The 57671-nt window shown below is 57.4% G+C and carries 46 protein-coding genes, 1 tRNA gene and 4 pseudogenes (1 of these 51 running past the window's edge); 26 read left to right on the top strand and 25 right to left on the bottom strand.

The features are described 5' to 3' along the window. Together rpoZ and gmk are read right to left on the bottom strand one after the other, a co-directional pair. Window positions 1–35, bottom strand: partial view of a DNA-directed RNA polymerase subunit omega gene (rpoZ, locus tag BF12_RS0114130; protein WP_024952834.1) — the 5' portion only. Its footprint begins 217 nt before the window's first position; 35 of the gene's 252 nt are visible here — the first part of the coding sequence; its start codon is at window positions 33–35; the stop codon falls past the left edge of the window. 310 nt (window positions 36–345) lie between these two features. Then, window positions 346–1001, bottom strand: a pseudogene (gene gmk / locus BF12_RS20315) (guanylate kinase). A gap of 381 nt (window positions 1002–1382) precedes the next feature. Here gmk and BF12_RS0114120 point away from each other — a divergent pair. Then, window positions 1383–2570, top strand: coding sequence for an MFS transporter (locus BF12_RS0114120; RefSeq protein ID WP_024952833.1), 1188 nt, complete (start codon window positions 1383–1385; stop codon window positions 2568–2570). A 101-nt stretch (window positions 2571–2671) separates the two neighbouring features. Here the strand turns inward: BF12_RS0114120 and BF12_RS0114115 are convergent, their stop codons facing one another. After that, window positions 2672–3709, bottom strand: a complete 1038-nt coding sequence (locus tag BF12_RS0114115; protein WP_024952832.1) for a GlxA family transcriptional regulator — start codon at window positions 3707–3709, stop codon at window positions 2672–2674. A gap of 274 nt (window positions 3710–3983) precedes the next feature. On the opposite strand from BF12_RS0114115, the gene BF12_RS0114110 reads away from it, so the two are divergent. Both BF12_RS0114110 and BF12_RS0114105 read left to right on the top strand, forming a co-directional pair. Continuing rightward, entirely contained in the window at window positions 3984–5561 is a 1578-nt protein-coding gene (locus BF12_RS0114110) for a BCCT family transporter (protein ID WP_024952831.1), read from the top strand. 285 nt (window positions 5562–5846) lie between these two features. Beyond that, the gene (locus tag BF12_RS0114105; protein WP_024952830.1) at window positions 5847–7427 is read left to right on the top strand and encodes a BCCT family transporter; all 1581 of its coding nucleotides are present in this window, start codon (window positions 5847–5849) and stop codon (window positions 7425–7427) included. Window positions 7428–7526: 99 nt separating this feature from the next. Here BF12_RS0114105 and BF12_RS0114100 read toward each other — a convergent pair whose 3' ends face one another. From BF12_RS0114100 to BF12_RS0114070, 8 genes are all read right to left on the bottom strand, one after another. Continuing rightward, the gene (locus BF12_RS0114100) at window positions 7527–7955 is read right to left on the bottom strand and encodes an organic hydroperoxide resistance protein (protein WP_024952829.1); all 429 of its coding nucleotides are present in this window, start codon (window positions 7953–7955) and stop codon (window positions 7527–7529) included. 158 nt (window positions 7956–8113) lie between these two features. Then, a complete protein-coding gene (locus BF12_RS20310) occupies window positions 8114–8956 on the bottom strand; it encodes a DUF6339 family protein (RefSeq protein WP_144726813.1) in 843 nt (280 codons plus the stop codon). Further along, window positions 8953–9843, bottom strand: a complete 891-nt coding sequence (locus BF12_RS0114090; protein WP_156941184.1) for a hypothetical protein — start codon at window positions 9841–9843, stop codon at window positions 8953–8955. The genes BF12_RS20310 and BF12_RS0114090 overlap by 4 nt, the downstream gene beginning before the upstream one ends. A 23-nt stretch (window positions 9844–9866) precedes the next feature. Next, window positions 9867–10100, bottom strand: a complete 234-nt coding sequence (locus BF12_RS20305; RefSeq protein WP_156941183.1) for a hypothetical protein — start codon at window positions 10098–10100, stop codon at window positions 9867–9869. A 10-nt stretch (window positions 10101–10110) separates the two neighbouring features. Continuing rightward, window positions 10111–11529: a hypothetical protein gene (locus BF12_RS21270; RefSeq protein ID WP_169734538.1), complete on the bottom strand. Its 1419-nt coding sequence runs from the start codon at window positions 11527–11529 to the stop codon at window positions 10111–10113. Window positions 11530–11711: 182 nt separating this feature from the next. After that, window positions 11712–12716, bottom strand: a complete 1005-nt coding sequence (locus BF12_RS21265) for a PD-(D/E)XK motif protein (RefSeq protein ID WP_024952826.1) — start codon at window positions 12714–12716, stop codon at window positions 11712–11714. Continuing rightward, window positions 12709–15330, bottom strand: coding sequence for a Z1 domain-containing protein (locus BF12_RS0114075; protein ID WP_024952825.1), 2622 nt, complete (start codon window positions 15328–15330; stop codon window positions 12709–12711). The genes BF12_RS21265 and BF12_RS0114075 overlap by 8 nt, the downstream gene beginning before the upstream one ends. Window positions 15331–15762: 432 nt before the next feature. Then, on the bottom strand, window positions 15763–17448 hold the full coding sequence (locus BF12_RS0114070; protein ID WP_024952824.1) for a DNA cytosine methyltransferase: 1686 nt from the start codon (window positions 17446–17448) through the stop codon (window positions 15763–15765). A 44-nt stretch (window positions 17449–17492) separates the two neighbouring features. On the opposite strand from BF12_RS0114070, the gene BF12_RS0114065 reads away from it, so the two are divergent. Continuing rightward, complete coding sequence (locus tag BF12_RS0114065; RefSeq protein WP_024952823.1) at window positions 17493–17948, top strand: very short patch repair endonuclease; 456 nt, start codon at window positions 17493–17495, stop codon at window positions 17946–17948. Between the two features lie 71 nt (window positions 17949–18019). Here the strand turns inward: BF12_RS0114065 and BF12_RS0114060 are convergent, their stop codons facing one another. Next, window positions 18020–18883 carry a YicC/YloC family endoribonuclease gene (locus BF12_RS0114060; protein ID WP_024952822.1) on the bottom strand — a complete coding sequence of 288 codons (864 nt, stop codon included), beginning with the start codon at window positions 18881–18883 and terminating at the stop codon, window positions 18020–18022. A gap of 212 nt (window positions 18884–19095) precedes the next feature. Here BF12_RS0114060 and rph point away from each other — a divergent pair, with 212 nt between their 5' ends. Next, a complete protein-coding gene (rph, locus tag BF12_RS0114055; RefSeq protein ID WP_024952821.1) occupies window positions 19096–19842 on the top strand; it encodes a ribonuclease PH in 747 nt (248 codons plus the stop codon). Window positions 19843–19982: 140 nt separating this feature from the next. On the opposite strand, the gene BF12_RS0114050 is transcribed toward rph, so the two are convergent. After that, window positions 19983–20750, bottom strand: coding sequence for an exodeoxyribonuclease III (locus BF12_RS0114050; protein WP_024952820.1), 768 nt, complete (start codon window positions 20748–20750; stop codon window positions 19983–19985). A gap of 86 nt (window positions 20751–20836) precedes the next feature. Here BF12_RS0114050 and pyrE point away from each other — a divergent pair, with 86 nt between their 5' ends. The 4 genes and pseudogenes from pyrE to rep all read left to right on the top strand — a co-directional run bounded on the left by pyrE (window position 20837) and on the right by rep (window position 24918). Further along, window positions 20837–21511, top strand: a complete 675-nt coding sequence (gene pyrE, locus BF12_RS0114045) for an orotate phosphoribosyltransferase (RefSeq protein WP_024952819.1) — start codon at window positions 20837–20839, stop codon at window positions 21509–21511. Between the two features lie 215 nt (window positions 21512–21726). After that, window positions 21727–22125 carry a YfaZ family outer membrane protein gene (locus BF12_RS22970; RefSeq protein WP_345917421.1) on the top strand — a complete coding sequence of 133 codons (399 nt, stop codon included), beginning with the start codon at window positions 21727–21729 and terminating at the stop codon, window positions 22123–22125. A gap of 145 nt (window positions 22126–22270) precedes the next feature. After that, window positions 22271–22744 (top strand): tRNA (uridine(34)/cytosine(34)/5-carboxymethylaminomethyluridine(34)-2'-O)-methyltransferase TrmL, encoded by a 474-nt coding sequence (trmL, locus tag BF12_RS0114035; protein ID WP_024952818.1) that lies wholly within the window; start codon window positions 22271–22273, stop codon window positions 22742–22744. A gap of 96 nt (window positions 22745–22840) precedes the next feature. Next, a pseudogene (rep, locus tag BF12_RS20285) lies at window positions 22841–24918 on the top strand (DNA helicase Rep). Between the two features lie 13 nt (window positions 24919–24931). Here the strand turns inward: rep and BF12_RS0114025 are convergent. Beyond that, window positions 24932–25474 (bottom strand): c-type cytochrome, encoded by a 543-nt coding sequence (locus tag BF12_RS0114025; protein ID WP_051511018.1) that lies wholly within the window; start codon window positions 25472–25474, stop codon window positions 24932–24934. A gap of 142 nt (window positions 25475–25616) precedes the next feature. Here BF12_RS0114025 and BF12_RS0114020 point away from each other — a divergent pair. The 3 genes from BF12_RS0114020 to BF12_RS23225 all read left to right on the top strand — a co-directional run bounded on the left by BF12_RS0114020 (window position 25617) and on the right by BF12_RS23225 (window position 27570). Further along, window positions 25617–25693, top strand: a tRNA-Arg gene (locus BF12_RS0114020). A 267-nt stretch (window positions 25694–25960) separates the two neighbouring features. Next, a complete protein-coding gene (locus BF12_RS20280) occupies window positions 25961–26800 on the top strand; it encodes an aldehyde dehydrogenase family protein (RefSeq protein WP_282705512.1) in 840 nt (279 codons plus the stop codon). Next, window positions 26797–27570, top strand: a complete 774-nt coding sequence (locus tag BF12_RS23225) for an aldehyde dehydrogenase family protein (protein ID WP_282705511.1) — start codon at window positions 26797–26799, stop codon at window positions 27568–27570. The genes BF12_RS20280 and BF12_RS23225 overlap by 4 nt, the downstream gene beginning before the upstream one ends. 46 nt (window positions 27571–27616) lie before the next feature. Here the strand turns inward: BF12_RS23225 and rnk are convergent, their stop codons facing one another. From rnk to typA, 3 genes are all read right to left on the bottom strand, one after another. Continuing rightward, a complete protein-coding gene (rnk, locus tag BF12_RS0114010) occupies window positions 27617–28030 on the bottom strand; it encodes a nucleoside diphosphate kinase regulator (RefSeq protein WP_024952816.1) in 414 nt (137 codons plus the stop codon). A gap of 155 nt (window positions 28031–28185) precedes the next feature. Continuing rightward, the gene (locus BF12_RS0114005) at window positions 28186–29076 is read right to left on the bottom strand and encodes a WYL domain-containing protein (protein ID WP_024952815.1); all 891 of its coding nucleotides are present in this window, start codon (window positions 29074–29076) and stop codon (window positions 28186–28188) included. A gap of 622 nt (window positions 29077–29698) precedes the next feature. Continuing rightward, window positions 29699–31507, bottom strand: coding sequence for a translational GTPase TypA (gene typA / locus BF12_RS0114000; RefSeq protein WP_024952814.1), 1809 nt, complete (start codon window positions 31505–31507; stop codon window positions 29699–29701). Between the two features lie 628 nt (window positions 31508–32135). Between typA and glnA the strand changes: the two genes are divergently transcribed. The 6 genes and pseudogenes from glnA to BF12_RS0113970 all read left to right on the top strand — a co-directional run bounded on the left by glnA (window position 32136) and on the right by BF12_RS0113970 (window position 39473). After that, entirely contained in the window at window positions 32136–33542 is a 1407-nt protein-coding gene (glnA, locus tag BF12_RS0113995; RefSeq protein WP_024952813.1) for a glutamate--ammonia ligase, read from the top strand. 351 nt (window positions 33543–33893) lie between these two features. Further along, a complete protein-coding gene (locus BF12_RS0113990) occupies window positions 33894–34595 on the top strand; it encodes a DUF4124 domain-containing protein (RefSeq protein ID WP_024952812.1) in 702 nt (233 codons plus the stop codon). A 277-nt stretch (window positions 34596–34872) separates the two neighbouring features. Next, complete coding sequence (glnL, locus tag BF12_RS0113985) at window positions 34873–35955, top strand: nitrogen regulation protein NR(II) (RefSeq protein WP_024952811.1); 1083 nt, start codon at window positions 34873–34875, stop codon at window positions 35953–35955. Further along, window positions 35952–37361, top strand: a complete 1410-nt coding sequence (gene glnG, locus BF12_RS0113980; protein WP_024952810.1) for a nitrogen regulation protein NR(I) — start codon at window positions 35952–35954, stop codon at window positions 37359–37361. Before glnL ends, glnG begins: the two co-directional genes overlap by 4 nt. A gap of 192 nt (window positions 37362–37553) precedes the next feature. Then, a pseudogene (locus BF12_RS20275) lies at window positions 37554–38890 on the top strand (deoxyguanosinetriphosphate triphosphohydrolase). Between the two features lie 172 nt (window positions 38891–39062). Further along, window positions 39063–39473, top strand: a complete 411-nt coding sequence (locus BF12_RS0113970; protein ID WP_248623725.1) for a BCCT family transporter — start codon at window positions 39063–39065, stop codon at window positions 39471–39473. Window positions 39474–39615: 142 nt separating this feature from the next. Here BF12_RS0113970 and BF12_RS0113965 read toward each other — a convergent pair whose 3' ends face one another. The 7 genes from BF12_RS0113965 to tkt all read right to left on the bottom strand — a co-directional run bounded on the left by BF12_RS0113965 (window position 39616) and on the right by tkt (window position 47684). Beyond that, window positions 39616–40536: a nuclease-related domain-containing protein gene (locus tag BF12_RS0113965; protein ID WP_024952808.1), complete on the bottom strand. Its 921-nt coding sequence runs from the start codon at window positions 40534–40536 to the stop codon at window positions 39616–39618. A 53-nt stretch (window positions 40537–40589) separates the two neighbouring features. Further along, window positions 40590–41087 carry a YbaY family lipoprotein gene (locus BF12_RS0113960; RefSeq protein ID WP_024952807.1) on the bottom strand — a complete coding sequence of 166 codons (498 nt, stop codon included), beginning with the start codon at window positions 41085–41087 and terminating at the stop codon, window positions 40590–40592. A gap of 43 nt (window positions 41088–41130) precedes the next feature. Next, window positions 41131–41505, bottom strand: coding sequence for a translation initiation factor Sui1 (locus BF12_RS0113955; protein ID WP_024952806.1), 375 nt, complete (start codon window positions 41503–41505; stop codon window positions 41131–41133). Between the two features lie 217 nt (window positions 41506–41722). Continuing rightward, window positions 41723–42787, bottom strand: coding sequence for a class II fructose-bisphosphate aldolase (gene fba / locus BF12_RS0113950; RefSeq protein ID WP_024952805.1), 1065 nt, complete (start codon window positions 42785–42787; stop codon window positions 41723–41725). Between the two features lie 118 nt (window positions 42788–42905). Next, window positions 42906–44069, bottom strand: a complete 1164-nt coding sequence (locus tag BF12_RS0113945) for a phosphoglycerate kinase (RefSeq protein WP_024952804.1) — start codon at window positions 44067–44069, stop codon at window positions 42906–42908. Beyond that, the gene (locus BF12_RS20270) at window positions 44066–45196 is read right to left on the bottom strand and encodes a type I glyceraldehyde-3-phosphate dehydrogenase (RefSeq protein ID WP_084488129.1); all 1131 of its coding nucleotides are present in this window, start codon (window positions 45194–45196) and stop codon (window positions 44066–44068) included. The genes BF12_RS0113945 and BF12_RS20270 overlap by 4 nt, the downstream gene beginning before the upstream one ends. 493 nt (window positions 45197–45689) lie before the next feature. After that, complete coding sequence (gene tkt / locus BF12_RS0113935) at window positions 45690–47684, bottom strand: transketolase (RefSeq protein ID WP_024952802.1); 1995 nt, start codon at window positions 47682–47684, stop codon at window positions 45690–45692. Between the two features lie 564 nt (window positions 47685–48248). On the opposite strand from tkt, the pseudogene metK reads away from it, so the two are divergent. From metK to BF12_RS20255, 6 genes and pseudogenes are all read left to right on the top strand, one after another. Then, window positions 48249–49468: pseudogene (metK, locus tag BF12_RS20265) on the top strand (methionine adenosyltransferase). Window positions 49469–49629: 161 nt separating this feature from the next. Beyond that, a complete protein-coding gene (locus tag BF12_RS0113925; RefSeq protein ID WP_024952801.1) occupies window positions 49630–50133 on the top strand; it encodes a YgjP-like metallopeptidase domain-containing protein in 504 nt (167 codons plus the stop codon). Between the two features lie 139 nt (window positions 50134–50272). Then, window positions 50273–50398: a hypothetical protein gene (locus BF12_RS23220; RefSeq protein WP_282705510.1), complete on the top strand. Its 126-nt coding sequence runs from the start codon at window positions 50273–50275 to the stop codon at window positions 50396–50398. A 20-nt stretch (window positions 50399–50418) separates the two neighbouring features. After that, window positions 50419–51543: a cation:proton antiporter gene (locus tag BF12_RS20260; RefSeq protein ID WP_211242468.1), complete on the top strand. Its 1125-nt coding sequence runs from the start codon at window positions 50419–50421 to the stop codon at window positions 51541–51543. Between the two features lie 1036 nt (window positions 51544–52579). After that, a complete protein-coding gene (locus BF12_RS0113910) occupies window positions 52580–53659 on the top strand; it encodes a GGDEF domain-containing protein (RefSeq protein WP_169734537.1) in 1080 nt (359 codons plus the stop codon). Window positions 53660–53796: 137 nt separating this feature from the next. Then, window positions 53797–54690, top strand: a complete 894-nt coding sequence (locus BF12_RS20255; RefSeq protein WP_084488128.1) for a UDP-2,3-diacylglucosamine diphosphatase — start codon at window positions 53797–53799, stop codon at window positions 54688–54690. Between the two features lie 20 nt (window positions 54691–54710). On the opposite strand, the gene BF12_RS0113900 is transcribed toward BF12_RS20255, so the two are convergent. Beyond that, window positions 54711–55640 (bottom strand): AEC family transporter, encoded by a 930-nt coding sequence (locus BF12_RS0113900; RefSeq protein WP_024952798.1) that lies wholly within the window; start codon window positions 55638–55640, stop codon window positions 54711–54713. Window positions 55641–55956: 316 nt separating this feature from the next. Between BF12_RS0113900 and metF the strand changes: the two genes are divergently transcribed. Together metF and sodC are read left to right on the top strand one after the other, a co-directional pair. Continuing rightward, on the top strand, window positions 55957–56808 hold the full coding sequence (metF, locus tag BF12_RS0113895) for a methylenetetrahydrofolate reductase [NAD(P)H] (protein ID WP_024952797.1): 852 nt from the start codon (window positions 55957–55959) through the stop codon (window positions 56806–56808). A gap of 252 nt (window positions 56809–57060) precedes the next feature. After that, window positions 57061–57603, top strand: coding sequence for a superoxide dismutase [Cu-Zn] SodC (gene sodC, locus BF12_RS0113890; protein ID WP_339378987.1), 543 nt, complete (start codon window positions 57061–57063; stop codon window positions 57601–57603). The last annotated feature ends 68 nt before the right edge of the window (window positions 57604–57671 follow it).

The following is a 57671-nucleotide window of genomic DNA, read 5'->3' as shown; positions in this document are numbered from 1 at the left end:
TGTTCGAGGCAATCTTCAACAGTAACGCGAGCCATGGCGGAGTACCTGTAAATAGCGGGAGAATTCGAAAGATGCAGGCGTCGTGCGCAGCTGGATGCCAGCCAATCAGGGAGAGCGCGTAAGCGACGACTCACCCATGTACCTGACAGTATCTTGCACACGACGCAATCACAATGCCGCTGCGCCAGCCCGCCAGGGGCGAGACAGCGCAGCGGCCAGTTGTTCTGAAAGGGAATCGAGTCTACTCGACGGCCTTGTGGCGTGACAAGTACGGCGCTTTATGCGGCGCCACCGCTCACGTTGCGTGCACAATGCGCCTACAGCGATAGTCCATGCACGGGGCTTTCATTCCGCCAGTAGCGACGCGAGCAGTGCTGTCTGCTCGCGTTGAACGCGCGTGAGGCGGGCACGCTCAGCAGTAACCAACCCGCAGAGTTCATCGAGAGCTACGTCGAAGTCGTCGTTGATGATGATCAGACCGTACTCATCATAATGTGACATCTCACTGACAGCATCGCGCATACGGCGATCAATGATGTCGGCGCCATCAGTGCCACGACCGGATAGACGTTCAAGCAGCGCTTCACGTGACGGCGGGAGGATGAAGATGGAAACCGCTTCCGGCACTTGGTTGCGTACCTGCTGAGCACCTTGCCAATCGATTTCCAGAATCACGTCTTCGCCTGCGGATAGACGTGCCTCCACGGCGGAGCGAGAGGTGCCATAGAAGTTGTCGAAGACTGGGCGTGCTCGAAGAAGTCGCCTTGTTCGATCATGGTCTTGAAGTGATCGACGTCTACGAAGTGGTAGTTGACGGTGTTCTGCTCACCCGGACGCTGAGCGCGAGTAGTGTGCGAGACGGATACGCCGATGCCGTCCATGCGCTCCAGCAATGCCTTGACCAGCGTGGTCTTGCCGGCACCGGAGGGCGCGGAAATGATGTAGAGCGTGCCACGCGCGGTGCTGGCCACAGAGGAGAGTGCTGATGATGTCGAAGACATGGAAGAGATCCGCTTGCTGTCGCTGAATCGGCGCATTATCGCATAATCTGTACCGCTTCTGCTGCACACGACAGCGGTGTGAGTCCGTGGTAGAACCCGCGGCAAGAGAGGGTGTTGCACCGTGGGCACCAGAGTTGTCGTTGCATGGTGGCTGTGTCGATGCCACGTTATCTGCAACAATGGTCGTATACTTTAGTGAATACGCAGCGACCCGAGAGCAGGAATCCCAAGAGATTTCACTCCCGAGCATGCCATCGGTTATCCGTGACGCGCGCCATCCTCCTTAGCCATTCGGCTCTGGACGGGTGCGCGCGGCCTTTTGGCTTGTTGTTGGCGAACGTCGCCTCGCTTCCCTACCCTCGGTTTTCAGGAGACCCCGACATGCCTGCTTCTCACGTTGCGCGACACCCGCGCATGGCCGAATTGGCGCTGGCGCTTGGCGCCTTTGCCATCGGGACCACGGAATTCGTGATCATGGGCCTGATGCCCAATATCGCGGATGCCTTCAGTGTCAGCTCGCAGCAGGTGGGCTACGCCATCAGCGCCTATGCGATGGGTGTAGTAGTCGGTGCTCCGCTGATTTCGGCGCTGGGAGCTCGCCTGCCGCGCCGCGGCCTGTTGATTGGCCTGATGCTGCTATTTGCCATCAGTAATGTGGCGAGTCTGTTGGCACCTTCGCTTGCGAGCTTTGCGGCGCTACGCTTCATTGCAGGGTTGCCGCATGGGGTTTATCTCGGTGTGGCAGCATTGGTCGCAGCAGATGCTGCCCCTGTCGGTGAGCGAGGGCGAGCCGTTGGCCGCGTGATGATGGGCCTGACGGTGGCTATTCTGGCTGGGGCACCGGTCGCGACCTGGATCGGCAGTCTGTTTGGCTGGCACGCCGCCTTCATTGTGGTGGGCATATTGGCGCTGATCACGGCTGCGCTGGTACGTAGCTTCGTGCCGTATCAGCCGGGCAATCGGCATGCCACACCGTTGACCGAGCTGGCCGCGCTGATCAAGCCGCGTGTGCTCTATACCCTCGGGATTGCCTGCATCGGTTTTGGTGGCATGTTCAGTGTCTACAGCTATGCCGTGCCGACGCTCAATGCGCAGGCAGACTTAGCTCCCACACTGGTGCCGATGGTATTGGCAGTGTTTGGTGTGGGTACCATCCTGGGCAATCTGGTCGGTAGCCGCGCGGCGGATATCGATCTGATGCGCACCATTCCAGCACTGTTGATCTGGAGTGCATTGGTTCAAGGGGGCTTCTACTTCGCCGCCGATGGTGTCTGGAGTGGTCTGCTGTTTGTTGGGCTGGTCGGCACGGGTGTTGGCCTTGCGCCAGCACTACAGATGCGATTGATGGATGTCGCAGAAGACGCTCAGACGATGGCCGCGACGCTCAATCATGCCGCCTTCAACATCGCCAACGCACTGGGTGCCTGGTGTGGTGGTCTGGCCTTCGCTTATGGGCCGAGTCATTCCACCATCGGTCTGGTCGGTGTCGTGATGGCCTTGGCGGGTCTGGGAGTCTTCCTGATGGGCCAGCGCCATGAGCGCCGTCAGCTGATGACTGCCTCAGCCTGAGAGTTGCCTGCACGGATTGAATGCCGAGCAATAAGGATGCTGGGCAAGAAGAAAGAACGCCGCCCCTTGGGGCGGCGTTTTGCGTTGGGCGCGTGTGGTCGTCAGCTGCGCTGGCGCGCCCGTGACGGTGACATGCCGAAGTAATCGCGGAAGCAATGACTGAAGTGTGTCGTGCTGACAAAGCCACACGCGAGCGTCACCTCGGTAATGCTGGCATTGCCTTGTGTCAGTAGCTGGCGGGCCCGTGTCAGGCGCAGCTCGAGATAATGACGCGAGGGTGTGGTGTCGAGATGCCGGGTGAAGAGGCGCTCGATCTGACGGCGTGACAGTGTCACATAGCGTGACATCTCACTCATGCTCAACGGCTCTTCGAGATTGCTGCTCATCAGCGTGAGAATGGTACGTAGCGCTTCTGGCAAATGGCTGTCAGGGACTGGCAACTGCTGCTCGACGTGCCAGGCACAGGGCTGAGCGGGCCGATCGCAGGCCAGAATCTCCTCGACACTGCGTGCCAGATCATCTCCCAGCCGCTGGCGCATGGCTTCCAGCATCATGTCCAGCGCACTGCCTGCACTGGCGCTGGTGAAGCGTGCGCCTTCAACGACCAATGGCGCGCAGGACAGCTCCAGTTGCGGAAATGTCTCGCTGAATAACGCCACATTCTCCGGATGAATGGTGCAGGTGTGGCCTTCCATCACACCGGCCTCGGCGAGGAAATAGCTACCGTTCCATAGACTGCCTAAGCGACAGTCGTGTTGAGCCGCTCGACGCAGTGCCTCATTGAGAGTGGGCAGCGTTTCCAGCCGTACGCGATAGCCGCCGCAGACCACGACCAGATCAACCTGCGCATGAAGCAGTTCGGCCAGCTCGCCTCCCACCATGATGTCGATACCCAGGTCGCTACGTACGCTGCCGCCCGTCACTCCATATGTCTGCATACGATAGAAGGGCATCTCACGCAGCAGATTCGCCGTGACCAGAGCATCCAGTGCCGTGGTGAAGGCTGGCATCGAGAAATGCTCCAGCAGGATAAAAGCCACATTCAAGGGGCCTGCTCGCGGGCAGTCCACATCCTGCAGCAGACGCTGATTACGGAGTTTCATTGAAGGAGTGAAGTCGCGGCGGCGTGAGTCGGTCATGGTGGGTGGCTAACGTGAGCAGTGGCAAGAAGTGGTGAGCAACACGGCTTCACCGTAGCACCTTGTGGATGGCAAGAGGCGAATGTTTGCATTGATTCGTTGGCCGCGCCATTTGCCACTCAAGTGTTACGTCGTGAGGCTGAATGTAAAACGTACGTGGACTTGCTGAAACATCCGGTTATCTAGGCGTAAAAACATAAGCTTACGTTGAAGTCATGACTGTCATGGCTGGTAGACTGCGCGGCCTTTTGTACGATGGCCGAGGCTGAACATGATGGATACCTCCCGGACTTCTCCGTCCGGAACCGTGACACAAGCAGTACCGGATGCGAGTGCCACTCCTCAGCACGGCGGGCTTGATTGGCCTGTTTTCATCATCAGTGGTGGCGCCATGGCAGTGTTCGTCATTGCCGCACTGATCAATCTCGAGGGTGTTTCGGCACTGATCGAGCACGCATTTGATTTCTCGACGACTTACTTCGGTGCTTATTGGCAGGCGCTGATGATCGTGACCTTCCTCGTCGCCGTCGGCATGACGTTTGGCCGGACGGGTCGGGTGGTGCTGGGAGGGCTGGACAAGCCGGACATTTCCACGCCGCGTTGGATGGCCACTATTCTGTGCACCCTGCTGGCCGGCGGTGGTGTGTTCTGGGCGGCCGCTGAGCCCATTGCCCACTTTACGTCGCCGCCGCCCGTGTTCGGGCCTGATGCCCCAGTCGGCAATATCGATGCCGCCTACAATGCACTGGCGCAGAGCTTCATGCATTGGGGCTTTCTTGGCTGGGCTGTGCTTGGCAGTTTGACCGGTGTGGTCTTCATGCATCTGCATTACGAGAAAGGTTTGCCGCTCAAGCCTCGTACGCTGCTCTATCCGCTGTTCGGTGAACGCGTCATGCATGGCCCCATCGGCACGCTGGTTGATGTCTGCTGCGTACTGGCGGTTATCGCGGGTACCGTGGGACCGGTCGGTTTTCTCGGCATCCAGCTCAGTTACGGGCTCAATGCGTTGTTTGGCATTCCGGATACCTACGCGACCCAGCTGGTGTTGTTGGCCATCCTGACCGTCGTCTATACCTTGTCAGCAGTGAGTGGCGTGACGCGCGGCATTCAATTCCTGAGTAGCGCCAACGTGTTGATCGGTGGCGCGATGCTGCTGTTCATCGTGATCATGGGCCCGACGGAATTCCTGCTCAAAGCCTTCCCGCTGGGCATGGTGGATTACCTGAAGCACATCGTGCCGATGGCCGTCTTTCGTGCTGACAGTGGCTGGTTGGATAGCTGGACACTGTTCTTCTGGGGCTGGTTCATCGGCTTCGGGCCGCTGATGGCGATGCTGGTGGCGCGTATCTCGCGTGGCCGCACGCTGCGTCAGATGGTATTGCTGATCACCATTCTGTCGCCGCTCGCGACCTGTGTGTGGTTCACCATTCTCGGCGGCAGCGGATTGGCCTTCGAGCTGGAGACACCTGGCAGTGTCTCTGGCCCGTTTACTGGCTTCAATCTGTCGGCAGCATTGATCGCCATCACTCAGCAGCTACCGTTCGGCTTCATCATGTCGGTACTGTTCCTGATTCTGTCGGCGCTGTTCGTCGCCACGACAGGTGACTCGATGACCTATGCCATCTCGATGGTGATGAGCGGTCACGACAACCCGCCGCGCGGCGTACGCGTATTCTGGAGCTTGATCATGGGTATCGTGGCCGCACTACTGATTTCGATGGGGAATGGCGGCATCAATGCACTGCAATCCTTCATCGTCGTCACTGCCGTACCAGTATCATTGGTGCTGCTGCCAAGCTTGTGGAATGCACCGCGCATTGCGCGCCAGATGGCACGTGAGCAGGGGCTCTAGAGGCGGATGTGACGCTAGACGTTAGCTTCTGTGAGAGTAACGCCGCCCTTGATGGGCGGCGTTTTCGTTGTGGGGCATACATTCTCATGAGCAAGTCGACATCACGTCATGGATAGCGCGGTAAGCGCTATCAAAGTGTTACGTCACGAGGGTGAATGTAAAACACGCGTGGGATTGCTGATACGCCGCGTTACACGCGTGTAAAAACAATCGGCTGTATCATATTCCATGACTTCAAGGCTGATAGACTGCGCCGTCACTCAGATCATGCCTAGAGGCTGACTAATGACGGATACCTCCCGGACAGCATCGTCCGGTCCTGCAACACCCGAAGAATCTGATGCCGATTCTGGCCCCCTGCGTGGCGGGCTCGACTGGCCAGTCTTCATCATCAGTGGCGGTGTATTGGCATTGTTTGCCATCGCTGCACTCGTTGATCTCAAGGGTGTCTCCGCGCTTATTCAGAGCGCTTTCTCCTTCTCAACTCACTACTTCGGTGCCTACTGGCAAGCGCTGATGCTGGCGACGTTCGTCATCGCCATCGCGCTGACCTTTGGCCGTACTGGCCGTGTGCGTTTGGGGGGATTGGCAGCCCCCGACATTTCCACCCTGCGCTGGATGGCCATCATTCTGTGCACGCTGCTGGCCGGTGGTGGTGTGTTCTGGGCAGCTGCTGAGCCGATAGCTCACTTCACTTCGCCGCCGCCTGTGTTCGGTGCTGATGCACCGACGGGCAATGTAGATGCCGCGTACAACGCACTCGCACAGAGCTTCATGCACTGGGGCTTTCTGGCTTGGGCAATGCTCGGCAGCCTGACCGGCATCATTTTCATGTATCTGCACTACGAAAAGGGTCTGCCGCTCAAGCCGCGCACGCTGCTCTATCCGCTATTCGGTGACCGTGTCATGCGGGGCCCCATCGGCTCACTGGTCGATGCCTGCTGTGTACTGGCAGTCGTCGCCGGTACCGTAGGGCCGATCGGCTTCCTCGGCTTGCAGGTCAGCTATGGTCTCAATGCGCTGTTTGGCATCCCTGATACCTACGCGACCCAGCTGGCGCTGCTGGCAGTGCTGACCGTCATCTACACTCTATCCGCCGTGAGCGGTGTGACGCGCGGTATTCAGCTGTTGAGCAGCGCCAATGTCCTGCTCGGTGGTGCGTTGTTGCTGTTCATCCTCGTCATGGGGCCGACAGGCTTTCTGCTCGACGCCTTCCCGCAGGGTCTGACGCGCTATGTCGGTAACTTCGTCTCGATGGCGGCCTTCCGTGAAGACGGCGGCTGGCTGAATAGCTGGACGTTGTTCTTCTGGGGCTGGTTCATCGGCTATGGCCCGCTGATGGCGATGTTCGTGGCGCGTATCTCGCGTGGCCGTACTCTGCGTCAGATGGTGCTGTTGATCGCGGTCGTTTCACCGCTGATCACCTGCCTGTGGTTCACCATCATCGGCGGCAGCGGGTTGGCGTTTGAATTGAGCAACCCGGGCAGCGTCTCCGGCCCGTTCACCGGCTTCAACCTGCCGGCAGCGCTGATCGCCATCACCCAGCAACTGCCGTTCGGCTTCACCATCTCGGTGCTGTTCCTGGTGCTGACCACGCTGTTCGTCGCCACCACCGGTGACTCGATGACCTACGCGGTCTCGATGGTGATGAGCGGCCACGACAATCCGCCGCGCGGCGTGCGCGTGTTCTGGAGCCTGATGATGGGCGTGGTCGCGGCGCTGCTGATCTCGATGGGCGATGGCGGCATCAATGCGCTGCAATCCTTCATCGTCGTCACCGCCGTGCCGGTGTCACTGATTCTGCTGCCCAGCCTGTGGAACGCTCCGCTGATTGCCCGCCGCATGGCGCGCGAGCAGGGCGTCTGATCGGCTCACACGCTCGCAAGCAATAATGCGCGTCTCGCACCATCAAAAACGCCGCCCCGAGGGGCGGCGTTTTTGTGTCTGGCGATCAGTCGTCAGTCATCAGACGCTGACGTTCAGCGTCACATCGATGTTGCCACGCGTCGCGTTGGAGTAAGGGCACACCTGGTGCGCCTTCTCGACCAGCGCATCCGCCTCGGCCTTGTCCATGCCCGGCAGGCTGATGTCTAGCTCGACTTCGATACCGAAACCAGCCGGAATCTGGCCAATACCCACCTTGCCCGTCACTTCCAGACCTTCCGGCAGCGTCACATCATCGGTGCTGGCAACGTGCTTCATGGCACCGATGAAGCAGGCAGAGTAACCCGCCGCAAACAGCTGCTCCGGATTGGTGCCTTCACCGCCACCGCCGCCCAGTTCTTTCGGGGTGCTCAGCGTAATGTCGAGCGCGCCGTCAGAAGAACGGGACTTACCTTCACGACCACCTGTCGTAGTGGCTTCTGCACGATACAGCACTTGTTCGATGGACATGCCTGACTCCTTGAGCATAAGGCCCTCAGCTGAGGGGTGAAAACAAGATGGTGCCTGTTGGGCAGAGTTTCAATTGCCGTTTAGGGGGGGAGGCTCCGTGCCGCTTGTATCGCCTTGGCGCATGCATGAAATGCCAGTTCTTCATTGAGACTGAATTACTAGGACGATGTCTGACTTGGACTATCAGCGGTCAAGACCTGTTCCTCTCCCACCCTCGTTACATCCGCGTCAGAAGCAATTTCCGTTGTGACTTGAGTGAATGCGGCGTTGATCTCCGCTGTCAGTGCTTCTTCCGGAAGGTAGGCAAGATCAATGACTTGATTGCGTAGCCTGATCAACTTGGTGGCTTGCCGCATGACTTTCTCCATCTTGCCACGACCGATCCGATCAGCCGTTGTCTCCCAAGCCATCGCAATGGCGCGAGACAAACGAGCATCACTGGCAATGGATGCGCGCTCGAAGATTTGTACCATGGCGTCTTCGCTGAGGATGCCCGTCAGGTGCCAGCGTTTGTCGTATTCTGGCCCTAGGTCGAGTGTACGCCCGCGGACCCACAGCCGCTGGAATGTATTACGGATACCACCGGCGAAACGCGCCTTCTGTTCGACTGAATAGCGCCAGATGGTGAACTCCTGCAATAGCACACAGGCCATGAATGCCCATACATCGTCGCGTAGCAATTCTCCACCCTCGAGATCTGGGTGTTGGCCGAAATATGCCGCTAATCGCTTGTCAAAAGAAGATCTCTTGCGGTCAGTTGCTGGAGCGGGGTAGCCACAATGATGTGCGATATCACTGACCTTGCCCATGATCTCTTCCACCAAGGTACGGTCGACCGAGCCGCCGCTGGCCGCATACCAGACGTGTGCCTCATAGGTCTTGAGGCGAAGATCAAGACTGGCTCCCGGTTGAAAGTATCCATCGGTCTGGTCTCTCAGGCTGGAAAGGCACTTGTCCACACCTATCGGAGAAAGCCGAGGTAGCAGTTTCGTTCCAGTCATTCGGTATCTCCCATGTCGGCTGTCGAGAGGAGAGAGGCATGGAAGGCACTCGGTGTCGCGGTCATCAAGCCATGAATGTCTTCGATGGACATGTTCGGGAAGGCAAGCTCCAGCCAACCCGTGATCTGACTCCCTACGGAGCCTTCCTCGCAGTCGTTCAAAGTATCCCGTGCTTCTTCATCCTCGAGTGCTGACCGACACATCTGGATCATCACGTCGCCAAGCATGGTCTGCAATGTTACGGGGTCACCTTTCGAGACACGTTCCGCGAAAATTTCGTGATCGGCATTCACGTAAAGGCGAACACTACCTGTGAAATCGGCTTCGGGTGATCCGGGCCGCATATGCAAGTACCAGGGCGAATCTACCTGCCTCTGACCTTGGAAAGCCTGCTTAAAGGAAAGTACTTCCATGGGGAAGCGGGCGTCACCACCATCCTCCAGATGTACGTTGGAAGTATCAGACCAAAGCCGTGAGCCAGCGATCCGAGGGGTCAATGGGTTGTCAGTCGCAATATCCTCGGCAAGCAAGATCTCTAGGCGGACCAGAAGTCTGCCGCTCAGATTGCAGCTGTCTACAGGCAGACTGATGATCAAAGGCTCTTCTATCGGGGCTTCTATCACTTTCTTGAAGGCAGACTGCATTCGTCGAGCAAAACGACCGCTACCGGTGCCGATATTGACCACGATTGCCAGCTTCAGGTTTTCTCCATCAGGCATACCAAGGGCTTTTACCGCTGCTTCGAAATCTAGGTCGAGCCTGGCATCCAACTGCAGATCTCTTGCATAATCCCAAGCCTCCAGTTGCATCGATATCGGGAAGAGAGGATCTCCCGGATCCCCTATCAACCATTGGTCGAAGCCCACGACATCGTCGGACAGCGTCAAGAAGGGTAGAGCGTAGCTCCTGCTCATGCCTCACCTCCTCTTGCGAAGGTGAACTTGACGCTGACCGCAACGTCTTCTGGCATGGTTACGCGACAGGTTACATTGCCACCCTGACTGCCGATCCTGATGCCACTGGAATGCGCGTCCCCTTCTTCAAGTCTCATATCGAGTAGTGAAATCTCGTAGCCCATCGGGAGATCAGTGGCATCCTCAAGAGAGCCGTCAATGACGAGTTGAGGAGTTGCATGGAGGTGCATTTCCGGGTCGCTACCATCGTTGTTCAGATCCGCTTCGAACACTGCAACAAGCTGGCTCTCGACTTGGTCGAGCTTCACGAAACGTGGTGGTGATATGGAGATCTTCTTGCGTTTTCCGCCCCCCCCCTCCGCTCGCGCGACGACCCGGCCCCTTGCTTGATGTTTGGCCGAGAAGCTTGCCAAGCTTCGTTGCCGTGCCAGCAACCGATGGCCCCTTCTGTTCTGTTCTGACAGCCAGCGACTTTGGCTGAGCATATGTCTGCGCTTCCAATCTGATTTCCCTCAGTGCGACATTGACCAAGGTCTTTTCCCGGCCTTTCGGGAGCATGTCCGGGATCCAGTCGTCGTGCGCTGGCGGCTCTGCATCGGCAAAGGCACATTCGATATCAGGCTCGTCCGAGCAGATGAAGACACCGGCCCACTCTAGACGGTCATCCGGAAAGGCTTCACCAGGCAGGTATCGAACGACCAGTTCAACTGGGCGCATCAAGGCGATATGTGCTGAGCGTCCCGGTAGAAGGCTGCCGTCCCTCTGCGCAATATCGGCACGTGGCGAACGTAGCCCATGGACAATGGCAAGATTTCCCAGCACTGCTTTGTAGCGTGGGCTCTGGATTTCCTTGCCCTCACATGCACGGGCCTTGGCAAGTGCTTGTGCGTAAAGGTCAAGAGGCGGGAAGGTCTCGGGAACCGGGATCGGAACATCAATCCCTTCAATCTCGAGAGTGATACTGATCTTTCGGTCCGGAGAGGTCGTCTCACACATCCTGGGCCAGAAATTCCAGAGTACGGATTCGACGAGCTCAGAGGAAAGGTCGGCATCCTCATCGATATGTGGCGCAATGATTGCGATGGTTGTCCCCATTCGTGCCTCGTCCCTCTTGGGAAAACCGAGTGCATCCGCTAGCTGAGTCGCTTCATCTCCTTCCGCCGGATCGACACCACCTTCGCCGTCCTCACGGCCCCACCAGTGCCGTCCGGTGTAGCGCTTTGGCGTACCATCGTGGTCATCCTGGAATGCATTGCCAAGATGACAGCCCATGACTCGTCGCACCGGTTGCCTGGCACAGGTTGTCTGGCTGTCCACGATGATCGTCGAGCACCCACTCAATGCATATAGGGAGGTTTTTCCGTAGCCGTAAGTGCCGCCACCAAGATTCGTGTCACGGGCCGCGCCGACATTGCGGAAGAAGTTCACAAAGTCGAGGTCTTCGACTTCAGATATCTCATCTGCTCGCGTCGGGCCGGCCAGACCGCTTGTATTGAAGTCGGCAATTTCGAAAATGCCGAGGTGGCTACCCAGAAGACCTCTATGGAGACCCTGTGCTTCATCCTCTTCAGTTACCGAGGCTTGCGGCTCGGACAGGCTTGGCGGGATTTCCGAGAATGCCAGTGCTCTGAATTGCTCCAGTTCACTTCCAGATAGCACTCGATATCGAAGCTTTACCTCAACTGAATTTCCAGCGGGCGCTGCATCGACGGAGTTCTGCAGAGCCTCACGAATGACGGTCTGCAGAAGACCCAGAGCTGGGCGACCGAGTAGGCGCCGAAAGCCTTCACCCGCAATATTGCCGGTCCTTGCAAAGGGCTCACTGAATAGTGTCAACGGCGTCATAGCGCAAATCTCCGGATAATGTCTCGGCTGGCTGTATCATTCAACCGGTACTCGCTGGCATGAGAAAGGTCGATCCCGTATTCCAGACTGACGATTCCGCTCGGAAAAGCAGCACCAGGGAAAGACGAGGATACGATACGGGGAAAGCCTTCCCTGACCGTATAAATGTCCATGCCTTCTAACGAGAAGGCCGTGCCGTTCCAGTCTTCGTCCTGCGGTTCACGACAACCCATGGCAGAAAGACGAATGTCCAAGGTGGTCTCATTGACGCCAAGCTCGATGATACGTTGCCTCAAGCCGGCAACGGTCAGGTCGCCGCGGCCTGTCTGCTCGATTCGCACGTGAGCCAGAAACAGTTCTGCACCTGTTGGCGGAAGAAGCTGATCGGATCCATGTATCTGCACTCGTGATGCGTCGGCTCTTGTAGATGTCTTGACCTCCAAAGCGAAATCGCCGCGGCGGAAGTCGTGCCTTTGGCTCAGTGGGCCCGTCCATGAGGACACCGCGTTTGGATTTTCGGCACTCAACCTTTCGAGGATCATCAGTTCACCGATCAGTCCTGCCAATTCGCTGAGAGGTATTTCAGTGCGAGGTGTGATTGCGAGAAGCTTCCGAAAATCCTCGATTGTACCCTGAACAGCAGTCTCAGGAGCTTCTCCAGCCTCGATGCGCTTCAGGATCTCTTCTGCCAGATCCGCGAATACATTGGCGAGACGCGACTCTTTCAAGATCAGGTCGAGAAAGTGCAGCCCCTGTCCGCCGCTGCGATAAAAAGCGTGGCCTACCGTGAGATTGCAGTTACCTGCCGATATATTCCCTTTCCCCGGGCGCCCTATTGGAATGAGAAGGCGGGGCTCGCCTGCAGGCCCGGTCGCGGCGCGGACCATGCCGAAACCCGTCGAGACCTCCGTTGGTCGGCTGGGAACCTCGAGTATGCCGTCACCTTTGCCACTCTTGCGGATCAAGTCCCATTCACGCGCAAGTTCAAGAGACTCAGGCATTTGCGTCTTCCGGTTCTATCTCTTCCAGCTCGTCGCTACCTTCCTCGGTTTCTTCCACGGATTGGCCATCAATATCCACCGAGAAATAATTGCCGGAACGATCCTTCTGTCCGGGAAAGACCATGCCGAAGCCAACTAGATCAGATACTGCATCCAAGGCCGTTCTGTTTGTCTTTTTCTCATCAGCATTCGGATTTTTACTAGATGCCGGTGACGATAGTGCATCGATGAGATAGATAAGTAGCAAGGGTTTCTCGGGCCGGGAGGCTTTGTAGGTGGCCCAATCATGCTGATCGCCAGTTGGCTTTTTGGCGTCAATCAGAATGTCAGCCTTTGACATCAATGCCTTGATATCTGCGTAGTGCGATGAGGATCCTTTCAGCTTGGAGCGGCGAATGGTCGGTACCTTGCCCATATTGCCCAGCGCGCGACGTGATTCAGTCGGAGAGTTGGTACTGATGATCCCGACGTTCCATCTCTGCAAGTCAGACTTGGCCTCGTCAAGGTATCTGAGGAGGTGGGGCCTCTTCAGGTCCATGTGTTCTTCGGAGATATCGGTTTCACGGATGAAGTTGCGAATGGCTGACAGCGGTACATCTTCGAAAAGAGTGCCACGTGGCTTCTCGCTACCTGGGCCGTGCTTGAATGCATCATTCACCAGCCTGGATGCTGCATCCCAGTTATTGCCGACAATGTCGTTGTCACGGTGATTGAAGCGGATGGTCTGCACATGCTTGCCCGAAAAGCTCATGCTCGTCGCGAAGGCATGCTTCATCTTGGTGGCCGAGGTGATTGCCATTCCCGGGATGGAGCGCACCTTTACCGCGAGTTCTCGAGGCGTCAGGTCATTTTCCCGGTAGAGCGCGATATCTTCGCGAATCTCTTCCTCTATGACGGCAAGAGATCTGAACTTGGAGGCCAAATCATCGGTTGTCCATAGTCGGGGGAGATCGTCGTAACCGTGGCGGTAACCGAACCACCGGCCCATCTGAAGCAGGGTGTCATATTGTTTGGTAGTTCTCAGAAAGAACGAGACACTCAGCCCTTCGATCGTCAGTCCACGCGCTAGGACCGTCCCTCCCACAACGATGCAGGTTACCGGCCCTTTGGTGTAATCAAGGCGCAGGCCGTCTTCCGTTTCGCCGTTCTCTACCGGATATGTCAGTTGATCGAGTACTGCCGGGAGGTGCTCTCGTACTTCCTCAAAGCTCTCGGTGGTAACTTTTCCTGTGCCGATAGCAGAACTCATCTTCTCGTTTTCAAATACTTCGCGAAGCTGATCGAAGACAGCACCGACTCCACTCAGAAAATCGCCTCGATGTGCCTCAACCCATGTTCTGATGAGCTCTGACATGTATTCATGTTGAGCCACGAACTGGGATGAGTGGACGAGCATGGACATGTGCTTGTCATGCTGGCCACGTGCTCTGCGAATCGCACAACTCGCCAAGAACCAGAGAATCGCTCTCTCCAGCGATGGAGTCATCGATGGGCGGAAAGCGCCCTTGTTCTTTGGCGATGTCGGACGAAGCAGCTCAGGTTCATCGTCAGCGAGGATGCGGATCATGTCGCGTTCCTGTGAATCCTCGTCGTCGCTGTCACCGCCGAATACCTCGCGTGCACCGAAATATCCACTCGGGCGTTTCAGAGCTGTGATGAAATCACGGGGATACAGGTCATCGAGATCCTCACCATTGCCATAGGGGTAAGGGTTGATGAAGACATTGGCGAATGGCGTAGCGGTGTAACCGACGTAGCTCACGGCTGGCAGAGTCTGGAGGGCACGGCGGATATGCTCATTGATCGTTGAGATATCAAACTCGCCACGTGCTGAATTGACGGATGCCTGGTCACACTCGTCATCGATTATCAGTACCTTGAGCTTCTTCATGATGGCTGCTGGCGTTCGATCGATCGTGCGTCTCAGCTGCATCAGACGACTGCCTTCCTTCTTCATGACGATCAGTTGCGCATGCCCTGCGGCAGGCATGGTGAAACCACCATTCGCGGGCTGTACAAAGTCCATGTCGCTGGTCGTATAGAGTTGCCAGAGGTTCCGATGACGCAGCACGTCCTGCTCAAAACGATCCTGTGTCTGTTTACGAAGCTTGTTGGTAACGCCACCCAGTACGATGATCAGGTTGTATCCAGCGTCCACGGCCTTTGCCATCACGGCTGTCATGTTTGCGGTCTTGCCCGACTGAACGTAGCCGACCACGAGCCCTCGGCAGGCGAACTTCGTCTCATGCGGGTTACCAAGGAGAGAGACGACTTCTGAAGAAGCATCACTCAGGGAAGCGATCGTATCTTCCCCCCATCCCTTGGTCTTCAGGAACTCATGCAGAGCAGGCCAGTGGCGGTCATCTTTTGATGGGCCTTTGTACCACTCTGGCCGTTTGTCGATGATCGAGAAGGGGCGGAGAATTTCCACGTCCTGCAATTCGCCACGTACAAGCTCCACCGCAGCAGCGAGATCTGTCTTCATCGCATCACTGAAAGGTATCATCAATGACAGCTCTGCCTGGATGGCGTCTGCGGTGGTCTCCAGGGTGGCGTAATTCACGTGTCTTTGTCGCACTTGTGTGGCGAAATTCTGTATCTGCGGGGTAGTCATCTCAAAATTCCATTTAGTATCGTTATTTTTAGGATAGCCTTATATAAAGAGTGATATCAAACGAAAATCCAATGAATTCACCCATTGGGTATAATGGTTTCGTATCTTCAATCAGTAATGTTTTAGCACTATCCAATGAATATGCTTGTTTATGGAGCGTATCTTTTTCCAGATGACCATCAGTTGGAATTGTTAATATTTTCCTTTCTTGAAAGGAATGAATCAATTTTATGTAAGATTGTGATTTAAGATGTTTAATAATATCTGCGACAGTACGACACTATGGATATTAAGATTCTTTTTCATGAGGTAGTTTGATGAAGTCTTGATCAGGTCAAATTCTGAGAGGCCTGCAGTCTCAGGTCGAAAGAATGAAGAATATCGGAGGCTACTGAGGAAATAGGCCCCCGATATTGCATGACTGACTCGATCTCAAGAAGTGGAGGATAACTTCAAGACATCAAGCACTCTTTCGGCAATCTGTTTTGCCAGCAATGGCGGTACGGCATTGCCTACCTGAACATATTGCTGTGTTCGATTTCCTTCAAAGAGATAGTCATCCGGAAAAGTCTGGAGGCGAGCTGCCTCTCTTACCGTCAGACTGCGGCATTGGAATGGATCAGGATGTATATAGTAGTGCCCGTCCTTGGATATGTGACTGGTTATCGTCTTGGACGGTGCATTCTCCACCACTACTCGAAAGCGATCCGAGAAATTGCCAGACTTCCAGTTGGCATGGTTGGGCGCCAGGCAATCCAGATGTATCTCTTCAGAACCCTTGGGTGCTTTTCCAGTGATCTTCGCGTAAGCCGAGCAATAAAGATAACGCGCCAGGTCTTCCTTGATATGCCCGCGTGTCTCATGGTTTACCCAAATGGGCATATCTTTTCTGCTATAGGCACCTTGTAGCCATTTCTCGAGTACGCTATTTGATCCTGTCGATTTATAAGCCCCTTCTTGCAGCATCTGTTTTCTATCAAGACGCAGGCCTTTGGCTGCATGCCTGGATACCAACTTCAGCTCTTCAAGGAGTTCTTTGGCTTGCCTGGAATCAAGCTTGATGGGCGGTTTGTCCCTCAGCTCGGCAATGATTTTCTCAGCAGCCTCATGAAGCGTACTGGACCAATCATCGCGCGAGTCATCTCGACTCAAGCCGCTACGCAATACAGGCATGCCAGAGTGACAAAGTACCTCTGCTGCAGACACTGGCTCGCCTCCACTGTGGAGAGGAACCTGAAGCATGCTGGCTATCTTCTCTATGCCCATGTTTTCGACGAGATCATCCCTGACGCCAGCCAAGATGACGCGATGGCGTGCCTGGGGTATGCCGTACTGCTCAGCTTTTATCAAGAAAGAAGAAAACTCGCCTCTGGCAAGCGGCGTGGCACCGAACAGGCCACTGTTCTCCCGCGGATAGTGCACCTTGCGGTCCACCAGCGAAAAGATGGTATAGCCCTTCTTTTGCTCTTGAGCGACAGAATCGACGATGCTGGTATCGACGGCGGTATCTGGCTGATTGAGGTCCGCCAGAATCTGGTCGAAGATGTACTCTCCATTGACCTTGGATGACAGTATTCCGCGAACGTTTTCCATGATGAAGACTGCTGGCCGGTGGCGAGCGATGACGGATAGATACTCCTTGTAAAGGAAGTGTCTCTTGTCATCTTCTGCCTTGTATTCCTTGTTGCCCTTGTTTCTGGAGCGCCCGGCAAGAGAGTAGGCCTGACAAGGAGGGCCACCTATCAGCACCCAGTTTCTTGAATGGTCCAATCCCTGTTCGAGCCTCTCTTCAAGTGCATGATTGCCGGCTTCGCCCCCCAGCTCCAGAGACAATGCTTCATGCTCTGCATGTGCCCAGAGGTCACGATACTCCTCGAAACTGGAGGGGTGTGGGCCGCCCATCAGATAATCAAAATAGACGCTTCTGTCCTTTCCACTATCGAGCAGTTCCCGGAAGAAGGCACGAAGGGTCAGAGTTTTGTGAGCTGAAGCTTCCTTCTCGACCGAGACGAGTGTCTTGAAGACTCGTTTGTCGGTGTCATCCCGTAGGGAATTGAATCCTTCACCCAGGCCACCTGGGCCTGCAAAAAGGTCGACCACCTGAATTGAATGGTTCATGGTTCTAAGCCTGAATTGATGCCTGAATGAAGCAGGGGGCTGACATGACTGATGTGGTTGATCCTCAAGTGCGTTCCCGGATGATGGGGTCCATCAAGAGCAAGAATACGAAGCCTGAAATCCAGTTGCGTCAGTATCTGCACGCACAGGGGTTCCGCTATCGCCTGCACCGACGCGGTCTTCCCGGCTCTCCCGACCTGGTTCTCAAGCGTCACTCACTCGTCATCTTCGTGCATGGCTGTTTCTGGCATCGACATGAAAAGTGTTTCTACGCCGCCAGCCCGAAGACGAGGCCTGAGTTCTGGCAACAGAAGTTCGAGGCCAACATGGCCCGCGATGCCAGAGTTCAGGATGAGCTGAGACAGCTTGGTTGGAGAGTGCTTGTCGTATGGGAATGCGGTTTGAAGCACCTTGATCTTGAGGATCATCAGATTCCAGAGCTGATCCGATCATTGCGTGTTGACATGCAATGGCCAGAAATTCCGCCTCGCACGAGGTGATCGTATGCTCGCATGGCGCCCAGCGTGACCAGGAGAATACCAGGTTCGCGGGCGCCCACCAAATGCCACCTTCACTCGATATTCTGAATCTGCTCGCGCATCTGTTCGATCAGTACCTTGAGCTCCACGGCGCAGCGAGTGGTTTCGGCGACGACGGACTTGGAGGAGAGGGTGTTGGCTTCGCGGTTGAGTTCTTGCATCAGGAAGTCGAGGCGGCGGCCGATGGGTCCCTTCTGGGTGAGCTGGCGACGCACTTCGTGGGTGTGAGTGGCGAGGCGGTCGAGTTCTTCGTCGACGTCGGCCTTCTGGGCCATCAGCGTCAGTTCGGCTTCCAGACGCTGCGGGTCGAGAGTGGCACGCACTTCTTCGAGGCGGGCGAGCAGTGCTTCACGCTGGCGGGTGAGGATGTCGGGCATCAGACGACGGACTTCGGCGACGTGGATATCCACGCCATCGAGGCGCGCACTGATCAGTTCGGCGAGGCGTTCACCTTCGCGGGCACGGCCTTCGATGTGTTCATCCAATGCACGTTTGAAGAGGCTGAGGGCGTCGGCCTTGATACGTTCGTGATCGGCACCTTCACGCACCAGCACGCCGGGGTAGTCGAGCAGTGCGAGACGTGACGGTTGGGGAGCATCCGGGCAGTGCTGGCCGACTTCGGCGAGTACGCGACTGAGTTCACCCAGGCGGCTGGCATCGACGGCGAGGCTGTCGGCACCGGCTTCGGCATCAAAACGTAGTGAGAGCTCGACCTTGCCACGATTCAAACGCTTGCGCAGGCCGTCACGGAAGGCGCTTTCGAGTTCGCGCAGGCTATCTGGCAGGCGGAAGTGCGGTTCGAGGTAGCGCTGATTCACCGAGCGCAGTTCCAGTGTCAGGGTGCCGTAGTCAGCTTCGTGGGTCTGGCGGCTGAAGGCAGTCATACTGTGGACCATGACATGCTCCTTGTCGGTTGAGAGAAAGAATAGGCAAAGAGGGTGGTGCGGGCAGGCATGCCACAAGAATATGTCAGTATGCCCGCGATGATTGCCTGAATTGTACGCTCGCCATCATGCAGCGCCCAGTCTGTACAGTGCGGGAGGAGGTCGTCGCCTATGGCTGTGGCGTGTAGACTCTGGCCTCCCGAACACTGCAACAAGGAATCCCCATGAGCGAAGCCAACGTGACCCGTCCCAGTGGCCGCACCCCGGAGCAGCCGCGCGAGATCCGTCTGACCCGTGAGTTCACTCGGCACGCCGAGGGCTCGGTATTGGTGGAATTCGGGGAAACTCGTGTGCTGTGTACCGCGTCTGTCGTGCCGGGTGTGCCGCGCTGGCTGCGCGGGTCTGGCAAGGGCTGGCTGACCGCCGAGTACGGCATGTTGCCGCGTGCAACGCATACCCGGAATGATCGCGAAGCGGCGCGTGGCAAGCAGGGTGGCCGTACGGTCGAGATTCAGCGTTTGATTGGTCGTGCACTGCGTGCCGCGATCGATCTCAAGAAGCTGGGCGAGTTCACCATCACCATCGATTGCGATGTGCTGCAGGCCGATGGCGGTACCCGTACTGCAGCGATTACCGGTGGCTGCGTGGCGCTGGTGGATGCGCTGCAGGGGCTGCAACGCGATCGCAAGATCACCACTGATCCGCTGGTGAGCCTGGTCAGCGCGGTATCGGTGGGTATCTACAAGGGCGTGCCTGTCACCGATCTCGACTATCCGGAAGACAGCAAGGCCGATACCGACATGAATGTCGTGATGGCCGAGGGCAAGGGGTTGATCGAGGTGCAGGGCACCGCAGAAGGTGCCGCTTTCGATCGCGCCGAGCTCAACGCGTTGTTGGATCTCGCTGAGCGTACCGGCATTGAGCTGTTTGCTGCACAGCGTGCTGCGCTGGGTATGCCTACCAGCGCCTGATCGCTTGACGGTAGTATGCCGCAACAAGAAAACGCCCCCATCGCTTGCGCGGTGGGGGCGTTTTCGTGAGTACCTGATGGCACTCCATGCGACTGGCAGGGTGGCACAAGGCCGGTAACCTCAAGGCGTGACGGTAGTGATCACAGCTCGAGGTCGTACTCGACAATGACCGGTGCGAACTCGCTAAAGGTCGCCTCGGTGTCGATCCACGCATCCTTGATATGGCGGCGCAGATTCGGGTCGATGACCTGATAATCCAGGCGCCAGCCTTCTTGGCGGGCGCGCGGCTGGTCGCTATCCAGTGCCGGCCACCAGGAGTACTGGTGCGCCTCACGGTTGACTTCGCGGAAGGCGTCAATGAAACCGATCGGGCCGAAGACCTGATCCATCCATGCGCGCTCTTCCGGCTTGAAGCCCGGCGTCATCTGGTTGTCGGACCAGTTGGCTAGGTCGACGGTCTTGTGGGCCACATGCCAGGTGCCGCAGATCATGTAATCACGACGCTTGCGGCGTAGCTTGTTGAGATATTCCTGATACTGCTCCATGAAGGCGCCTTTGGCGACCGGATCACTACCATCAGGCATCAGGAAGGAGCAGATGCTGAAGCGGTCGTAATCGGCCTGCAGGTAGCGGCCTTCGTTGTCGCATTGCTCGAAGCCCAGACCATACATGATGGCCTTGGGAATCTTGCGACAATAGAGCCCGACACCGGAGAAACCCTCTTTCTCGGCGTCAAGGAAGTAGCCTTCATACCCTTCCGGATAGAGGACATTGTCGTCGAGCTCGAAGCTCTTGGCCTTGAGGTTCTGGATGCAGACGACGTCGGCGTCCTGACTGGCAAGCCAGTCGAGGAAGCCGCGGCTGACCGCTTCTCGAATACCATTGACGTTAACTGTAGCGATTTTCATACGTGGTCCCTAGTTCGTCGCGCCTGTATGATACCCGAGCTTTAGACGATTTGGTAAATGGCTAACGAATTCAAAGGTGATATCGGATGCAGGACTACCAGCGGGAGTTCATTGAATTTGCCATCGAGCAGGACGTGCTGCGGTTTGGCGAGTTTACGCTCAAGTCCGGGCGTGTGAGCCCTTACTTCTTCAATGCTGGCCTATTCCGCTCCGGCAAGGCGTTGGCGCGCCTCGGTCGTTTCTACGCGCGCGCCATCGTCGAATCGGATCTAGACGCCGATGTACTGTTCGGCCCGGCCTATAAGGGCATCCCATTGGGGGCCGTGACGGCCGTCGCGCTGGCCGACCATCATGATCGTGATATGCCGTTTACCTTCAATCGCAAGGAAGCCAAGACCCATGGTGAAGGTGGCTCGCTGGTCGGCGCGCCCCTCGAAGGTCGTGTGATGATCATCGATGACGTCATCACTGCCGGTACCGCGATCGGTGAAGTGATGGAGATCATCCATGCTGCCGATGCCAAGGCAGCGGGTGTCGTGATCGCTCTCGACCGTCAGGAGCGAGCTCCCGATGGTCAGGGTGGCCTGAAAGCGAACAGTGCCATCCAGGAAGTGGAGGCACGTTTCTCCATGCCCGTGGTCAGTATCGTGACGCTCGACCAGGTACTGGAGTATCTTGAGACATACGCACAGCAGGAACTGTCTGGGCACGCGGCAGCTATCCGCGACTACCGTGCGCAATATGGTCTCCAGAGCGCCTGAGAGCGCTCACGACCCGCACACATCTACATTCCAGCCCACAGTAGAGAGATACACATGACAGCTCACCGTAACATTCTCGGCCTTTCCGCAGCCATCCTTGCCGCCAGCCTGTCTGCCCCGGCTCTGGCTGGCAATGCTGATCTCAACCTCAACACTGAAGCCGTACAGGGCGAGTTGAATGGCGAGATCAGCAACGCGTCCAGCTCGGCGGCGGTATCCTGTCCAGCGACGACCACGACGATGTCACTGCTGGCCACATCCAGCTGCTGGGCACCGAGCGCACCAGCGAATACGACGTGGGCCTCGGCGCACGTTGGAGCCAGTATGACACCGACCACGGCGACGGTGGCGGTCTGGGTCTCGGCGGCTATGGCTACTACTATCTGCCGGGCGCCCCGCGCGTCTCGCTGGGTGGCTACGGCTACGTGACCCCGGATGTCGCGACCAGCAATGATCTCGAGCACAGCTACGAGTACGGCCTGCGCGCCCGTTATCAGGTCATCGACAATGTCGAAGGCTATGTCGGCTATCGCAAGGTCAAGGCTGACTTCGAGAACCGTGACGAACGCACGCTGGATTCCGGCCCGCTGGTCGGCATGCGTCTGCAGTTCTGATCCTCGTACTGCATCATCGTTCCCTGCGAGATTACGGCGCAGTGCGGTAAGATGGCGGGCCCTTCGGGGCCCGCTTTTTCGTTGTCGCGGCGCATGATTTCTGCCCGCTTACGCCCTGTCTTCGCTTTCCGCTGCGAGTCTGCTCATGCTCGATATCGTGCTCTATCAGCCCGAGATTCCGCCCAATACCGGCAATATCATCCGGCTGTGTGCCAATACCGGCTATCGCCTGCATCTGATTGAGCCGCTGGGCTTCGAGCTGGATGACAAACGTCTGCGACGTGCCGGGCTGGATTATCATGAGTGGGCACGTGTGCAGCGTCATGCCAGTCTTGATGACTTCGTCATGACGGTGAAGCCTGCGCGCATGTTTGCGCTTTCCACGCGTGGGCGCACCGCACCGCATGAAGCCAGTTTCCAGGCCGGTGATGCACTGGTGTTTGGCCCCGAGACACGTGGCCTGCCACAGGCACTGCTCGATAGCCTGCCGCGCGAGCAGGTATTGCGTCTGCCGATGCTGGCTGACAGCCGCAGCATGAATCTGTCGAATGCAGTGGCTGTCGTCGTCTACGAGAGCTGGCGTCAGCTCGACTTCGCCGGTGCCGTCCAGCTCGATTGATGGGCTGCATCATCGTGCGTTTTGCCGTATCGCTGACCGAGCAATGGTCAGTGTGATGTGTTTTCCGCTTATTCCTTCGCCCCGCAGGACACCGTGATGACCGAGATCCGTGATCGCCTCGCCAAGCTTAATCCCCGCCAGCAGGAAGCCGTGCGTGCCATTGATGGCCCCTGTCTGGTGCTGGCCGGTGCTGGGTCAGGCAAGACCAGCGTGATCACGACCAAGATCGCCTATCTGGTCCAGGAATGCGGCATGAAGGCGCGCAACATCGCCGCGGTCACCTTCACCAACAAGGCGGCGCGCGAGATGAAGGAGCGTGTCGGCAAGATGCTCAAGGGCCGTGAGGGGCATGGTCTGATCGTCTCGACCTTCCACACCCTCGGCCTGACCATCATTCGCAGTGAGCTGAAGACGCTGGGCTACAAACCGGGCTTCTCACTGTTTGATACCGATGATGCCAAGGTGTTGATCAAGGAGCTGATGCACAAGGAGGCTGACACTGACGCCGAGCAGATCAACGCGGTGCAGAGCCAGATTTCCACCTGGAAGAATGACCTGATCTTGCCCGGCGCGGCGCTGTCGTATGCCGAGGATGAAGACGCCCAGTACGCCGCCGTGATCTACGAGGCCTACAACCGTCACCTCAAGGCCTACAACGCGGTCGATTTCGATGACCTCATCCTGTTGCCGGTAGTGGTGTTCCGTGATCATCCTGAAGCCTTGGCACGCTGGCAGCGGCGCATCCACTACATGCTGGTCGATGAGTATCAGGACACCAACATCAGTCAGTATCTGCTGGTGAAGATGCTGATGCAGGACCGTCAGACCTTCACCGTCGTGGGCGACGATGATCAGTCGATCTACGCCTGGCGCGGGGCGCGACCAGAGAATCTGGTCACGCTGGGTGAGGATTTTCCGCGTTTGAATCTGATCAAGCTGGAGCAGAACTATCGCTCCACCGGCATCATCCTGCGCGCGGCCAACACCCTGATCGCCAACAATCCGCACGTCTACGAGAAGACGCTGTGGTCGCAGATGGGCGATGGTGACCCGATCCGCATCATCATGAATCGCAACGAAGAGGCGGAGGCCGAGCGCGTCGCGGGCGAGATTCTGACCCGTCGCATCAAGGAAAGCGCCGAATGGCGTGACTTCGCGGTGCTCTATCGCGGCAATTTCCAGGCGCGCCTGTTGGAACTGAAGCTGCAGCACTACCAGATTCCTTACAAGCTCTCCGGCGGCACCTCCTTCTTCGGCCGCAATGAGATCAAGGACGCGATGGCGTATCTGCGCCTGCTGATCAATCCGGCCGATGACAACGCCTTCCTGCGTATCGTCAACGTACCGCGGCGTGAGGTTGGGCCTGGCACACTTGAGAAGCTGGCCAACTACGCTACTGGGCGGGAAGTCTCGCTGTATGCGGCATGTAGCGAGATAGGCCTGCGCGAACAGCTGAGCGAGCGGGCGCTGGATCGCCTTGGCCGCTTCACCCACACGCTGGACCGCGTGCGTCGCGAGATGGACGCTGGTCAGTCGATCAGCGCCATTCGTGAGCTGTTCCGCGAGGTGGACTATGAAGCTGGCTGTATCAGAACGCGAGTGCGCCCAAGATCGCTGAGCGCCGCATGGCCAACGTGTGGATTCTGATCGATCAGCTGGAGAAGTCGATCAGCGGCAATCCACAGGAAGTGGAGGAGGTCGAAGGCGGCGAGGACATGGTCGGTGACACTGAAACCGGTGATGTGGCGGCGGCCATTTCACGGCTGGTACTGCGCGATATCCTCGAGCAACAAGCTGAGGAAGACGACTCGGACCGCGTGCAGCTGCTGACGCTGCATGCCTCCAAGGGCCTCGAGTTTCCGCATGTCTACGTGATGGGGCTGGAAGAAGACCTGCTGCCACACCGTAACTCCATCGAGATGGAGACGGTGGAGGAGGAGCGTCGCCTCGCCTACGTCGGCATCACGCGGGCACGGCGCACGCTGGTGCTGACACTGGCCCGGCAGCGCAAGACCTACGGCGAGATGATGGACTGCGTGCCGAGTCGCTTCCTGGACGAGCTGCCACCCGAGGATCTCGAGTGGGAAGGGCGTGCCGACAAGCCGCAGGATCAGGAAAAGAAGGTGGCCCGCGGACGGGATGCCATCGCGGGCCTGCGCTCCCTGCTCGGTTAGTACCGCTCGAGGGTCAGCGCACGGAGTCGAGCAGATAATCCACGGCGGCCTTCACTTCGTCATCGGACAGCGCCGGGTTGCCGCCCTTGGCCGGCATGGCATTGAAACCGTTGATGGCGTGGCCGTAGAGGGTGTCGGTGCCCTTGCTCAGACGTGCTTCCCAGTCGCTGGCCTCGCCAAGACGGGGTGCACCGGCCGCCCCGGTAGTGTGGCAGGCCATGCAGATACCACCATAGACTTTCTCACCATCGATCGTGGCGTCTGCGCTAGCGGTGCTGTCCTGATCGGAGTCGCTCGGCTCAGCTTGCTGGGCGCCCGCGGCGGACGTATCTCCCGCGCAGGCTTCGCCCTTGAGGCATAGCTCGCCCACGGGCTTGAGGCGTTCGGCAATCGCTTCTCGCGAGTTGTCTGCAGCGAGGCTGGCGGTGCTGTAAGCAGTCCCGAGGAGACTGCCGGCCAAGCATACGCTGAGCATGAGTGAGCGGCGCACCATGAAAAGAGAGCGTGTGCTGACAGAGAGCAATGCAATAGAAGCAGGAAGTGAGCGAACACGCATGGCAGGCACCTTTAGGGCAGTATATCGAGCCAGTATAGCGCTACCCTGCACCTCGGCAACCGTGCGGCTGCCGTGACATCTCGACAACGTAGAATCAAGGCGTTACCATAAGCGCGCCTGACTGGCAGCAGTCATGGCATGCGCGCCCATAGCTCAGCTGGATAGAGTACTGCCCTCCGAAGGCAGTGGTCGCAGGTTCGAATCCTGCTGGGCGCGCCAGACGAATTCCGGGACATGATCTTTCACGATGATGTCCCTTGTAAAAAGCCCTCGCACCCCACGGTGTGAGGGCTTTTTACGTTGCTGATAGTGAAATCATGCCGAGCGGGCAAGTTGCACTTTTTTTGACGAAATCAAACGAGTGTTCTAAAACTGAAGGCTATTAGAACAGCATGCATCGGTGTTTTCATTGCTTGCCGCCATATTGGCCACTCCGCCTGTGCTGATCCTGCCTGTTGTTTCCTACTGCCACTATCGGATACGCCCATGCCGCACGATGCCACTGCCTCGCCTTCTGATGCTTCTGCCATGCCTCCGTTCGCTGCTGATAGCGATACGAACGAAGAGACCACAACGACGACCGCAGAGAGAGAGCAGGTGCGCATGCAGCAGCTGTTGGTCGATCAGCGTGCAGCCTTTGCTATTACTCCCATGCCGAGCGCTGAAGTACGTCGTAGCTGGTTAGCTGCACTGCGTGACGCGCTCAAGCACCATGAAGCCGCACTGATTGCGGCTATCAGCGCTGACTTTGGCCACCGCAGCGCCCATGAGACACGCTTGGCAGAAATGGTGCCCAGCTTCGAAGGCATTCGCCATGCGCGTAGTCATCTCAAGGGGTGGATGAAGCCGTCAAAACGCCATGTCAGCGCAGCCTTCCAGCCAGCCAGTGCTCGAGTGGTGTATCAGCCGCTCGGCGTGGTCGGCATCATCGTGCCGTGGAATTACCCGCTATATCTGGCGCTGGGACCGCTGATTACCGCGCTGAGCGCTGGTAACCGCGTCATGATCAAGATGAGTGAGTTCACACTGGCCACGGCAGCTGCATTGCGCACCATGCTGGCGGACGCCTTTGATGAGATTCAGGTCGCAGTGGTGACCGGTGAGGCCGACGTTGCAGCAGCCTTCTCGGCGCTGCCTTTCGATCACTTGCTGTTCACGGGGAGTACGGCAGTGGGCAAGCATGTGATGCGCGCCGCTGCCGAGAATCTCACGCCGGTGACGCTGGAGTTGGGCGGCAAGTCACCAGTCATCATGTCGCGCGAGCTGATGGCGGATGAAACACAGCGTCGAGAGGCGGCATCACGGCTGCCTTCGGCAAGGGTATGAATGCGGGCCAGACCTGTGTCGCACCGGATTACGTGCTGTGCGCCGACGACCAGGTTGACGATCTGGTGCATGCCCTGGGCGATAGCTTCAAGCGCTTCTATCCGCACTTTGCCGAGACGGCGGATTACTCGTGCATTATCAATCAGCGTCAATACGACCGTCTGTGCGAGGCGCTCAATGATGCGCTCGCGAAAGGTGCGACGGTCATACCACTGGTCGCAGGGCCAGGCTGGGATGATCCTGCGTTGGTCGAAAAGCGCCTGATGCCGCCTATGGCGCTGCTCAATGTTACGGATGATATGCGGGTGATGCAGGACGAGATCTTCGGGCCTCTACTGCCTATCGTCGGCCTGCCCGCGATCGAGAATGCCTCGGCAGAAGCGATGAAGAGCAAGTTGCTCGAGGGGTCAGCAGACGAGTTGGCTGCTGCCATGGCCTACGTGAATGCACGCCCCCGGCCGCTGGCGCTCTATTACTTCGGTTACGACAAGGCCCAGCAGCAGCGCGTCACCGAAGGTACTCATGCGGGGGGCATGTGCCTGAATGACACCTTGCTGCATGTCGCGCAGGATGACATGCCATTTGGTGGCATCGGGCCGTCAGGCATGGGCCATTATCATGGGAAGGAAGGCTTCCTGACACTGAGCAAGGCCAAGGGTGTCTTTGCCAAGGGGCGGCTGAATGGAGCGAAGCTGATGTACCCCCCTTATGCCGATGGTGTGGCGGGGCGCGCCATTCATGGCCTGATTCGTCGCCTGCTGATGCGCTAGACCAGTGCATTGTGTTCGGCGAGAGAGGGGCGCGCCCGTTGAGATATCAGCGATGCAGGTCGCCGGCACTCTCGGGCTGATAGAGCAGGGCATCAATGCGCACTTGACGCTGACTACCATCCGGCAGGGACCATTCGATATGGCTACCTACCTTGAGGCCCAGTAGAGCAGCACCGAGCGGCGCCAACACCGACAGACCATTTTCTTGATCCGCTAGTGCATGCGGGTAAACCAGCGTGCGTACCAGCGTCTGCTGGCGGGTCAGGTCGGTGAATTCCACACGACTGTTCATGCTGACAACATCGGCCGGCACTTCATGTGGTTCGACGATCTCGCCGCGCTCCAGCTCGTCTTCCAGCTGCTCCGCCACATGGCGATCGGCGTCCGTGGCCCGATCAATCAGGCGCTGGAGGCGATCGGCGTCAAGGCGGTTGATGATGATACCGGGAAGTGTAGCCATGAGACCTCCTGTCAGTGATGGCACCCAATGGCTTGTTTCAGCGCAATGATGGATACCAAAAAAATAGTCCTCCACCCGCGAGGGGTGAAGGACTGTGTGCAGAAGCCATCATATAAACTTCAGTCATCGCTGGATAGTGCTGGAGCGTATTATGTTCAGGCACTGGAGCTGACGAATAGCCAGTCGGTAATCTCGTCATGATTGAGCACGATCAGCTGCTGGGCACGCGGCGATTCGTCCAGATAATCTGGATTGATGCCCAGCTCGCGCAGTACGTACTGTACTAGCGCGCCCCGGGTCGGGAGGTGTAACTCGCCATCCACCATGCCGTGATCCTGTTCGATCAGCCCGCGCTCATCCGGTGATAGCCGCGGGTCTGCGCCGAGACGCAAGGTGACGCGTGTTTCCCAGCCATTATCGAACTTGCGCTGGCCGCCATCGAGTGTTTCACCGAATAGCTCCGGCACTGCGCGGAATCGAGACAGCACAAAGTCGCGGAAAGCCCGGTGTTTTTCACAGAAAGCACGCACATGCCAACGGCCTGCTGCATAGACCAGTGTGTGTGGGCACAGAATACGCTCCTCACCTTGCGGCGAGTTGAGCGAGGCATAGGTCACTTCGAGACGTGCGCCCTGGCTGGCAGCCTCGATCAGTGTTCTCACCACCGGCGGGCTTGCACTGCGAGATGGTAATCGAAGTGCTTCAGTATTCGCCTGCCCCAGGCCAAGTCCCGTGAAGTGCGGGTTTAGATTGTCATGGTTCCCCAGCAGCTGAAGATACTCATCAACCTCTCCTCGAGTCAGCTTGGGATGGAAATTCGCCGAGGGACGATAGCCCTTGATAACGGGGTCGTACTCGAGATTATGCTCGGCAATGGTTTCGCGGTAGGTTTTCATGACGCGCGATGCCTGTTGCCGAGCAATGCCAAATGCATTGCCAAGGTGACGTGATGTGACGCGACCTTCCCATAGGGCAATGATCTCGATCAGACGGTAACGGGCAAGCGTATCCCACGGCAGGGTTTCCAAGCGTTCCTTGATGCTCATTGCTGAATCCTTTCATACGGGTCTTCTGGGGCATGCTTATGCCGCATTGCATGAGAATTGCCCTGCAATGTTGATATATGGCTAGCGCCCACGATGATCGGGAAGATGACCCGGCTCCGGGTTTCTTGTAACGGGTGAAGTTCTGCTGACTGCTGGACATTCATGAAAAAGCTCCGGCAGAAGATACCTGTTCAGGTGCGCTGACCCTAGTCGGTGCCAAGTGGTGTCTCATTATTGCGTCGTCAGAACGCGACGCAGAGTCCAGTAGTGAAGATTTTATCGTTCTATCCGATAAAAAAAATGCGCAGATTTATTTTTATGTGAAATTTTGTTGTTGCCGAAGATCCATCGATTTTTTGGCGATCAATAATCACAGTCGCTAAATTCGCAACACCGTAAGACTTATATACGCTCTATTTAAGAGGTTAGAGCGGGGTAGGCCAAGCAAAAGACTGAGATGCTGCTGATTTGCCAGCCTTAATAGCGACGCACCTTGTGACATGACATGCTTGAGTGCCAGAAAAATAGTCCTATAGAAATGCAAAAGACCCGCCCGAAGGCAGGTCTTTTGCATTTCTATAGCCGGCCTCTGTCATGCTGACAGAGGCCGGGAGCGGGCCATTTACTTGGTGGCGCGCTTACGCTCATTTTCTTTGAGGTGCTTCTTGCGGATACGAATGTGTACTGGGGTCACTTCCACCAGCTCATCGGTATCCAGGAACTCGATAGCCTGTTCCAGGGTAAAGCGAATCGGCGGCGTCAGAACGATATTTTCGTCGTTACCGGTGGAGCGCATGTTATCCAGCTTCTTGGCTTTGGTCGGGTTGACGACCAAGTCATTGGCACGGTTGTTGATGCCTACCAGCATGCCTTCATAGACCTCGGTGCCGTGACCGAGAATCAGCTTGCCGCGTTCCTGCAGAGTGAACAGTGCGTAGGACAATGCCTTGCCTGTCACCATGGATACCATCACGCCGTTACGACGCTCGACAGCTGCGCCCAGTTTCAAGTCACCGTAGTGATCGAAGCGGCTGGTCAGGATGCCTGTACCGGAAGTCATGGTCAGGAACTGACCACGGAAGCCGATCAGACCGCGAGACGGAATGATGAAGTCAAGACGCACACGACCCTTGCCATCCGGGTTCATGTTGGTCATCTCACCCTTGCGGTAGCCAAGCTCTTCCATGATGGAGCCTTGATGCTGCTCTTCACAGTCGATGGTGACTTCTTCGTAAGGTTCCTGCTTCTGGCCATCGACTTCCTTGATGATGACTTCCGGACGGCCTACGGCCAGCTCGAAGCCTTCACGACGCATGGACTCGATCAGTACGGAGAGGTGAAGCTCACCACGACCGGATACCACGAACTTCTCGGGAGTCTCGCCTTCTTCAACACGCAGGGCGACGTTGTGAATCAATTCCTGCTCGAGACGCTCACGGATGTTACGGCTAGTGACGTACTTGCCATCCTGACCTGCGAACGGAGAGTCATTGACCTGGAAGGTCATGGAGACGGTCGGTTCGTCAACAGTCAGCGGCGGCAGAGCTTCGACAGTAGCGTTGTCGCAGATGGTGTCGGAGATCGCGAGGTTCTCGATACCAGTGATGCAGACGATATCGCCAGCAGTCGCCTTGTCGGTCTGCACACGATCCAGACCCATGTGCGTCATGACCTGGCCGATCTTGCCCTTGCGGACACCGCCTTCCTTGGTGATGACAGAGACCTGTTGCCCCGGGCTGACTGCGCCACGCTTGATGCGGCCCAGACCGATGACGCCAACATAGCTGTTGTAGTCCAGTGCGGAGATCTGCATCTGGAACGGTCCGTCCAGTTCAACCTTCGGCGGCTCGACGATATCGACGATAGCCTGGAACATCGGGTCCATGCTGTCTTGCAGGTCTTCCGGGTCCATACCCGCAATGCCGTTGAGGGCAGAGCAGTAGATGATCGGGAAGTCGAGCTGCTCGTCAGTTGCGCCGAGGTTGTCGAACAGATCGAAGATCTGGTCAACGACCCAGTCAGGACGTGAGCCCGGACGGTCGACCTTGTTGACGACGACGATCGGCTTCAGGCCCTGGGCAAATGCCTTCTGGGTCACGAAGCGTGTCTGCGGCATCGGGCCATCAACGGCATCGACCAGCAGCAACACGGAGTCAACCATGGACATCACGCGCTCGACTTCGCCACCGAAGTCAGCGTGCCCAGGGGTATCCACGATGTTGATGTGATAGTCGTTCCACTGGATCGCGGTATTCTTCGCCAGGATGGTGATGCCGCGTTCTTTTTCCTGGTCGTTGGAATCCATGATGCGTTCCTGACCCTCGGCCTTGCGGTCCAGGGTGCCAGACTGACTCAGGAGCTTGTCGACCAATGTAGTCTTACCATGGTCAACGTGGGCGATGATGGCTATGTTGCGAAGTTTCTCGATCACGACGGGAACCTGTGCTGAAAATGGGCGCTCGCGTACCGGGCGCTTGTGATTTGGGGCGCATTATAGGGGGCATGGCATGCCTCCTGCCAGCATCCCGCATTCGCGAGCCCTACTTGTAGACGTCATGAAATGGCTTGAAACGGCCAAATGGTTGTCTCTCAAGTCTTTTCCCTTCTTTTATTCAAGATGAAAAAAACTTGTGAAAGAACAGAAAAACGGCAGGAAAGCGAAGAAGTGTCAGTAAAACGTCGCGTTATTGACCAGATCAAAAGGAATGTTCATTTATGGATAACGACGCAATGCACCAAAATGGACCAGAGATCCTTTTTTATGCACTAAAATAGTCAGTGGCGGGCATCAGAAAGGATTTTTTGCACCTTCTAGGGTCAAATCATATCGAGATAAGCGTTTCTTTGCGTTCTCTGTATATGTTTTTCTTCATTATTTTCATTGGCTTATATGGTTGTTGCATTGTTGTTGCGCCATTCTGGCACGCTCGCTGCATTGTTAGGGCATCCTGTCTGATGACTGGCATCAAAACGCTGGTCATGAGAGAAAAGAGATACAAACGACAGACAACGCTGACACCAACTGTAAACCGAGCCGCCGGCTCCATCGGAGAATTACCATGGCTGAGAAGACACTTGCCCTGATTGAAGAACACGAAGTCAAGTGGGTTGATCTGCGCTTCACCGACACCAAAGGCAAGGAGCATCACGTCTCCGTCCCGGCGCGCACAGTTGACGACGAATTCTTTGAAAATGGTCAGATGTTCGATGGTTCTTCCATTGAAGGTTGGAAGGGCATCAACGAATCCGACATGATCTTGATGCCGGACGATGGCACGGCCTTCCTCGACCCGTTCACCGAAGACACCACCCTTGTGCTGCGTTGTGATGTCATCGAGCCGGCCACCATGCAGGGTTATGAGCGTGATCCGCGTTCTGTCGCCAAGCGCGCTGAAGAATTCCTCAAGTCTACCGGCCTGGGCGACACCGCCTTCTTTGGCCCGGAGCCGGAATTCTTCATCTTTGATGAAGTGCACTGGAAGAACGAGATGAACGGTTCCATGTTCAAGATCTCTTCCGATGAAGGTGCATGGGCGACTGATTCCACTCCGGAAGGTGGCAACCTTGGCCACCGTCCGCGTCTGAAAGGCGGTTATTTCCCGGTGCCGCCGGTCGACAGCTTCCACGATATCCGTGCTGCGATGTGCAACACGCTGGAAGCCATCGGCCAGGAAGTTGAAGTTCACCACCACGAAGTGGCGAACGCAGGTCAGAACGAAATCGGCGTCAAGTTCAACACCTTGGTGAAGAAGGCCGACGAAGTTCAGGAATTGAAGTACGTGGTTCACAACGTGGCGCACGCTTACGGCAAGACCGCGACCTTCATGCCCAAGCCGCTGGTCGGTGACAACGGTTCCGGTATGCACGTGCACCAGTCTTTCTGGAAAGGTGGCGAGAACCAGTTCGCCGGTGAAGAATATGCTGGCCTGTCTGAAATGGCGCTCTACTACATCGGCGGCATCATCAAGCACGCCCGTGCACTGAACGCCTTCACCAACGCGTCCACCAACTCCTACAAGCGTCTGGTGCCGGGCTTCGAAGCGCCGGTCATGCTGGCTTATTCTGCTCGTAACCGCTCTGCTTCCATCCGTATCCCGTACACTGCTAGCCCGAAAGGCAAGCGCGTCGAGGCACGCTTCCCTGATCCGACAGCCAACCCGTACCTGGCGTTCTCTGCGATGCTGATGGCTGGTATCGACGGTATCAAGAACAAGATTCACCCGGGCGATGCGATGGACAAGAACCTCTACGATCTGCCGGCTGAAGAAGCCAAGTCCATCCCGACCGTGGCCGAGAGCCTCGAACAGGCGATGGAAGCACTGGATGGCGATCGTGAGTTCCTGACCCAGGGTGGCGTGTTCACCGACGACATGATCGATGCCTATATCGAACTGAAAGGCGAAGACGTTCTGCGCTTGCGCATGGCGACTCACCCGCTCGAGTTCGACATGTACTACAGCGTCTAATCACGCTTCATGTGATGACGCCGTCTTTCTTGTCGTGCCCGCCGTGAATGGCAGGGCGTCGCGTAGAAGACCACAGCAGGGCCATGCCGAGAGGTATGGCCCTGTTTTATTGTGTCTTTGTTTTTATGTCCATGTTGTATGACGTCGTCTGAAGGATTGAGCTCAAGGAGCGTTCAGACGATGGTCCTGCATGGCTGGCGATGTGATGAAAGGGTTTTCTCAGGGAATCCAATGCTGGCGTCAACGCGATAAGCTTTGTAACTTGGCAGCCAGGACAGCTTGTTTACCTAACCAATCCGCAGGAGCCGCTCGCGGCTTCTGGCCTCCCATGACTCTCTCAGGAATCTTCGGATGTGGCCCTTCGTATCCTCTTTGTACGTCGCCAGTACTGCGACTGAACACACAGCACTGTCTGGCGCATCAGCGCGTACCGGATGGGTGGGCGGCCTGTTGCTGGCATTGATGCTGGTGCTGTCGAGCGTATCTCTTGAGCTTCAGGCGGCGCAGATCTACCGTCACGTGGATGCCAATGGCAACGTGGTGTTCAGTGACCAGCCAGCCGGAGGCAGCAAGGTGAAGTTGACACCGTTGAGCGTAGTGCCCTCGACGGAGTCTTCGTCAGTGCCGCGCTCGCCGGTGCGCGTCGCGCCATCCGCTTCTTCCGAGTCGTCTTCGCGCACTCGCTCAGCCCCTGCGGTGGACGTGCGATTCCGAGGCTATACCCGCTTCACCATCCAGAGCCCGGCCAATGAGGAGACATTGCCGACAGGACGAGCCGGTAACCTGGCGGTGCGTCTCGGGATAGAGCCGCAGCTGCGTCCCGAAGACAAGGTGCGTGTAACCGTCGATGGCGCACCGTCGCAATCCGCGATGAACAGCAGCGTTTTCATGGTGCCAGCGCTGGCACGGGGTAAGCATGTCATTCAGGCTGAACTGTTGGATGCGTCAGGTCGCGTGCGTCAGACCAGCGAGCCACGTGTCATCTATGTGCAGCGTGCCAGCGTCAATCTGCCCCGCAATCCTAACAATCCCGCCAATGGTGGTGGGAGCTGATCGCGATGTGCGTGAGCGCTCATGGATATCAACAGGCCGCCTTCGGGCGGCTTCTTTGTTTCTACAATCTCGTATTTCTGGCGCTCTCCACGCTGATGCAGATGCGTCCACCAGCGTGAAGAACATGGCAGCACGCATCACCAATGCACCATAATGATGCAATGAACGGAGTGCGATATGGCCTGCACAGCATCGGATGCCACGCACACGTCACCTGCACCAGACTGGCGCGGTTATTGCAGAACAGGGAGACGTACCGCGAATGGCGAACAAACTCATGCACCAACGATTGCTCGAACACCTCAATACTGCCGTGGTGGTGCTGGATGCACAGCTGCGAGTGGTATGGATGAATCCGGCGGCAGAGACACTGTTGGCGGTTAGTCTGGTGCGTGTAAAAGGCCACACGCCAGAGCATCTGACCGGCATGGATGCCGAGCCCATCAAGGTCTTGCGCAAGGCGCTTGATGAGCAGCACCCCTACACCCAGCGTGAAGCCGAAATCGTCAACGTGGCCAGTGAGGTACTGACGGTCGACTTCACAGCGACCCCGATCAGCCGCGATGAGCTGCTGGTAGAGATAGAGCCGCGAGATCGCCTGATGCAGATTTCGCGCGAAGAGGCACTGATTGCGCGGCAGGAAGCCGTCAAGGTGCTGACGCGCGGGCTGGCCCATGAGGTCAAGAATCCGCTGGGGGGCATTCGTGGCGCTGCTCAGCTGCTGGAGCGCGATCTGCCTGAGCCCCAGATGGTGGAGTTCACGCGGATCATCATCGAGGAGGTCGATCGTCTACGTGACCTCGTTGATCGCATGCTGGGTCCGAATCGTCCTCCCTTGCAGGTGCCCGTCAATATCCATGCTGTCACTGAGCGAGTGCGTTCGCTGCTGCTGGCCGAGGGCGACAGCATCACCATGGTGGCGGATTACGATCCGAGTCTGCCCGAAGTTATCGGTGACGAGGGACAGCTGATTCAAGCTGTGCTCAATATCACACGCAATGCGACCCAGGCACTCAATGAGCAGCCGCAGGGTGAGGATCAGACCGAAGGGGAAGCTCCGCATTACGAGATCACGCTGCGCACCCGCGCGCGACGTCAGTTCACCTTGGGTCATGAGCGCCACCGGCTGGTCTGTGAGCTGGCGATCATCGATAACGGCCCGGGCATCCCCGAGACGCTGCGCGAGACGCTGTTCTATCCGATGGTCTCCGGGCGTGCCGAAGGGTCAGGTCTTGGGTTATCGATAGCCCAAGGCATCCTGCACCAGCACCAGGGGTTGATCGAGTGTGACTCGCGCCCCGGCCATACCGAATTCCGCCTACTTATTCCGCTTGACGGCACTTCTGGAGATCACACATGAGCGAGACTGCCCGCGTCTGTATTGTTGATGACGACCGCGCCATCCGCTGGGTGCTGGAGCGCGCTTTGGCCCACCCCGACCTGGAAGTGGAGTGCTTTGAGCGTGCTGATCTGGCGCAAGCCAGCATCATGCGTCAGTGTCCTGATGTATTGGTGACCGATATCCGCATGCCGGGTATCGATGGCCTTGATCTGATGGCGCGCGTACGTGAGCAGTACCCCGATCTGCCGGTGATCGTGATGACGGCACACTCCGACCTCGATAGTGCCGTGGCGTCCTACCAGGGCGGCGCTTTTGAATACCTGCCCAAACCCTTCGATGTGGATGAGGCGTTGGCATTGGTGCGTCGCGCAGTGGCGCACTCACGTGAATCCAAGGCACCTGTCGCCGTACCGGAAGGCCTCACCAAGGAGATCATTGGTGAAGCGCCAGCCATGCAGGAGGTGTTCCGCGCCATTGGCCGCCTGTCTCAGTCGCATATCACCGTGTTGATCAATGGTGAATCCGGTACCGGTAAAGAACGTGTCGCCCAAGCGCTGCATCAGCACTCACCGCGCGCTGCCAAGCCTTTTATCGCGCTCAATATGGCGGCGATTCCGAAAGACCTGATGGAATCCGAGCTGTTTGGTCACGAAAAGGGGTCTTTCACCGGGGCCACGGCACTCCGGCGTGGGCGCTTCGAGCAGGCTGATGGCGGCACACTGTTTCTCGATGAGATTGGCGACATGCCCGCCGAGACCCAGACACGTCTGCTGCGTGTGCTGGCCGATGGTGAGTTCTATCGTGTGGGCGGTGTCACGCCGGTCAAGGTTGACGTGCGTATCATCGCCGCGACGCACCAGCATCTGGAGCGGCTGGTGGAAGATGGTCGCTTCCGTGAAGATCTCTTTCACCGCCTGAATGTCATTCGCGTGCATCTGCCGCGCTTGTCGGAGCGGCGTGAGGATATTCCACGCCTGATGAGCCACTTTCTCGGTGAAGCCGGACGTGAACTCTCGACGGAGCCCAAGATATTGACTGAGGCGGCCGAGAAGCACCTCACACGCTTCGATTGGCCCGGCAACGTGCGTCAGCTCGAGAACACCTGTCGCTGGCTGACAGTGATGGCCTCTGGGCGTGAGGTGATGGTGGAAGATTTGCCGCCGGAGCTGCGTGACGCCAGCGGCACCGAGGCCGCGTCGGGCGATTGGCGGGGGGCCTTCCGTGAGTGGGCGGACCGTGCCCTGGCGGCTGGCCATACCCATCTGCTGGAAGAGGCCGTGCCGGACTTTGAGCGCATCTTGATCGAGACGGCGCTCAAGCACACCGGCGGACGCAAGGGCGAAGCCGCAGAATTGCTGGGCTGGGGGCGCAACACATTGACGCGCAAGCTCAAGGTGCTGTTGCCTGCACTGGCGGAAGACTGACAGTGTCAGGCGCGCGCCATTGTCGTGCATTGCTCCCGCCTTGGTCATGATTGGCTGAGGCGGGATGAGGGAGAAGCTGGAGAGCGAGAGGACAGGGTGCCACAATCCCCTGTTCTCTTTTTTTGTGCGCGTGTTTGCCCTCTGTCGTCTGCTTTCGCTGTCTTGTATGGACGATCGCCAAGGAGTCTTTTGATGTCATCAATGAGCTGGGAACGCTTGCTGGAGCCGAGCCGTCTACACGATGCGCCAGGTGCTGCGCCACGTGAAATGGGGCGTACACCATTCCACAAGGATCACGATCGTATCGTATTCGCTGGCTCGTTCCGTCGGCTGGGCCGCAAGACCCAGGTACATCCGCTGACCGATAATGATCATATCCATACCCGCCTGACTCACTCGCTGGAAGTCGGCTGTGTCGGGCGCTCGCTGGGCATGATGGTCGGTGAGAAGCTGCGTGATCGGCTACCTGAATGGATCACGCCCGCGGATCTTGGTGTCATCGTGCAGACCGGTTGCCTGGGGCATGACATCGGCAATCCGCCCTTCGGTCATGCGGGCGAATATGCCATTCGTGACTGGTTTGCCGCCGAGGCTGCCAGTGATCATGGTCGCCTCGACGGACTCAGCGAGACCGAGCGCGCTGATTTGCTTACCTATGAAGGCAACGCTCAGGCTTCCGGATCGTCACCCAAATTGAGTACAACCAGTTTCACGGTGGCATGCGCCTGACGGCAGCCACATTGGGTACGCTGCTCAAGTATCCGTGGACGGTGGAACATGCCACTGCTGGCGGCAAGTTCGGTTGCTACCAGAGCGAGCGTAAGTTGCTGGAAGGGGTTGCTGAGCGCTGCGGCCTAATACAGCGTGCCGACGGCCGATGGTGTCGCCACCCGTTGGCATGGCTGGTCGAGGCCGCAGATGATATCTGCTACGCACTGCTGGATCTGGAAGACGGCCTCGAGATGGGCATTCTCCAGTTTGCAGAGGTGTTCGACATCCTCACGGGTATCAGTGGCGGTGAGCCGCGCGAGTATGCCGAGATGGAAGCCAGAGGCACCTCTCAGCGGCGCAAGGTGGCCGCATTACGTGGTGCCGCGATGGAGCGTGCCGTGAAGGATGTCGCTGAGGTCTTTGTACTGCATGAGCATGCACTGCTCGCAGGCACACTCGCTGAAGACCTGCTGGACCTCTGTCATCCTGATCTTGGCTGGGGCGTGCGCGAAGCCAAGAATCTGGCGCGCCAGAAGATTTTCCGCAACGAGCGTAAGGCCAAGCTGGAAATCGGTGCCTATACCACGCTGGGTATTCTGCTCGAGGCCTTTATTGGTGCGGCGCATGAGCTGCATACCACCGGGCGTTCCAGCTTCAAGCATGAGCGGGTACTGGCGCTGATCGGGGAAAATACGCCCACTCGTGACTGGGATCTCTATCGCAGCTATCGGCGCATGCTCGATTTCATCGGTGGCATGACGGATCACTTTGCCGTTGATCTCGCGCAGGAGATGGGAGGACGCCTGCGGAGTGAGTAAAACATACGCTTGGGATTTGGTGGCATCGTGATGTAGCAGCGACGCGATGCCCGTAAAAATTATGCTAACAGTAGCTTGAATTAACTTTACGGAAACTATCAAAGTGTTGTACTAGGATTGTACGGAGGTGGCGCAAGGCTGCTCTCCGACAATCCATGATTAAACGATGGTCATGTCGTACATCCTCGCGGCTGTAGTACAGAAGGAAGTGGATGAGGAACCGATGCGCTGGAATCGTTTGTTCTGGGCCTTTGCGCTGTCCTTCATGCCAATCGTACTGATGTTTGTCGGTGGGCTGGATACCCTGCAGACTGCCTCGATCATCGGTGGTGTTCCGCTGCTACTTGTCGCCGTACTGCTGTGTATCTCCATCGTGCGTGCGGCGCATTATGACCTACGTTATCAGCCGGATTACTCGGTGAAAGAGATCAATATCGAGGAATTCCCAGCAGATGACCCCTGGAGCGAGGATGGTAGCTGGGAGTTGCCGGAAAGCGATATCCCTGCTGCCGGTAAGCCGACTGCAGATGGCCCGAAGGATCATATTGAAGGAGACCCGCATAGCCGCCTTTCACGACTGTGATCTCAGTGACAAGGTATTGAAAGCCACCCCAATGAACTGCACCCCGAAGGTTGGATGGGTATCCAACTTTCGGGGTGCAGTTCATTGGCATCGAGGGCTTTTTTCTATCAAGACGAAGCTGTCTCAGGCGCTGTCCTGGTTGCTAGATGTTTGCGAGACGCTCGGCCTGCACGCGATCGAGAATTGCCTCATTGATGCGTTGCTTGAGCGGCTCATCTAGCTTCGGGCAGCCAGCTTCTGGCGCCATGCAATGAGTGTTCAGCCACTCGGCCAGCCCCTCACCATTGACGACATCAGGGTCGCCCTTGCGCTGTTCACCTTGCGGGATGATCTGCCAACCGGGCAGTGCCAGCACACCATGTACCGGAACCTCGACCCCACACTCGCGCTTTAGCCAAGCGGCTGTCCAATCGCGGGCGATACGGGTCTCGCGTAGCGGCTTGCGCTCGCGGCTACCCGGGAAGTACAGGCGGCCATCCTTCAGCTTGACCTCATTCTTTATCGCACCCAAGGCATCCAGTGGCCGTGAGCGGGCTTTGGTGCGGATAGCGTAAGCGCCGGCCGGTGTCACCACTAGATGATCAATATGGAAGCCATCGGCGGGTACATCGTGATAGACCACACTGGTGAGCTGTTCCGGACGTATCAGCTGGTCCAGTTCCTGTCCGATGGAAAGCTCGCAGGCCAAACCTAGCTTGAGCTTGCGGATACGCTGGAAGTGACGCGTCAGGCGCAGGGCAAAGATCAGCACGAACAGTGCGCAGGCTAGTCCGTAGCCTGACCACTCCAGCCAGTTCTGTTGCTCGCCGAACACCATGCGCCCCATGCCATAGACTAGCGGGCTGAGCGTGATCAGTGGCCCCAGCGCGCCATCGAGGAATAGCGCCTGGAAGGCATCATCCAGGCGGTCGCGCAGGCTCTGGCCTGGTTCACGCAGCTGGCGGCGGGTGAGCGGTGACTGGATACGCCGTTCATGCAGGCCGCGCATGCCCAGCACCACCAGCGCGATGGCGCCCAGTGGTGTCAGGAAGAAGACGGGGAGCAAATATTCCAGCCATTGCATGGTGTTGTCCTATCTAGCAAGAAGAGAGCGGGTAATGCAGGGAGAGGGACGGCTCAATGCCCCAGTGCGCGTGGCAATGGCACGAGGGGAATCTCGACCTCGCGCTCTGACGTGCTGTCGGCACCCAGTACCGGGACTGCCGTGTCGTTGATCCAGTAAAGCTGCCCCTCACTGCGTACATCTGCCTGCAATGCATAGCGGTGCCCTTCCTCGATGGCATTGCGATCGTACTGCAGGCTGACCGGGAAAGGCCCCTGACGCAGGCCACCATAGCGCGTGCTGGCAATCAGGCCGGCGGGTGCGTCTGCTTTGGAGACATCCACCAGTCGCACTTCAAGCTGGGCATCGGCTGGTGCGCTGAAGGTTTTCTGCGGCACCACACGTGCTTCCAGCTGCGTGAAGTCCGGGCCTGTCATGCAGCCACTCAGACCCAATACTCCGACCAGCAGCGCCGTGAGGGTGACCGCACGCGCCGAGATAATGCTGATGGCGCGAGTTGGTGCGGTATTACGGACCGAGCGTGAAAGACGTTGTGTGTCTGAATGCGGCATGTAAATCCCTTTTGAGTCTCGTGAGAAAGATGGCGTGTGCAGCTCAGCCGCCGGCTAACTTGACGGTATAGCCCAGTCGCGTGAGTTCGGTCTTGAGCGTATCGCGATGATCGCCTTGAATCTCCACGATGCCGTCCTTGAGGCTACCGCCGGTACCGCATCGTTGCTTGAGAGTCTTGGCGAGGGACTTGAGTTCCTTCTCTGCGAGCGGAATTCCCGTCACGGTGGTGACACCCTTGCCCTTGCGGCCGCTGGTTTCACGGCGAATACGCACTACACCATCGAGATTCTCCAGCCGTTCACGCTCGGCTAGGTCAGCACACTCGCACTCTGCCTCGGCGCGCCGGCATTCAGGGCAGGTTGCGCCATGTTCGGTGGAATAGACAAGCCCGGATAGCTGGTCCTTGAGCGAGGCCATGATGACTCCTGATGTAACGACAATTAAGAGAGTAGCCCGCGGCGTATATGCCATATGGCGTCAAGACAAGGATACCTGCGCGCGTGCGAGGCAGCGAGTGTCTGACCTCGTGTGATCGTAACCACTCAGACATTCGAGGATAAAAAAAGGCGACCCATTCGGGCCGCCTTTTCAGTGCTTCATGTGTATCAGTGTTGCATCTGCGGGTGCTGGAAGATCAGTTGATCTTCGGGTCCAGCTCGCCACGACCGTAACGCTCGAACATCTGCTCGAGGTTCATCGGCTTGATCTTGCTGCCGTGTCCGGCGGCACCGAAGGCTTCATAGCGTGCGATACAGATATCGCGCATCGCCTTCACTGACGCACTCAGATACTTGCGCGGGTCAAATTCAGACGGGTTCTGCGCCATGAAGCGACGGATGGAACCGGTAGAGGCCAGACGCAGATCGGTATCGACGTTGATCTTGCGCACGCCGTGCTTGATGCCTTCGACAATCTCGTCGACCGGCACGCCGTAGGTTTCCGGAATCTTGCCGCCGTATTCGTTGATGATTTCCAGCCAGTCCTGCGGCACAGAGGAAGAACCGTGCATGACCAGGTGTGTCTCCGGGATGCGGGCGTGAATTTCCTTGATGCGCTGGATGGACAGGGTGTCACCTGTCGGCGGCTTGGTGAACTTGTAGGCGCCGTGAGAAGTCCCGATAGCGATCGCCAGTGCATCGACGTGAGTCTTCTTGACGAAGTCGGCAGCTTCTTCCGGGTCGGTCAGCATCTGGTCGTGATCCAGGACGCCTTCCGCACCAACGCCATCTTCTTCACCGGCCATACCGGTTTCCAGCGAGCCGAGGCAACCCAGTTCGCCTTCGACGGACACGCCACAGGCGTGAGCCATCTCGACGGTACGACGGGTCACTTCGACGTTATATTCGTAGCTGGTCGGGGTCTTGCCATCTTCGCCCAGCGAGCCGTCCATCATCACTGAACTGAAGCCCAGCTGGATGGAGCGCTGACAGATCGCGGGTGAGGTGCCGTGATCCTGGTGCATGACGACCGGGATATGCGGGAATTCCTCGATGGCAGCCAGGATCAGGTGGCGAAGGAACGGCGCGCCAGCGTATTTGCGTGCACCTGCGGAGGCTTGAACGATCACCGGAGAATCGGTGTGATCGGCAGCTTCCATGATGGCGCGCATCTGCTCGAGGTTGTTGACGTTGAACGCCGGAATGCCGTATCCGTACTCGGCTGCGTGGTCCAACATCTGGCGCATGCTGATCAATGCCATGACATCACCTGTCTTCTTGAGGAATTAAGTGGAGGAGCGTCGGGTGCTCCCCGCCGTGGCGGAGAGCGACCTTATTGCTTTATCTCTAATGCCCGCGTCGGTCAGGACACAGGTGGGTTTAGCGTGCAGCGGCTTCCAGAGCCGCCACAGCCGGTAGGGTTTTGCCTTCCACGTACTCAAGGAAGGCACCACCACCGGTAGAAATGTAGGACACACGCGACTCGACGTCGTACTTGTCGATGGCCGCCAGCGTGTCACCGCCGCCCGCAATCGAGAAGGCGTCGCTCTCGGCGATGGCGTAAGCCAGCTTCTCGGTACCGTTGGCGAATTGCTCAATCTCGAAGACGCCGACCGGGCCGTTCCATAAAATGGTGCCAGCATCCTTGAGTAGTGCGCCGAAGCGCGAGGCAGTCTCAGGGCCGATATCGAGAATCATCTCATCGTCACGCACGTCAGAAACGGCACGCACGATCGCTTCTGCCTTGTCGGAGAACTCAGTGGCGACCACGACATCTGTCGGCAGCGGAATTTCCACCTTGTCCATCAGCGCACGCGCGGTGTCGAGCAGGTCAGCTTCATAGAGTGACTTGCCGACGTTGTAACCGGCTGCCGCGATGAAAGTGTTGGCAATGCCGCCACCGACAATCAGCTGCTGGCACTTGTCAGATAGTGCCTTGAGGACTTCAAGCTTGGTCGAGACCTTGGAGCCCCCCACGATGGCGACCATCGGTGAGCGCGGTGCAGCCAAGGCTTTTTCGAGTGCTTCAAGTTCTGCTGCCAACAGCGGGCCAGCGCAGGCGTCCGGCGCGAAGCGTGCCACGCCGTGAGTCGAGGCTTGCGCGCGGTGTGCGGTGCCGAAGGCGTCCATCACGTAGATGTCGCACAGCGCTGCATAGGCGCGCGACAGAGATTCTTCGTCCTTTTTCTCACCAGTATTGAAGCGCACGTTTTCCAGTAGTACGACTTCTCCGTCAGCGACTTCCGGTGCACTGTCGAGATAGTCACTGATCAAACGCACCGGGCTGCCAAGCAGTTCGCCCAGGTGAGTCGCGACAGGTGCCAGTGAGAACTGGTCTTCTGGCTGGCCTTCCGTCGGGCGCCCCAGGTGACTCATCAGCATGACGCACGCACCAGCATCACGAGCAGCCTTGATGGTCGGCAGGCTGGCACGGATACGTGCATCGCTGGTCACCTGGCCATCACGGACCGGCACGTTGAGATCTTCGCGGATCAGGACACGCTTTCCGGACAGGTCGAGGGCAGTCATCGTTTTCACGTTCATGACGGGTTCCTTGGTCGTGAATCAGTGGGGAGAACTCCCGTCGCCGGATCGCCGGAGCACTGGGGCGCCATCTCGCAGGCGTGCCAGTGAGTGGCCACGTCCAGCATGCGATTGGCAAAGCCCCATTCGTTGTCGAACCAGCACAGCAACTTGATCAGGCGATCACCGGCAACGCGGGTCTGGGTTGCGTCCACGATACCCGAGCGCGGATCGTGGTTGAAGTCGATGGACGCCGTTGGCTCTTCACTCAGCCCCATCAGCCCCTGCAGGTGACCCGTACAGGCGGCACGCAGCAGATCATTGACCTCTTCCTTCGTCACATCACGCTTCACTTCAATCGACATGTCCATGCATGAGACGTTGATGGTCGGCACGCGCAGGTGCAGGCACTCGAAGCGGCCTTCCAGATGCGGCATCAAACGATTGATGCCCTTGGCCAGTCCAGTGTCGACCGGCACGATCGAGCCCATCGCGGAGCGTGTCAGACGCAAGTCAGTCTGATGGTAGGCATCGATCACCGGTTGATCATTCATCGCCGAGTGTACGGTCGTCGTCACGCCACGTTCCAGCCCGAAGGCTTGCTCCAATACGGTCAATACCGGGATCAAGCAGTTGGTGGTACAGGATGCGGCAGAAACGATGCGCAATCCTGAGCACAATGCGGACTGGTTGATGCCGCACACGATGGTGGCGTCCACATCGGCGTCGGTATCGCCTGGCTGGGAGAACAGCAGGCGTCCTGCCCCCGCCGCCAGATGGCGCTCAGCGGTGGCGCGGTCCTTGAAGCTACCTGAACACTCCAGTACCAGATCAATCCCGAGTGCCCGCCATGGCAAGCAGTCTGGATCAGCCTCGGACAGGATAGTAATGGCATGGCCGTTGACCACCAGCTGGCCGTCACGCTGTTCCACAGTGCCGGGGAAGCGGCCATGCGTGGTGTCGTAACGAGTCAGATAGGTGATGGTGTCGAGATCCGACAGCTCGTTGATTGCCACGACCTCTAGCGGCAATGACTCGCCGCGAGCATCGCGCTCGATCAACGCCCTGAGCACACACTGACCGATACGGCCATAACCATTGATGGCGACGCGTAAGGGCGATCGGCCATGGTCGGCGTTCTCGAGCAAGTCATCGAGGGCCGTGTGTGTGTGTTGGGGGCTGCTGTTGCTCAAAAGTATCTCGTGACCATCCCGTCAGTGGACAGACATGGTAGCGCATCAAGCGTGTCGGCGGGATGTGCTAGCGGGGCGCAAGCGACTGATTTTGGAGTTTTTTTCGTCTAGAGCCGCGTAGTCAGACTACGCATAAGGGCGAGTTATGTAGTCGATGAGGCGAGTGTCGCAATGCACGCGACGCGACGTTAGATGGCGGGATGTGCATGTCAGCGTAAGTTGACACGTGTCACCTGGGGGCGAGGGTCATCATCAGGCGTCGACTACAGGCGACAGTGAGTGACGCCGTTGGGTGGCGAGCAAGAATGACGCTGCCATGTATAGGAGAAATGCCATGAACACGAAAACGCCGCCATCCCCTTTCGGGAGACGGCGGCGTCGATAGCGCTGTGATGCTGGCACTGATTTTCAAGCACCCATTCTCTAGCGCTGACTTTCTATTGTGGCATCAGCCCAGTAGCTTGCTGGCGCGCTCGACCACGTTCTCGACCGTGAAGCCGAAGTGCTTGAACAGGTCACCGGCCGGTGCGGATTCCCCGAAGGTTTCCATGCCGACGATATCGCCGTTCAGGCCGACATACTTGAACCAGTAATCACGGTGACCGGCTTCGATTGCCACGCGTGCAGTAACCGAAGACGGCAGTACAGATTCGCGGTATTCCAGGTCCTGGGCATCGAACAGATCGGTAGCCGGCATGGAGACGACGCGAACAGCACGACCGGAAGCTTCCAGTTCGGCTGCAGCATCCATCGCCAGGCCGACTTCAGAGCCGGTCGCGATCAGAATCAGTTCCGGCTGGCCATTGGCAGCATCCTTCAGCACATAACCACCGCGGCTGATGTTGGCCAGTTGCGCCTTGTCACGGTTCTGATGCGGCAAATTCTGACGCGACAGGATCAATGCAGTCGGGCCTGCATGACGCTTGATGGCAGCATCCCATGCTGCTGCGGTCTCAACGGCATCCGCCGGACGCCAGGTAGAGAGGTTCGGCGTGGTGCGCAGACTGGTCAGCTGTTCGATCGGCTGGTGTGTCGGGCCGTCTTCGCCCAGACCGATGGAGTCGTGAGTGAAGACGTAGATAGCCTGCTGGCCGATCAAGGCGGCCATGCGTACGGCATTGCGCATGTATTCCATGAAGATCAGGAAGGTGGCGCCGTAGGGAATGAAGCCGCCGTGCAGGCCAGCACCATTCATGATCGCACCCATGCCGAACTCACGCACACCGTAGTGCAGGTAGTTGCCACTGAAATCTTCGTGGGTGATGGCCTTGGCGCCCTTCCAGAAGGTCAGGTTGGACGGAGCAAGGTCAGCGCTGCCGCCGAGCAGTTCCGGCAACTGCGGACCCAGCTGGTTCAGACACTCGAAGGAGGCCTTGCGGGTCGCGGGGCTGTCGCCTGCGGCCTGCGCTTCTTCAATCATCTTCTCGCTGGTCAGGTTGTGCGGCAGCTTGCCAGCCAGGCGACGAGTGAACTCGGCGGCCAATTCCGGATGCGCTTCCTGATAACGGGCGAAGCGGATATCCCACTCGCTCTCGAGCTTGGTGCCGCGCTCGCTGGCATCCCATCCCTTGTAGATGTCTTCCGGAATATGGAACGGCGCGTGATTCCAGCCCAGCTTCTCGCGGGTAGCCGCGACTTCGTCGTCACCCAGCGGAGCACCGTGGCAGGACTCGGTACCTTCCTTGTTCGGCGCGCCAAAGCCGATCACGGTCTTGCAGATGATCAGGCTCGGCTTGTCGTCGTGGCTCTTGGCCAGCGCGATAGCGGCATTGATCTCTTCCGGCTTGTGGCCGTCGACGTTAGCCACGACGTGCCAGCCGTACGCTTCAAAGCGCTTGGCGGTATCGTCGGTGAACCAGCCGTCGACTTCACCATCGATTGAGATGCCGTTGTCGTCATACAGTGCAATCAGCTTACCCAGACCCAGAGTGCCCGCCAACGAGCTGACTTCGTGAGAGATGCCTTCCATCAGGCAGCCGTCGCCCAGGAAGCACCAGGTGGTGTGATCGACGACGTTATGACCCGGACGATTGAACTGTGCCGCCAGTGTCTTCTCGGCGATCGCCATGCCGACAGCATTGGCCAGACCTTGCCCCAACGGACCAGTGGTGGTCTCGATGCCCGGCGCATAGCCGTATTCCGGATGACCAGCGGTCTTGGAGTGCAGCTGACGGAAGTTTTGCAGGTCTTCGAGGCTCAGCTGGTAGCCCGTGAGGTGCAACAGCGAGTAGAGCAGCATGGAGCCGTGGCCATTGGACAGCACGAAGCGGTCACGGTCGGCCCAGTTCGGGTTGGCCGGGTTGTGCTTGAGGTGATCGTTCCAGAGCACTTCAGCGATGTCGGCCATGCCCATGGGGGCGCCGGGGTGGCCAGACTTGGCCTTCTGAACGGCGTCCATGGAAAGTGCACGGATGGCGTTGGCCAGGTCAAAACGGGAAGGCATGCAGTAGCTCCTCGCCTGCGGGGCGTCAAGAGTGGGGGCAATGAATCACGGCGATCTGCTGGTGGCGCATGGCGTCGTGAAGGACTGTGCGCTGATATAGACAGAGGCGTCGCGTGAACCTTGTAACGCGCGGACAAGTGCCGAGCGTGATCTCCGAGCGAGTATTGTCACCGAGATGGCAAGGCGCGGCAAACCCCATTCCGCCAGTGTAGCGGTCCATAAGGATATATAGAGGTATCAGGAGCGATCATGCCACACCAGCGAGCGGACGATGAGACATGCTTTACGACACGGGATTCTGGTATAGCATGGCAATGGCTCTCTATTGAGCGCACTTATTACTCAGAGCAACGCTCTTGTCACAAAAAGGTCTCGATATGACCATTGCCGGTGGCCCATGACGCTAGGCACTCACATAAGTGGCGTGTAAACTCGCCCCCCCGAGGCTTGGCCATCTGAGCCAAGTCTTATCGTGCGCCGCAAGCGTGTTTCTACTCGGTCGTCAACGCAGTCTGCCGTCAGTGGCCGAATCATCCCCGCATCCGAAAAGAGGGTCGAGGACAAATGAGCGAATACTCACTCTTCACATCTGAGTCCGTGTCTGAAGGTCATCCGGACAAGATTGCTGATCAGATTTCCGACGCCGTGCTCGATGCCATCATCGCGCGCGACAAGCACGCACGTGTCGCGTGTGAAACGCTCGTCAAAACCGGTGTCGCTATCGTGGCCGGTGAGATCTCCACCACTGCGTGGGTCGATCTCGAGGAGCTGGTACGTCGTGTCATTACCGATATCGGCTACACCTCTTCCGACGTCGGCTTCGACGGCGAGACCTGTGGTGTTCTGAATTTGATCGGCAAGCAGAGCGTTGACATCGCCCAAGGCGTTGACCGCAGCAAGCCAGAAGATCAGGCGCGGGTGATCAGGGGCTGATGTTTGGCTATGCCACCAACGAAACTGACTCCTTCATGCCGGCGCCGATTCACTACGCCCATCGTCTGGTGGAGCGTCAGGCTGAACTACGCAAGAACGGCATGCTGCCGTGGCTGCGCCCAGATGCGAAGAGTCAGGTCACTTTCCGTTACGACGAAGCCGGCAAGCCGATTTCCGTCGAGGCGGTGGTGCTCTCTACCCAGCACGATCCGGAAGTGTCCCAGGAAGATCTGCGTGCGATGGTCAAGCGCGAGATCATCGAGCAAGTGCTGCCGGCTGAGTGGCTGACTGAGTCGACTCAGTATCACATCAATCCGACGGGCAACTTCGTCATCGGTGGCCCGGTGGGCGATTGTGGCCTGACGGGGCGCAAGATCATCGTCGATACCTATGGCGGCATGGCGCGTCACGGTGGTGGTGCCTTCTCTGGCAAGGACCCGTCCAAGGTCGATCGCAGCGCCGCTTATGCCGGTCGCTACGTGGCCAAGAACATTGTCGCCAGTGGTCTCGCTGAAAAGTGCGAGATTCAGGTCTCCTACGCTATCGGCGTGGCTGAACCGACTTCTGTCGCGATCAATACTTTCGGCACTGGCAAGATCAGTGATACCAAGATTGTCGAGCTGGTGCGTGAGCACTTTGATCTGCGTCCGTATGCCATCACCACCATGCTGGATCTGGCACATCCGATGTATCAATTGACGGCAGCCTACGGTCACTTCGGTCGTGAGCCGTTCGAGCACAGCTACAGCTGGACAGACGTGAATGGCGAGCAGAAGACTGAAACCTTCACCGCCTTCCCGTGGGAAAAGATTGATCGTGCCGATGCACTGAAAGCCGCTGCAGGCATCTAAGTCCTGCCGTCTCCGGTCAACGGGCGCTTCACTGCCCGTGACGTTGAGAGGCCTTTCGCGAGGCAGATGCGTTTCAAGGAAAACCCGCTTCGGCGGGTTTTCCTGTTTCTGGCGTCGTGATGCCCGACAGATACGATGACATGTAAAGGAGTGGTCACAAGGTGCCCGAGCTACGTTATCTCAACGCCTACAGCCCGCAGCTTCAGCAGCAAGCGCAAGATTTGCTGGAGGCAGAAAAGACGGCTGACTTTTTCTTGAAGAAATACCCTGGCATCCATGGCATCCACGGCACTCGCCCGCTGTATGAGTATACGATGGCCTTGAAGAACCAATACATGCGTAGCTCCGCGCCGATCAGCAAGGTGATTTACGATGACAAGATTCATGTCATCAACAATGCGTTGGGGTTGCATACGTTTGTCTCTCGAGTGCAGGGTAATAAACTCAAGGCCAAGAATGAGATTCGCATCTCTTCTTTATTTCGACGTATTCCTGAACCGCTGCTAAAAATGATCGTCGTGCATGAATTAGCGCATTTGCGTGAAAAGGCACATGACAAGGCATTCTATAAATTATGCTGTTATATGGAGCCGGACTATCATCAGCTTGAGTTCGATCTACGTCTTTATTTATGTCATCGAGATCGCTTTGGAGACCTTTGGTAACTTGTCCATCCAAGCTAAGATCACGCGGTCTATTTCTCCGCTCGTGGAATAGTCGATAAGTGAACGATCCCATTTCCCAGTATCATGGAAGAACCATGCTGTGTGTGCTGGCAGCATCACCATAAAGGAATGTATTTAGATGCTTAATCTCGCCGCACTGTTCATTACCATTACTGCCGTGTGCATGTGGTTCAACCAGCGGGTGCTGCGACTGCCGCCGACCATCGGCGTGATGGCTATCGGCTGGTGCTATCACTGGGTGTGATCGGATTGGATCATTTCTCGATGACTACCGCCGTCGCGGATAGCGCTGAAGACTGGCTGTCGCGCATCAACTTCAATAGCTTGCTGATGGATGGCATGTTGTCTTTCCTGCTGTTTGCCGGCGCATTGCATGTCGACCTCTCACGGCTGAAAGCCTATCGTCGCTCCATTGGCTTGCTCGCAACGCTGGGCGTGCTGGTCTCGACTATCGTGATTGGGTCAGCTGCCTGGTGGCTGTTTCAGTGGGCGAGCATCGAAGTTCCCTATCTTTACTGCCTGGTCTTTGGTGCACTCATTTCGCCAACGGATCCCATCGCGGTCCTCGGCATCATGCGCAGTGCGGGGGCGCCGGCGGATATGGAGATTCGTATCGTCGGTGAGTCGCTGTTCAACGATGGCGTGGCGGTGGTGCTCTTTACTGCATTGCTCGGCACGGCCTCTATCGGTAATGGCGAGATTGATCTGGGTCACATGGGCCTGCTATTCGTTGAGGAGGCCGGTGGCGGTATTCTGATGGGACTGGCACTGGGTGGACTGGTATATCAGCTGATGCGAAGCATTGATCAGTATCAGGTGGAGGTGATGCTGAGCCTGGCACTGGTGCTCGGGGGGTACGCGCTCTCTTCGGCACTACACGTTTCTGGCCCCATCGCGATGGTGGTGGCAGGGCTTATCATTGGCAATATGGCCCGCGCTGGGGCGATGTCGGATAACACGCGCCGCTATCTGGATGGCTTCTGGGAGTTGGTCGACGAGATTCTCAATGCCGTGCTGTTCGTATTGATTGGTCTTGAGCTGGTACTGATGCCGATCAGCCTGACTGCCATTGGGGTCGCGCTGACATTGGTGGCTGTCATCCTGCTGTCTCGTCTGGTCATCATTGGTGTGCCACTACGAATTCTGCGCCGCTGGTACACCTTCCGTAAAGGCACCACGCGAGTGCTGACCTGGGGTGGCCTACGCGGTGGTATCTCGGTAGCACTGGCGCTGGCGATCCCCGAAGGCGAATTTCGTGAGCCGCTAGTGGTGACGACTTACATCATCGTGTTGTTCTCGATTCTGGTACAGGGTTTGACCATCGGCAAACTGGTCAAGATGGTGGTCGGAGATCGATGCCACACGGAGTCGCAAGACGATAAGCATTGAGCTGTAGTTGAAACCAAGTCATAGCTGAAAATTGAATCATGGCTGAAAAAACGCAACGCCCCGATGCTTTCCACAAGAGTGTCGGGGCGTTGCGGTGTATAGCGCTGCTAATCCAGATGCACGGAGCCCCCTCGGCATCTTGCTCTGATGTGGCTCCGAGTGAAGGGGGGGGGCCGGGCTGGTGTAGTAGCGCCAGCAGTAGAATGGCTCTATCAATAATAAATCCCCTTGAAGATTATCTTGAAATATCTGATGTGGTTATAACCATGAAATAATGATGAGCGCCATGGGAAAATGTTTATAATTCAATATGGTCAAAAGTCAGGTGGGATATTTTATTTATATCCATAGTGCTGGATTACTCTATTTTCCAGACAACATCATCTATTTCTATCAATTGCGTATCTTGGGGGTCATACTGAATCGTTATGCTTCAGCCTGTAGCGCTAGTGCGTCATCTCGGCATGAGAATGACCAACACTGACTTCAGCTTAGAATTTACCTCAAAAGGAAAATGTCATGAGTAAAGGTCAAGACAGTAAAAAAGCGACTAAAAAGAAGCCCCTTTTAACAGCAAAAGAGAAAAAAGCGGCAAAGACGACTGCCAAGAAGCCCAGCAGCTCTTCTTTGCTTCATTAAGCATGAGATGGCCATCATGTTATGTGATGGCCTTTTGGGCCAGACATTGGCGTAGCTCCGTGCAGCACTCCTCTCGATAGAAGGCTGTTTTTGAGAGCCTCGTCACGAGGAGAGATGTTCTGGGGGCACAGCGCCATCCCTGCCTCTGAATGACACCTCGCTTTCGCATTGAGGCGTTACGATTTTCATCTCTGGCCTTCAGAGCTTCTGGCGTAGCGTTAACAAATCAGCCAACACCGAGATAGGGGCATTCCTGCGTGGGGTGTAGCATTAGAGAACGCTAGTTATTGCCTGAGGGTGTGCCGTGCCTTTTCATGACCATCTCATGCCGCCAGGCAATCCTGGCTCTGATAGCGAGTCTCGCCGGTATTGTGCTCGGCTAAATTACACGTTCGTCATGTTCGCGATTGCCGGACTATCCTGCTTTCTGCTCTTCGATTACTTCGAGGTGCCGAACGCCTGGCAGCTATTATGGGCAGGGCGCTTCCTGCTGATCGGAATCTGTTTGCTGTGTGTTTTCCTGTTGCGCAGGAATCCGCAGAATCCTAATGGCATCGTGCTGTTCGGGGCGATAGCGAGCAATCTCTTCTTCTGTTTTGGTGCTGCGATGATTGATAACGTCATCGCGCTATCGCTGTGGAACCTGAGTTTTGCGACCTGTATGTTGATTGCCATGCCAGCTTGGCTGGTATGGGGCTGGCGCTATCAGCTCGCCAGTAGTCTGCCCTTGATTGTGTTCTATATCCCCATCTTCACCTGGCTAAGCCCCCTGCAGTTGACCGACTTGGTCGGGGCTGGCGGTGCCTATCTGATGACGACGCTGTGTATCGCACCGGCGCTTGCGCATGCACGTTTCTCCACGTTTCAGCGTACGGTCATGCTGCGATTGGCACTGGAAGGACGCAACGCCGAGCTGAATCGCGTCAACCAGCAACTGCTGACGCAACAGCACGAGCTTGAATACCGCGCTAATCACGACCTGCTCACCAGTCTGCCGAATCGACGTTTTGGTCTCGAGTTCTTCGAGCAGGTGCTGTTGGATAGCACGCGTGTGCGCCGCTGCCTGTCAATTCTGTTTGTGGATGTTGATCGGCTCAAGCACGTCAACGACAGCTTTGGACATGCCGAGGGCGACCACTTGATTCAGCTGGTCGCTGAGGGTGTGGCACAGGCGGCGGGGGATCAGGGCATGGCGTGCCGATTGGGTGGTGATGAGTTTCTGGTCGTACTGCCGGGCGCTTGTGACATGGCCAGTCAGCAGGCAGCAACTCAGTTGATGCGCCGCTTGCAGGAGCGCCGTCTGCGAGAGGGAATCGCCTTCCCGGTTGATATCAGCATCGGGCGCGTAACTCATGACCCTGTACTGCAGAGCGATGTGGACGTGGATGATCTGATCCAGATCGCCGATGACCGCATGTATCGCCAGAAGCGCGCGCGTCGCCGTGCCGCGGCGGGCCTGAGTGATCGTCAGGCCTGAGCTACCTCGATATCCTTTGGATGCATGGCAGTTGTCACCGCGTGTTCATCTGCTTGTTACGTTCATGTCACTAGCCCATGTCACGCTATCTCGGTGTGGCCCTTCTGGCCGCATTCATTGGTTCGGAGGTGACAGACATGACCGCGCCGCGCTTTCCCTCTCAAGATGATTCCTGTTCTGGAGCTGCCTCTCTCGGGCAGGTTCGTACTCTGTTTATTTCTGATCTACATCTAGGCACCCCGGATTGTCAGGCAGCGCTGCTTTCCAAGTTGCTGCGTCGCGTGCGCCCTGAGCGACTCTATCTGGTGGGCGATATCGTTGATTTACTGGCGATGCGCAAGCGCGCCGTGCTCGACAAGGATCAGCAGGCACTGGTAGCCCGTGTGCTGCGCTTGGCGCGTAGCGGCTGTGAGGTGATCTATATTCCTGGCAATCACGATGCATCGTTTCGTCGGCTCTGTGGCGTGAAGCTGCATAACGTGAGCATCGAGCGCCGCGCGATTCATGTCACTGCTAGCGGTCGTCGTCTGTTGGTCTCACATGGCGACGAGTTTGATACTCATGTGCGCATCGCACCGTGGTTGCTCACATTGGGTGATGGCATGCACGGCTTCATCTTGTCACTCAACCGCTGGTGCAATCGTGGCCGCTCACTGTTTGGGCTGCCTTACTGGTCGCTCGCCAGCGCACTCAAGCGTCGTAGTGGGACGGCGCAGCGTTATGTCGCGCAGTTCGAGGAAGCGGCCATGCGCCAGGCACGTCTTGAGGGTCTCGATGGCTATATCGGTGGACATATTCATCAGGCAGGGTTTCGGGTTGAGGATGGTGTGCTCTACTGCAACGACGGTGACTGGGTCGAGCATTGCACCGCACTGGCTGAGGATGCGGACGGTGCCTTGCATCTGATTGATTGGCAGGGACAGATCATTGAAAGCGCGCCACGTTTCGTGATGTCACGCCAGGCCGTGATAGACCCGGCCATTCAGCAGCCTGTCATGGCATGCAAGCCCCCGGAGATGACGGGGGCTTGAGCCCATTTCTCCCGTATTTTCTAGCCCAGCCCGCTGATCGCCAGCATCCACGAGAGATATAGTGGGATAACCAGCGGGGCGGCCAGCGTGGTCAGCATCACTGCGATGGCGCCCTTGGCCGGTTGGATATTCAGTTCGATGGCCAGCACCACGACGTTGGCGGCCATGGGTACCACGCCCAGCAGTAGCAGTGCCTGTGCCAGTACAGGGTCGAGCGTCGTCAGGCTACCCAGTAGCATCACGCTGCCCAGACTCAGCAGTGGCCACATCACGAAGCGCAGCGCCGAAGCCGCAAGAATGAAGCGCGGGTCTACCTCGCGCAGGCTGATGCCGCCGAGTGTCATGCCGATGATCATCATGCCCAGTACCGTGTAGCTGTACTTGAAGTAGTTCAGCCCCTCCAGCACGGCCTCCGGAATGCCAATCCCCAGCGTGCTGACCAACAGGGCGACGAGGAAGGCGTAGATCAGCGGTAGACGCACGATCTTGGTCAGACTTTCGCGCATCGAGAATTGTCCACGCGCACTGACGTAGAAACCCAGCGTGAATTCATAGAGCGTGATGCCCAGCAAACAGAAGAGATACTGGGTCACGCCTTCTGGCGGCAGCAGCAGCATGGCGACAGGTAGGCCAAAGTAACCGGTATTGCCGGTGCCGGCAGAGAAGGCCAATAGCGCCGCTTCCTGTGGTGGGAAGAACATCGCCGCCAGCGGTCGGGTCAGTAGGCAGAGCACGCTTGAGATCGTGAACAGGCCGAGTGTCAGACCGAGATCACTGAGCGATGGCTCACCGAGTACGAGTCCACGAAAGAAGGTCAGTGGTGCAATCACGTAGATCAGCAGGGTAGCGATAGGGCGCGGGTCAATCGCGAGTCGGCGTGCGCATAGCCAGCCAATGGCAACAAAGGTAATCAGCATCCAGAGGGGCTGCTGTAGATCGATATGGTCCATCACCTGTCCTTGTGAATGTTGTTGGCTATTCTCATCATGCCGCGCGACATGTGCCGGCGTCATCCAGTGAATGATGACAATCAACACGCAAGCCTCGTGCTAGAGCCTCTGGTGAGAATACTTCGATACGTGAAAGATTATGGTTATAAGAAAGAAGATTCTTATATGAATGATATTGATGTTGAGGCGAAAACCTTTCATTAGCCGAGACTCGCGGCTCAGTTCAGAATGCAATGCATGCTGTAGCACGCACACCTTGAAGTGTGCGGCGAAAAAACATCAATGCTGGACACGATTGACCACAGAGGGTTATCCCATGAGCGCAAGCGAGCATCCATTAGGTATCAGCTTCGAATTTTTCCCACCGAATACCGAGGTGGGGCACGAGAAGTTGATGGATGTCCGCGATCGTCTGGCAGTCATCGACCCGACATTCTTCTCCGTGACCTACGGTGCCGGTGGCTCCACCCGTAAACGTACCTTCAATACCGTCAATGCGGTCAGCAGCAGTGGTGTCTGCACCGCTCCGCACCTGTCTTGCATAGGGAGTGATCGTGGTGAGCTGCGCGAAATTCTGAGCGAATATCGCGAGCGGGGCGTCAAGCGTTTGGTTGCTCTGCGCGGTGACCTGCCGTCTGGTATGGGCGCACGTAGTGAGCTGCGCTATGCCAACGAGCTGGTCGAATTCGTGCGTGAAGAGACCGGCGATCATTTTGAGATAGCCGTGGCTGCCTATCCGGAATGTCATCCACAGGCGGACAACTATCAGCGTGATCTCGAGAACTTCGCTCGCAAGATGAATGCGGGGGCCAACATCGCCATCACTCAGTACTTCTTCACTGCCGATGCCTATTTCCATTTCGTGGAGCGTGCGCGGGCCATTGGCATCGAGCAGCCGATCATTCCAGGCATCATGCCGATCACCAACTACACCAAGCTGGCGCGTTTCTCCGACTCCTGCGGTGCGGATATTCCGCGTTGGGTTCGCAAGCAGCTTGAGAGCTACGGCGATGACAGCGAGAGCATCCAGAAATTTGGCACCGAGGTGATCTCACGCATGAGCGAGCGCCTGCTGGATGGCGGTGCGCCGGGCCTGCATTTCTATACGCTCAATCAGGCTGAGCCGAGCCTCAATGTCCTCAGGAATCTGGGCATCACCAGCGCATGATTATCCGCTGATCATGACGATAACCATGATCTGGCGCGTCGTGCCGAAAAGCCTTTGATAACACGCCCTTGCCAGCTTCTGGTGGGGGGGGGGTGCGTTTCGCAACGGGATTTCTTTTCTCGTAAGCATTGAACATGTTGGCTCAGGCCCCGAGGTTGTGATGAGTAGCACCGACCACTCACCACTTCGACATCCAGTATCGAGCTTTGATCTCACATTCGGGTGTCGGCCTACGTGCTGGAGAGATTGCTTATGAACATCATGACACAGCGTCCCTTGCTGAAAACATGTGCTGCACTTGCTCTGGGTACATGCCTGGCCAGTGGTGCGGCTCAGGCATCTACCGAGATCGAGATGCATCGTGTGAATGCTGAGGGTATCGGCGAGGCCGTGGGGAGCATCATGGCCGAAGATACTCAGAATGGACTGTTACTGACACCGAAGGTCGAGGGTCTGGAGAGCGGTATTCACGGCTTCCACCTGCATGCCAAGGCTAGTTGTGAGCCTGCCGAGAAGGATGGTGAAACCGTTGCTGCAGCCGCAGCCGGCAGCCACTTCGACCCGGAAGGCACAGAGACTCACCAAGGGCCGTATGGCGATGGCCATCTCGGGGATCTCCCGGCGCTGAGCGTCGATGCCGATGGCAAGATTTCACTGCCAGTGTTGGCACCGCGTCTTGAGGAAAGTGACCTCAGCGGCCATGCGCTGATGATTCACTCCGGTGGTGACAACTACACCGATACGCCCAAGCTTGGGGGTGGTGGCTCGCGTGTTGCCTGCGGTGTGATCCAATAGCACTTTGCTTGATTGGCTCGTGCCGAGAAATGATACCTATCGGCACGTGATTGATATGACATGAAAAA

This window comes from Cobetia crustatorum (assembly GCF_000591415.1).
Classification (GTDB): Bacteria; Pseudomonadota; Gammaproteobacteria; order Pseudomonadales; family Halomonadaceae; genus Cobetia; species Cobetia crustatorum.
The sequence above is the reverse complement of the archived record's forward strand: the minus strand, read 5'-3'. Positions and strand labels throughout refer to the sequence as shown.

Coding starts and splice junctions, on each gene's coding strand:
- BF12_RS0114120 (WP_024952833.1), top strand. CDS start 1,383: ATGCCTGCTTCTCACGTTGCGCGACACCCGCGCATGGCCGAATTGGCG.
- BF12_RS0114115 (WP_024952832.1), bottom strand. CDS start 3,709: ATGACCGACTCACGCCGCCGCGACTTCACTCCTTCAATGAAACTCCGT.
- sodC (WP_339378987.1), top strand. CDS start 57,061: ATGAACATCATGACACAGCGTCCCTTGCTGAAAACATGTGCTGCACTT.
- pyrE (WP_024952819.1), top strand. CDS start 20,837: ATGCAGGACTACCAGCGGGAGTTCATTGAATTTGCCATCGAGCAGGAC.
- BF12_RS0113900 (WP_024952798.1), bottom strand. CDS start 55,640: ATGGACCATATCGATCTACAGCAGCCCCTCTGGATGCTGATTACCTTT.
- BF12_RS0114060 (WP_024952822.1), bottom strand. CDS start 18,883: ATGGTCCACAGTATGACTGCCTTCAGCCGCCAGACCCACGAAGCTGAC.
- glnG (WP_024952810.1), top strand. CDS start 35,952: ATGAGCGAGACTGCCCGCGTCTGTATTGTTGATGACGACCGCGCCATC.
- BF12_RS21265 (WP_024952826.1), bottom strand. CDS start 12,716: ATGCCTGAGTCTCTTGAACTTGCGCGTGAATGGGACTTGATCCGCAAG.
- BF12_RS23225 (WP_282705511.1), top strand. CDS start 26,797: ATGAATGCGGGCCAGACCTGTGTCGCACCGGATTACGTGCTGTGCGCC.
- BF12_RS0114110 (WP_024952831.1), top strand. CDS start 3,984: ATGGATACCTCCCGGACTTCTCCGTCCGGAACCGTGACACAAGCAGTA.
- BF12_RS0114070 (WP_024952824.1), bottom strand. CDS start 17,448: ATGAACCATTCAATTCAGGTGGTCGACCTTTTTGCAGGCCCAGGTGGC.
- rnk (WP_024952816.1), bottom strand. CDS start 28,030: ATGGCTACACTTCCCGGTATCATCATCAACCGCCTTGACGCCGATCGC.
- BF12_RS23220 (WP_282705510.1), top strand. CDS start 50,273: ATGCTTAATCTCGCCGCACTGTTCATTACCATTACTGCCGTGTGCATG.
- trmL (WP_024952818.1), top strand. CDS start 22,271: ATGCTCGATATCGTGCTCTATCAGCCCGAGATTCCGCCCAATACCGGC.
- BF12_RS0114065 (WP_024952823.1), top strand. CDS start 17,493: ATGACTGATGTGGTTGATCCTCAAGTGCGTTCCCGGATGATGGGGTCC.
- BF12_RS0113945 (WP_024952804.1), bottom strand. CDS start 44,069: ATGAACGTGAAAACGATGACTGCCCTCGACCTGTCCGGAAAGCGTGTC.
- rph (WP_024952821.1), top strand. CDS start 19,096: ATGAGCGAAGCCAACGTGACCCGTCCCAGTGGCCGCACCCCGGAGCAG.
- glnL (WP_024952811.1), top strand. CDS start 34,873: ATGCACCAACGATTGCTCGAACACCTCAATACTGCCGTGGTGGTGCTG.
- glnA (WP_024952813.1), top strand. CDS start 32,136: ATGGCTGAGAAGACACTTGCCCTGATTGAAGAACACGAAGTCAAGTGG.
- BF12_RS20280 (WP_282705512.1), top strand. CDS start 25,961: ATGCCGCACGATGCCACTGCCTCGCCTTCTGATGCTTCTGCCATGCCT.
- BF12_RS0113955 (WP_024952806.1), bottom strand. CDS start 41,505: ATGGCCTCGCTCAAGGACCAGCTATCCGGGCTTGTCTATTCCACCGAA.
- metF (WP_024952797.1), top strand. CDS start 55,957: ATGAGCGCAAGCGAGCATCCATTAGGTATCAGCTTCGAATTTTTCCCA.
- BF12_RS0114100 (WP_024952829.1), bottom strand. CDS start 7,955: ATGTCCATCGAACAAGTGCTGTATCGTGCAGAAGCCACTACGACAGGT.
- BF12_RS0113910 (WP_169734537.1), top strand. CDS start 52,580: ATGTTCGCGATTGCCGGACTATCCTGCTTTCTGCTCTTCGATTACTTC.
- BF12_RS20260 (WP_211242468.1), top strand. CDS start 50,419: ATGACTACCGCCGTCGCGGATAGCGCTGAAGACTGGCTGTCGCGCATC.
- tkt (WP_024952802.1), bottom strand. CDS start 47,684: ATGCCTTCCCGTTTTGACCTGGCCAACGCCATCCGTGCACTTTCCATG.
- BF12_RS20310 (WP_144726813.1), bottom strand. CDS start 8,956: ATGACTGGAACGAAACTGCTACCTCGGCTTTCTCCGATAGGTGTGGAC.
- BF12_RS0113970 (WP_248623725.1), top strand. CDS start 39,063: ATGTCGTACATCCTCGCGGCTGTAGTACAGAAGGAAGTGGATGAGGAA.
- BF12_RS20255 (WP_084488128.1), top strand. CDS start 53,797: ATGACCGCGCCGCGCTTTCCCTCTCAAGATGATTCCTGTTCTGGAGCT.
- BF12_RS0113960 (WP_024952807.1), bottom strand. CDS start 41,087: ATGCCGCATTCAGACACACAACGTCTTTCACGCTCGGTCCGTAATACC.
- BF12_RS20305 (WP_156941183.1), bottom strand. CDS start 10,100: ATGCACCTCCATGCAACTCCTCAACTCGTCATTGACGGCTCTCTTGAG.
- BF12_RS0113965 (WP_024952808.1), bottom strand. CDS start 40,536: ATGCAATGGCTGGAATATTTGCTCCCCGTCTTCTTCCTGACACCACTG.
- BF12_RS0114005 (WP_024952815.1), bottom strand. CDS start 29,076: ATGAGCATCAAGGAACGCTTGGAAACCCTGCCGTGGGATACGCTTGCC.
- BF12_RS0114050 (WP_024952820.1), bottom strand. CDS start 20,750: ATGAAAATCGCTACAGTTAACGTCAATGGTATTCGAGAAGCGGTCAGC.
- BF12_RS0114075 (WP_024952825.1), bottom strand. CDS start 15,330: ATGACTACCCCGCAGATACAGAATTTCGCCACACAAGTGCGACAAAGA.
- BF12_RS0114025 (WP_051511018.1), bottom strand. CDS start 25,474: ATGCGTGTTCGCTCACTTCCTGCTTCTATTGCATTGCTCTCTGTCAGC.
- BF12_RS0113990 (WP_024952812.1), top strand. CDS start 33,894: ATGTGGCCCTTCGTATCCTCTTTGTACGTCGCCAGTACTGCGACTGAA.
- BF12_RS0114105 (WP_024952830.1), top strand. CDS start 5,847: ATGACGGATACCTCCCGGACAGCATCGTCCGGTCCTGCAACACCCGAA.
- fba (WP_024952805.1), bottom strand. CDS start 42,787: ATGGCATTGATCAGCATGCGCCAGATGTTGGACCACGCAGCCGAGTAC.